This window comes from Hydrogenophaga sp., from assembly GCF_030373225.1.
Classification (GTDB): domain Bacteria; phylum Pseudomonadota; class Gammaproteobacteria; order Burkholderiales; family Burkholderiaceae_C; genus Hydrogenophaga.
The window spans coordinates 1-47,070 of sequence record NZ_JAUCZG010000035.1 but is presented as its reverse complement, the minus strand read 5'-3'; the positions used below and the strand labels follow the sequence as shown (position 1 = coordinate 47,070).

At 67.5% G+C, this 47,070-nt stretch carries 47 protein-coding genes; 11 read left to right on the top strand and 36 right to left on the bottom strand.

What is annotated here, in order from left to right; all coding sequences use genetic code 11:
* From QUV35_RS16505 to QUV35_RS16490, 4 genes are all read right to left on the bottom strand, one after another.
* On the bottom strand, nt 1-217 hold a 217-nt coding region (locus QUV35_RS16505; RefSeq protein WP_300876565.1), incomplete at its 3' end, for an ESPR-type extended signal peptide-containing protein.
* A 204-nt stretch (nt 218-421) separates the two neighbouring features.
* Complete coding sequence (locus tag QUV35_RS16500) at nt 422-1,231, bottom strand: serine protease (protein WP_300876571.1); 810 nt, start codon at nt 1,229-1,231, stop codon at nt 422-424.
* A gap of 32 nt (nt 1,232-1,263) precedes the next feature.
* Nucleotides 1,264-1,830, bottom strand: a complete 567-nt coding sequence (locus QUV35_RS16495; RefSeq protein WP_300876562.1) for a hypothetical protein — start codon at nt 1,828-1,830, stop codon at nt 1,264-1,266.
* Between the two features lie 13 nt (nt 1,831-1,843).
* Nucleotides 1,844-2,665, bottom strand: coding sequence for an alpha/beta hydrolase (locus QUV35_RS16490; RefSeq protein ID WP_300876559.1), 822 nt, complete (start codon nt 2,663-2,665; stop codon nt 1,844-1,846).
* 155 nt (nt 2,666-2,820) lie between these two features.
* Between QUV35_RS16490 and QUV35_RS16485 the strand changes: the two genes are divergently transcribed.
* Entirely contained in the window at nt 2,821-3,504 is a 684-nt protein-coding gene (locus QUV35_RS16485) for a cupin domain-containing protein (RefSeq protein ID WP_300876556.1), read from the top strand.
* Here the strand turns inward: QUV35_RS16485 and QUV35_RS16480 are convergent, their stop codons facing one another.
* Nucleotides 3,505-6,015 (bottom strand): FtsX-like permease family protein, encoded by a 2,511-nt coding sequence (locus QUV35_RS16480; RefSeq protein WP_300876553.1) that lies wholly within the window; start codon nt 6,013-6,015, stop codon nt 3,505-3,507.
* A complete protein-coding gene (locus QUV35_RS16475; RefSeq protein WP_300876550.1) occupies nt 5,999-6,694 on the bottom strand; it encodes an ABC transporter ATP-binding protein in 696 nt (231 codons plus the stop codon). Before QUV35_RS16475 ends, QUV35_RS16480 begins: the two co-directional genes overlap by 17 nt.
* Nucleotides 6,695-6,986: 292 nt before the next feature.
* Here QUV35_RS16475 and QUV35_RS16470 point away from each other — a divergent pair, with 292 nt between their 5' ends.
* The 4 genes from QUV35_RS16470 to QUV35_RS16455 are packed head-to-tail and all read left to right on the top strand — an operon-like array spanning nt 6,987 to nt 11,480.
* Nucleotides 6,987-7,940 carry an ABC transporter substrate-binding protein gene (locus QUV35_RS16470; protein WP_300876547.1) on the top strand — a complete coding sequence of 318 codons (954 nt, stop codon included), beginning with the start codon at nt 6,987-6,989 and terminating at the stop codon, nt 7,938-7,940.
* Between the two features lie 5 nt (nt 7,941-7,945).
* The gene (locus QUV35_RS16465) at nt 7,946-10,588 is read left to right on the top strand and encodes a PAS domain S-box protein (RefSeq protein ID WP_300876545.1); all 2,643 of its coding nucleotides are present in this window, start codon (nt 7,946-7,948) and stop codon (nt 10,586-10,588) included.
* Nucleotides 10,585-11,013, top strand: coding sequence for a response regulator (locus tag QUV35_RS16460; RefSeq protein WP_300876543.1), 429 nt, complete (start codon nt 10,585-10,587; stop codon nt 11,011-11,013). The genes QUV35_RS16465 and QUV35_RS16460 overlap by 4 nt, the downstream gene beginning before the upstream one ends.
* 14 nt (nt 11,014-11,027) lie before the next feature.
* Entirely contained in the window at nt 11,028-11,480 is a 453-nt protein-coding gene (locus tag QUV35_RS16455) for a universal stress protein (RefSeq protein ID WP_300876540.1), read from the top strand.
* A gap of 34 nt (nt 11,481-11,514) precedes the next feature.
* On the opposite strand, the gene QUV35_RS16450 is transcribed toward QUV35_RS16455, so the two are convergent.
* The 4 genes from QUV35_RS16450 to QUV35_RS16435 all read right to left on the bottom strand — a co-directional run bounded on the left by QUV35_RS16450 (nt 11,515) and on the right by QUV35_RS16435 (nt 16,217).
* Complete coding sequence (locus tag QUV35_RS16450; RefSeq protein ID WP_300876538.1) at nt 11,515-11,772, bottom strand: SWIB/MDM2 domain-containing protein; 258 nt, start codon at nt 11,770-11,772, stop codon at nt 11,515-11,517.
* 71 nt (nt 11,773-11,843) lie between these two features.
* Complete coding sequence (locus QUV35_RS16445; RefSeq protein ID WP_300876535.1) at nt 11,844-13,448, bottom strand: response regulator; 1,605 nt, start codon at nt 13,446-13,448, stop codon at nt 11,844-11,846.
* 176 nt (nt 13,449-13,624) lie between these two features.
* Nucleotides 13,625-15,196, bottom strand: a complete 1,572-nt coding sequence (locus QUV35_RS16440; RefSeq protein WP_300876532.1) for a PAS domain-containing methyl-accepting chemotaxis protein — start codon at nt 15,194-15,196, stop codon at nt 13,625-13,627.
* A gap of 151 nt (nt 15,197-15,347) precedes the next feature.
* A complete protein-coding gene (locus QUV35_RS16435; RefSeq protein ID WP_300876529.1) occupies nt 15,348-16,217 on the bottom strand; it encodes a YihY/virulence factor BrkB family protein in 870 nt (289 codons plus the stop codon).
* A 197-nt stretch (nt 16,218-16,414) separates the two neighbouring features.
* Between QUV35_RS16435 and QUV35_RS16430 the strand changes: the two genes are divergently transcribed.
* Entirely contained in the window at nt 16,415-17,128 is a 714-nt protein-coding gene (locus QUV35_RS16430) for a hypothetical protein (protein WP_300876526.1), read from the top strand.
* Nucleotides 17,129-17,213: 85 nt separating this feature from the next.
* Here the strand turns inward: QUV35_RS16430 and QUV35_RS16425 are convergent, their stop codons facing one another.
* From QUV35_RS16425 to QUV35_RS16390, 8 genes are all read right to left on the bottom strand, one after another.
* Nucleotides 17,214-19,469 (bottom strand): ATP-binding protein, encoded by a 2,256-nt coding sequence (locus QUV35_RS16425; RefSeq protein WP_300876523.1) that lies wholly within the window; start codon nt 19,467-19,469, stop codon nt 17,214-17,216.
* A complete protein-coding gene (locus QUV35_RS16420; RefSeq protein WP_300876520.1) occupies nt 19,466-19,972 on the bottom strand; it encodes a hypothetical protein in 507 nt (168 codons plus the stop codon). Before QUV35_RS16420 ends, QUV35_RS16425 begins: the two co-directional genes overlap by 4 nt.
* A gap of 40 nt (nt 19,973-20,012) precedes the next feature.
* A complete protein-coding gene (locus QUV35_RS16415; protein ID WP_300876517.1) occupies nt 20,013-21,104 on the bottom strand; it encodes a chemotaxis response regulator protein-glutamate methylesterase in 1,092 nt (363 codons plus the stop codon).
* 111 nt (nt 21,105-21,215) lie between these two features.
* A complete protein-coding gene (gene cheD, locus QUV35_RS16410; protein ID WP_300876514.1) occupies nt 21,216-21,845 on the bottom strand; it encodes a chemoreceptor glutamine deamidase CheD in 630 nt (209 codons plus the stop codon).
* Nucleotides 21,846-21,855: 10 nt separating this feature from the next.
* On the bottom strand, nt 21,856-22,746 hold the full coding sequence (locus tag QUV35_RS16405) for a CheR family methyltransferase (RefSeq protein WP_300876512.1): 891 nt from the start codon (nt 22,744-22,746) through the stop codon (nt 21,856-21,858).
* A gap of 62 nt (nt 22,747-22,808) precedes the next feature.
* Nucleotides 22,809-24,923: a chemotaxis protein CheW gene (locus QUV35_RS16400; RefSeq protein ID WP_300876509.1), complete on the bottom strand. Its 2,115-nt coding sequence runs from the start codon at nt 24,921-24,923 to the stop codon at nt 22,809-22,811.
* Nucleotides 24,924-24,972: 49 nt separating this feature from the next.
* On the bottom strand, nt 24,973-25,335 hold the full coding sequence (locus QUV35_RS16395) for a response regulator (protein WP_300876506.1): 363 nt from the start codon (nt 25,333-25,335) through the stop codon (nt 24,973-24,975).
* Nucleotides 25,336-25,401: 66 nt separating this feature from the next.
* Entirely contained in the window at nt 25,402-25,845 is a 444-nt protein-coding gene (locus tag QUV35_RS16390) for a hypothetical protein (RefSeq protein ID WP_300876503.1), read from the bottom strand.
* Nucleotides 25,846-26,022: 177 nt separating this feature from the next.
* Here QUV35_RS16390 and QUV35_RS16385 point away from each other — a divergent pair, with 177 nt between their 5' ends.
* The 3 genes from QUV35_RS16385 to QUV35_RS16375 all read left to right on the top strand — a co-directional run bounded on the left by QUV35_RS16385 (nt 26,023) and on the right by QUV35_RS16375 (nt 29,610).
* Nucleotides 26,023-27,162: an ATP-binding protein gene (locus QUV35_RS16385; protein ID WP_300876500.1), complete on the top strand. Its 1,140-nt coding sequence runs from the start codon at nt 26,023-26,025 to the stop codon at nt 27,160-27,162.
* Nucleotides 27,140-27,769 (top strand): response regulator transcription factor, encoded by a 630-nt coding sequence (locus tag QUV35_RS16380; protein WP_300876498.1) that lies wholly within the window; start codon nt 27,140-27,142, stop codon nt 27,767-27,769. The genes QUV35_RS16385 and QUV35_RS16380 overlap by 23 nt, the downstream gene beginning before the upstream one ends.
* A gap of 254 nt (nt 27,770-28,023) precedes the next feature.
* Nucleotides 28,024-29,610, top strand: a complete 1,587-nt coding sequence (locus QUV35_RS16375) for an MFS transporter (protein ID WP_300876495.1) — start codon at nt 28,024-28,026, stop codon at nt 29,608-29,610.
* Here QUV35_RS16375 and QUV35_RS16370 read toward each other — a convergent pair.
* Nucleotides 29,592-31,157, bottom strand: coding sequence for an AMP-binding protein (locus QUV35_RS16370; protein WP_300876493.1), 1,566 nt, complete (start codon nt 31,155-31,157; stop codon nt 29,592-29,594). The two genes, QUV35_RS16375 and QUV35_RS16370, sit on opposite strands and share 19 nt — an antisense overlap.
* Before the next feature lie 65 nt (nt 31,158-31,222).
* On the opposite strand from QUV35_RS16370, the gene QUV35_RS16365 reads away from it, so the two are divergent.
* A complete protein-coding gene (locus tag QUV35_RS16365) occupies nt 31,223-31,675 on the top strand; it encodes a hypothetical protein (protein ID WP_300876490.1) in 453 nt (150 codons plus the stop codon).
* 8 nt (nt 31,676-31,683) lie between these two features.
* Here QUV35_RS16365 and fliR read toward each other — a convergent pair whose 3' ends face one another.
* The 13 genes from fliR to fliF form a co-directional block, all read right to left on the bottom strand.
* A complete protein-coding gene (gene fliR / locus QUV35_RS16360) occupies nt 31,684-32,451 on the bottom strand; it encodes a flagellar biosynthetic protein FliR (RefSeq protein ID WP_300876487.1) in 768 nt (255 codons plus the stop codon).
* A gap of 20 nt (nt 32,452-32,471) precedes the next feature.
* The gene (gene fliQ / locus QUV35_RS16355; protein WP_291217287.1) at nt 32,472-32,741 is read right to left on the bottom strand and encodes a flagellar biosynthesis protein FliQ; all 270 of its coding nucleotides are present in this window, start codon (nt 32,739-32,741) and stop codon (nt 32,472-32,474) included.
* An 8-nt stretch (nt 32,742-32,749) separates the two neighbouring features.
* On the bottom strand, nt 32,750-33,544 hold the full coding sequence (gene fliP, locus QUV35_RS16350; protein WP_300876472.1) for a flagellar type III secretion system pore protein FliP: 795 nt from the start codon (nt 33,542-33,544) through the stop codon (nt 32,750-32,752).
* Nucleotides 33,531-33,887, bottom strand: a complete 357-nt coding sequence (locus QUV35_RS16345) for a flagellar biosynthetic protein FliO (protein WP_300876469.1) — start codon at nt 33,885-33,887, stop codon at nt 33,531-33,533. The genes fliP and QUV35_RS16345 overlap by 14 nt, the downstream gene beginning before the upstream one ends.
* A 118-nt stretch (nt 33,888-34,005) precedes the next feature.
* Nucleotides 34,006-34,434 carry a flagellar motor switch protein FliN gene (fliN, locus tag QUV35_RS16340; RefSeq protein WP_300876466.1) on the bottom strand — a complete coding sequence of 143 codons (429 nt, stop codon included), beginning with the start codon at nt 34,432-34,434 and terminating at the stop codon, nt 34,006-34,008.
* Complete coding sequence (gene fliM / locus QUV35_RS16335; protein ID WP_300876464.1) at nt 34,424-35,428, bottom strand: flagellar motor switch protein FliM; 1,005 nt, start codon at nt 35,426-35,428, stop codon at nt 34,424-34,426. The genes fliN and fliM overlap by 11 nt, the downstream gene beginning before the upstream one ends.
* Before the next feature lie 15 nt (nt 35,429-35,443).
* Nucleotides 35,444-36,016 carry a flagellar basal body-associated FliL family protein gene (locus QUV35_RS16330; protein ID WP_300876462.1) on the bottom strand — a complete coding sequence of 191 codons (573 nt, stop codon included), beginning with the start codon at nt 36,014-36,016 and terminating at the stop codon, nt 35,444-35,446.
* A 133-nt stretch (nt 36,017-36,149) separates the two neighbouring features.
* Complete coding sequence (locus QUV35_RS16325) at nt 36,150-37,439, bottom strand: flagellar hook-length control protein FliK (RefSeq protein WP_300876460.1); 1,290 nt, start codon at nt 37,437-37,439, stop codon at nt 36,150-36,152.
* Nucleotides 37,436-37,909, bottom strand: a complete 474-nt coding sequence (gene fliJ, locus QUV35_RS16320; RefSeq protein WP_300876458.1) for a flagellar export protein FliJ — start codon at nt 37,907-37,909, stop codon at nt 37,436-37,438. The genes QUV35_RS16325 and fliJ overlap by 4 nt, the downstream gene beginning before the upstream one ends.
* Entirely contained in the window at nt 37,906-39,336 is a 1,431-nt protein-coding gene (gene fliI / locus QUV35_RS16315; protein ID WP_300876568.1) for a flagellar protein export ATPase FliI, read from the bottom strand. The genes fliJ and fliI overlap by 4 nt, the downstream gene beginning before the upstream one ends.
* Nucleotides 39,337-39,373: 37 nt before the next feature.
* Entirely contained in the window at nt 39,374-40,075 is a 702-nt protein-coding gene (locus QUV35_RS16310) for a FliH/SctL family protein (protein WP_300876455.1), read from the bottom strand.
* Nucleotides 40,076-40,266: 191 nt separating this feature from the next.
* A complete protein-coding gene (gene fliG / locus QUV35_RS16305; protein WP_300876453.1) occupies nt 40,267-41,265 on the bottom strand; it encodes a flagellar motor switch protein FliG in 999 nt (332 codons plus the stop codon).
* Between the two features lie 163 nt (nt 41,266-41,428).
* Nucleotides 41,429-43,105 (bottom strand): flagellar basal-body MS-ring/collar protein FliF, encoded by a 1,677-nt coding sequence (gene fliF, locus QUV35_RS16300; protein WP_300876451.1) that lies wholly within the window; start codon nt 43,103-43,105, stop codon nt 41,429-41,431.
* 198 nt (nt 43,106-43,303) lie between these two features.
* Between fliF and fliE the strand changes: the two genes are divergently transcribed.
* Entirely contained in the window at nt 43,304-43,618 is a 315-nt protein-coding gene (gene fliE / locus QUV35_RS16295; RefSeq protein WP_300876449.1) for a flagellar hook-basal body complex protein FliE, read from the top strand.
* A gap of 117 nt (nt 43,619-43,735) precedes the next feature.
* Here fliE and QUV35_RS16290 read toward each other — a convergent pair whose 3' ends face one another.
* From QUV35_RS16290 to QUV35_RS16275, 4 genes are all read right to left on the bottom strand, one after another.
* Nucleotides 43,736-44,038 carry a flagellar protein FliT gene (locus tag QUV35_RS16290; RefSeq protein ID WP_300876447.1) on the bottom strand — a complete coding sequence of 101 codons (303 nt, stop codon included), beginning with the start codon at nt 44,036-44,038 and terminating at the stop codon, nt 43,736-43,738.
* A gap of 1 nt (nt 44,039) precedes the next feature.
* The gene (gene fliS, locus QUV35_RS16285; RefSeq protein ID WP_300876445.1) at nt 44,040-44,468 is read right to left on the bottom strand and encodes a flagellar export chaperone FliS; all 429 of its coding nucleotides are present in this window, start codon (nt 44,466-44,468) and stop codon (nt 44,040-44,042) included.
* Between the two features lie 202 nt (nt 44,469-44,670).
* On the bottom strand, nt 44,671-46,092 hold the full coding sequence (fliD, locus tag QUV35_RS16280) for a flagellar filament capping protein FliD (RefSeq protein WP_300876443.1): 1,422 nt from the start codon (nt 46,090-46,092) through the stop codon (nt 44,671-44,673).
* Nucleotides 46,093-46,243: 151 nt separating this feature from the next.
* A partial coding sequence (locus QUV35_RS16275; RefSeq protein ID WP_300876440.1) for a flagellin occupies nt 46,244-47,070 on the bottom strand: 827 nt, incomplete at its 5' end.

Genomic DNA, 47,070 nt, shown 5'->3' with positions numbered 1-47,070 from the left:
TGTTGACCAGCGGCACGCCGTTGGCCGCGCCAAGCACCGTGGGGCGCAGCGTGCCGGGGGCGGCAGGGTCGGCGCTGATCTGCGCCTGCAGCGGCAAGCTGGTCAGCAGCATGGCTGCTCCGGTGGTCGCCTTGCCCATGGTGCGGGTGCACTCGGCCACGACCATGCGCAGCCCTCGCACTGCATTGAACAACGGGCGATGACGACACTTGTTCATGAATCACTCCTTGAACTGGCCTGAGCGGCCAGCTTGTTGACGGTGATTTGTTGCTTGTTGCAACAAAAAGGACCGCGGAGTGTAGTTCTTAAGACTTCATTGGTTGGATGCTGCCCGGGGTAGGGCGCGGGTGGGCTCGGTGTCGGAAACCGCTATCACGCGACGGACCGCGCGCGTGCCCGCGCCCGAAGGCGCTGAACCCGTTCACGCCACCGAATCGCTCTTGCGCGGCGCGGTGAGCGTGAGCAGGATGTCGGCGTACCAGGCGCAGTTCAGGCCGAGCGACTCGTCGAGCACCAGATCGCGGTCGCCCATGTCCATGCGGGCCGAGTGCACGCCCAGCAGCTTCCAGGGCAGGGCGGCATTGAGGGCTTCGGGAGAGGTGTCGCGCATCACCACGGCCGCACCGCTGGTGCCACGGTGGGTGCGGGCGTCGGTCAGGAAGTAGCCGTTGCCCTGGAAACGGATGCCGTAGGGCGAGGCAATGATGGCGTGGCGCAGCACCGGCAGGTGGTGCAGGGCGTCGTGAAAGCCGAGCGGAAAGCCAACCACCAGCAGCGACTCGCCGGGGTGCACGTCGGCAAAGCTGGTGGACAGGTGGGCCGGGCTGAAGGCCCGGATCACCGACTCGTCGGGCAGGGCCTTGCGGTCGAGCTCGATCACCGCCACGTCGATCTCGCCGCCGCTGTCCTTGCCCTGGCGCCAGACCGCCTCGCCCTCGTCGTACAGCAGCATCGAAAAGCCGGTGGAGCGTGTGAGGTTGGAGGCGTCCAGGTGCAGCTCGATCTCCAGCCGGTCCGGAAAGTGCTGGGTGTCTTCGTCGATCACCACATGCCGGCTGGTCACGAGGAACAGTCGGTCGTCGCGTTCGAAGAAGAAGCCGCTGGCGTTGGTGAGCGCCTGCTTGCCGTGGAAGGTGGAGACGCGCGGTGCTGCCAGAAACAGCGGGTCGACCGGCGCGGTGATGGGCGACACGTGGTCGCCATCTGCATTGCCGGTGGATGGAGCCTGCATCTGCTCGGGCGCGGGGTGGATCGGGGGTCGGTTCATGGTTTGAGTGTCGCACCCTTCGACGCCAACAGCGCCAGGGGATTCAGGAGAGAGGGAATGGTGAAGGCGGGCTGCGCCGGAACGCGTGCGGCGGGCCCGGCCGGTTGGGGCGCGTTGGGCGCCAGCGCCGCCCGGGTGGGGGGAAACTGTTTCGAGACGAAGGTCCAGACCATGCGCGATGCATCGGGTCCTTGCGCGTCGCTGTAGGGCTGGTTGGGGGCGCCACCGCTCCAGGCGTGGCCGAGCTGGGCGACGTCGATCAGGGTGACAGCGGTGTGGCCCCGGTGTTTGAAGTCGGTCACCTGCCTGGCGCGACGCTGTCCCTGGATCACCAGCAGCGGAGGCAGCGGCAGCAGCGCCTGTCCCGGTGAGGGCGACCACGGTGCGGGCAGGTGGTGACCGCGCATGGCGGCCAGGATCAATGCCACTTCGGCGTGGGCACGGCCGCTGCGCGTGTCGTACCCGTTCCAGCAGCGCTGGGCGCTGCGGGTGGTGCGCGCGAGCGCGGCCAGGTTGCGATTGAACAGCTTCACCCAACCGGACGCCGCCGCGCGCTTGGCCATGGCCGCCGGGTCCTCAGGCTTTCAGGAACGCCAGCAGGTCTTTGCACAGACGTTGCTTGTGACTGACGAACAGGCCGTGCGGGGCACCCTCGTATTCGACCAACTGCGCGCCGTCGATGGCCGCCGCCGCGAGCCGGCTCGATGCCGCGATCGGCACCGTCTTGTCGTCGGTGCCGTGGATCAGCAGGGTGGGCACATCGAAGGCCGCGAGGTCGGGACGGAAGTCGGTGCTCGAGAAGGCGCGCATGGCGGCCAGGGTGGGCCGCAGGCCGGCCTGCATGGCCATGCCGTGCGCCCAGCGCAGGGTTTCATCGCTGACGCGGCTGTCGATCGAGCCCAGGCTGAAGAAGTCGCGGAAGAAGCCGGTGAAGAACTTGGCGCGATCGTCGGTCAGCGCGCGGGCCGTCTTGTCGAACGCGGAGCCTTCGGCGCCGGCGGGGTTGTCCGGCGTCTTCAGGCGAAACGGCAGCACCGAGGAGATCAGGGCGGTGCGGGCCACGTTCTTGCCGTTGTGGCGCGACATGTAGCGCGCCACCTCGCCGCCACCCATCGAGAAGCCCACCAGGGTGGCGTCCTGCACGTCGAGCTGTTCCATCACTTCCCAGAGGTCGTCGGACAGGGTGTCGTAGTCGTAACCGTTCCAGGGCTGCGAGGAGCGGCCGAAGCCGCGCCGGTCGTAGGCGACCACTCGGTGGCCGCTTTCCACCAGCGACACCGCGAGATCGTCCCAGCTGTCGGCGTTCAGCGGCCAACCGTGCACGAGCACGACCGGCTGGCCTTCGCCCCAATCCTTGAGGTAGATCGAGGTCTGGTCGGCGGTGGTGATGCGGTGCATGGATGGTCTGCTGATTGAAAACGAAAGTTTTCAGTGTCCGCAGCGCGCCGGGCCCTGTCTGTTCGCCACCGCACCCACCGCTGAAGCTGCCAAGGGCCCACGCCAGCGCGGCTGACGCAGGCGTGCTGCAATCCGGTCCCTGGACGGACATTGCCATGAACCTCAACGACGACTTCTCCCTGCGTGCGACCCAGTTGGCCGACACGGCCGCCTGGCAGCCCTCGCCCCTGCCCGGCGTGGAACGTCGCCTGCTCGACCGGGTGGGTGACGAGGTGGCGCGCGCCACCAGCGTGGTGCGTTATGCACCCGGCTCGCGGTTCGACGCGCACACCCACGGAGGCGGCGAAGAAATCCTGGTGCTCGAGGGTGTGTTCTCCGACGAGACCGGTGATCACCCGGCCGGCACCTACCTGCGCAACCCGCCGGGTTCGCGCCACGCACCGTTTTCGCAGGCGGGCTGCGTGCTGCTGGTCAAGCTGTGGCAGTTCGCCGCCGACGACCTGACCCCGGTGCGCATCGACACCCGCGCCGAGCCCTGGCGCCAGGGTCTGGTGCCGGGCCTCACGGTGATGCCCCTGCACGAGCACGACGGCGTGAGCACGGCGCTGGTGCGCTGGGCGCCCGACACGCGGTTCAACCCGCACCGCCACCCGGGTGGTGAAGAGATCTTTGTGCTCGAAGGCGTGTTTCGCGACGAGCACGGCAGCTACCCCCGCCACAGCTGGCTGCGCAACCCGCGCTGGAGCCAGCACACACCCTTCACCGGGCCCGAGGGCGCGCTGATTTTCGTGAAGGTGGGCCACCTCGGCGCCAGCTTCATGGCGCCGGCCGTGGCCTGATCAGGTGCCGCTGCGCAGCAGCATGGCGGGGTTCAGCCGCATCTGCGCCAGCAGGTAACGCGCGCCCAGCCCCAGGCTGATCGCGCTCACGCCGATCGCGGTCAGCGCCCCGGTCCAGTACAGGCCCATGGGGTCGAGGTCGAGGCGCCAGCGCAGCAGTCCGGTGGCCAGAGCGCTGCCGGCCAGCATGGCAAAACCCGCGGTCACCACCGCCAGCAGCAGGTATTCCCAGACCAGCACGCGCCGCAGGCTCGAGTGGCGCGCGCCCACGGCGTGCATCACCGTGGCTTCGAACACCTGGCGCGCGCGGCTGCTGGCCACCACGCTGGCGAGCACCAGCAGGCTGGCGGCCAGGCACACACCGGCCACCACCGCCAGGCCGCTGCTGGCGCGGCCCATGAGCGCGCGCGTCTCGCGCAGCAGCGATTCGGTGCGAACGGTGGCGATGTTGGGCGCGACGGCGGCCAGCTGGTCTTGCACCCGCACGGCTTCGGCCGGATCCAGCCAGGCGGCCCCCACGTGGCGCGTGATGTAGGGGTCGAGCACGCCGTCGCTGAAGATGCCCTCGAGCCACAGGCGCGCCTGCAGGCGCCGCTGGCTGTAGATGGCGGCGAGCCCGGCCTGCACCGGCGCACCCAGGATCTCGAAGGTCAGCCGGTCGCCCACCCGCAGGCCGAGCTGGTCGGCCTCGCGGTCTTCCATCGCCACCAGCGGGGCACCGGTGTGGTCGGCCGGCCACCAGGCGCCGTCGCGGATCACCACGTCGTCGATGTTGCCGGCGCGGCTGCTGAGCTTCTGTTCGTCGCGCGCTTCGCGCACCCGTTCGCCGTCGGCGCTGTCGCGCAGCACCTCGCCGTTGACCTCGATCAGGCGGCCCAGCACCAGTGGTGCGGTGGTGAGCTGGCGCAGGCCACTCTGTGCCTTCAGCGTGTCCTGCAGCAGCGCGAGCTGTTCGGTCTGCACGTCGTGGAACACCATGGCCGGCGCGTTGGCGGGCACGGTTTGGTTCACCGTGCGCAACAGCGAAGTCACCACCAGCGTGCAGGCCACGAGCAGCGTGAGCGCCGCGCCCAGCGACAGCAGGGCCGCGCGCAGGGGCGAGTCGCTGCGCTGCAGGCCGGCCATGGCCAGGCGCAGCTCGAACGGCAGGCGCGCACCGGGCCGCAGCAGCTGGCGCCGCGCGAGTGCGCGCAGCAGTCGCGTCACGCCTTCGAGCAGCAACAGCAGCAGCACGGTGGCCAGCACGAAGGCCAGGCCGAAGCGCGCATCGGGCACGCTGGCCACCACCAGCACGGCCACCAGCGCGGCAACACCCGCGGTGAGCCACCACACACGGCGCGGCGTTTTCAGCGTGTTGCCGTCGATGCCGCGAAACAGGGCCGCCGGTGACACCGACAGCGCGCGACCGAGCGCGGGCAGCGCGAAGGTGAGTGCGGTCAGCACGCCGAAGCACAGGCCCACCAGCGATGGCAGCCACAGCCCGGCCAGCAGCGGCGCCAGCGGCAGTTGTTGTGCCGCCGCCCAGGTGCCGGCCAGGGCCAGGGCGTTGCCGATGAACACGCCGGCGAGGCTGGAGAGCAGCGCCAGCATCAGCACCTGCAACAGCACCATGGCTGCCAGGCGGCCGTCGCGCAGGCCCAAGGCGCGCAGCGTGGCCAGGGTGCCCAGCTTGCCCTGCAGGTAGGCCTGCACACTGTTGAACACGCCGAGTCCGCCGATGAACAGGGCGGAGAAGCCGATCAGCAACAGGCCCGAGCCGATCTGTCCCAGCACCTCGGCCATGCGGTCGCTGCGCTCGGCAAAGGTGCGCACCTCGGCCTGCAGGTCGGGGAAGGCCGCGATGAAGGCGTCGCGCCAGGAGGCGGCGGGCTGCGGCGTGCGCACGCGGTAGTGGTACTCCACCCGGCTGAGCGGCTGCACCAGCCCGGTGGCGGCCAGCGCGCCGTCGGCCACCAGCACCGGTGCGCCGCCCCAGTCGGCGCGCAGGCTGCGGTCGGGCTGGCGCACCACGAGTGCGCGCACCTGCAGGCTCAGGTTGCCCACTTCCACCGTGTCGCCGGCTTGCAGGCCCATGCGCTGTGCCAGGGTGGCGTCCACAGCGGCACCCCACACGCCGTTGCGCTCGGTCAGCGTGCTGGACAGGTCGCCGGCCGGGGCCAGCTCCACCGTGCCGTAGAGCGGGTAGCGCGCGTCGGCGCTCTGCAGCTCGATCAGTTGCGCGCGGCCATCGGGTGCGCGCAGCATGGTGCGCAGCTCCACCAGTCGCGCGACCGTGCCGCGCTCGTTCATCCAGCCGAGCACCTCGGGTGCCAGCGGTGTGGTCTGTTCCACTTCCACGTCGCCACCGAACAGCTGGCGCGCGTCGCTCTGCAGTGCGCCTGCGACCTGGCGGTACAGACCCCCCCCGGCCGTGACCAGGGCCACGCCCAGCACCAGGCAGGCACAGAAGATCCACAGGTGTCGGCCACTGGCGCGCAGGTCGCGCCAGGCCAGGCTAAACAGGAATCGCATCGGCTGCCCGCGAGTTCTTCACTTCGGTCAGGTGGCCGTCGTGCAGCCGCAGCACGCGGTCGCAGCGCGCCGCGAAGTCGGGGTCGTGCGTCACCAGCACCAGCGTGGTCCCCGCCTCGAGGTTGAGTTCGAACAGCAGGTCGCGGATCGCCTCGCCGGTGTGGTCGTCGAGGTTGCCGGTGGGTTCGTCGGCCAGCAGCAGTCGCGGGCGGTGCACCAGCGCCCGGGCGATCGCCACGCGCTGCTGCTCGCCGCCCGAGAGCTGGCTGGGGTAGTGGCCTTGCCGCGCTCCCAGGCCCACCCGCTGCAGCAGGGCGGCTGCGCGTTCGTGGGCATCGGGGCGGTTGGCCATCTGCAGCGGCAGGGCGACGTTGTCCAGCGCGCTCAGGCTGGGCAGCAGGTGGAACGACTGGAACACGATGCCGATGCGGTCGCGCCGCAGGTCGGCCAGGGCGTCGGCGTCCATGCCGCCGAGCCCGGTGCCATCAATGGCCACGCGCCCGCTGCCCGGTCGCTCCAGGCCCGAGAGCAGCAGCAGCAAGGACGTCTTGCCCGAGCCGGAGGGCCCGGTGATGGCCACGCGCTCGCCGGCGGCCACCGACAGGTTCACCGAGCGCAGCACGTCGATGCGCGTGGCGCCCAGCTGGTAGTGCATGGACAGGTCTGAAATTTCGATCATGCGGGTTGGGGTCGAACGGGTCGCGAAAGGTTCAGTATGCCGAGCGGGCCGAACCGCCGCCCGGTGCCGGACCATTTGTGCACCCATGCCCCCGGTGTTGCGCACCCGTGACGCCGGTTTCACCCCTGCGCCCTACACTCGGCAGGGTATGTGCAGCAGTCTGTTGCGCGCGGCCCGGGGGGCTGGCGGACGGCCCTGGTGTGCTTGTGAAACGTCGCCCGGGCCTTTCGTGCCCCGGCGAACAGGGGAGAAACCATTGCAGGGCAGGTGCTTGCGCCGGAGGTGGCGCGCGTTGGTCGCCGCGGCGGTGCTGGTGCTGGCGGCCTGTGGCGAGGCGGTCGTGCCGCCGCTCACCGTGGGCATGAATCCCTGGGTCGGCTACGACCCGCTGGTGCTGGCGCGCGACCGGGGCCTGACCGATCCCGGGCAACTGAGGGTGGTGGAACTGGCCTCGGCGTCCGAGACGGTGCTTCACCTGCGCAACGGCCTGCTCGATGCCGCCACGCTCACGCTCGATGAAACCCTTCGCCTGATCGACAGTGGCGTGGCGGTGCGCATCGTGGCGGTGCTCGATGCCTCCACCGGTGGCGACGCGGTGATCGCACTGCCGCGCATCACCTCGCCGGCGATGCTCAAGGGCGAATTCGTCGCGGTGGAAGACTCGGCCGTGGGTGCCCTGCTGCTGCAACGCCTGCTGCAGCAGGCCGGTCTGACCCGCGCCGACGTGCGGGTGACCAATGTCGAGGTGGCCCGCCACCTCGAAGCGCTGCAGTCCGGACAGGCGGCGGCAGCGGTGTCCTTCGAGCCGCTGGCCGGCGCGATCGAAGCCGCCGGCTACCGGCGCATTTTCGACAGCAGCGAGATCCCGGGCGAAATCCTCGACGTGCTGGTGGTGCGCGCCGAGGTGCTGCAGCAGCGCCCCGCTGCGGTGGACGCCCTGCTGCTCGGCTGGTACGCCGGCCTGCACGCCTTCCAGCTCGACAGGGCGGGCGCGGCCGAGTCGCTGGCACGGGGCACCGAGCTCTCGCCCGAGGCTTACATGGCGGTGCTGGGGGGCCTGGCCTTCCATTCCCGCGAAGCATCGGCGCACGAATTGCAGGGCGACCCGCCACCGCTGGTGGAAAAAGCCCGGGTCGTGGCCGAGGCCCTGCTCGAGATCGGTCTGATCCAGCGCCCGCCGCGCTGGGACGGGTTGATCGACAGCGCGCCGATGCGGCGTCTGGCGGCGCAGGCCGGGACGCCGTGAAGCCCTTGCTGTCCCGCCTCACCCTGCCGGGGCGCTGGCTGGCGCCGCTGATGCTGGTGTTGTTCGCGCTCACCGCGTCCACGGTGAGCCATGTGGTGCAACTGCGCAACCTCGGCGCGCAGGTGGTCGAACAGGAAACCCGGCGCCTGCGCGAGCGCCTGAGCGTGGAGCAGAGCCGTCTGGGCGCCTTGTCCGCGCTGGACAACCCCACCCTGGTGCGCCGGCTGGTGGGTGGGCTGGGCCTGTACGGCGGCATGCAGCACATCTACCTGCTCGAGCGCGACGCCCTGGTGGAGGCCTCGCTGGTGCGATCGGACATCGGGCAGCCCTTCGGCGACGTGCTGCGCCAGCGCGCCGATCTTGCCGAGGTCGGTCAGGCGGTGTCGGGCGACGTGTCGGACGGGGCCATCAGCGTCGTCCACCTGCCGGCCACGCAGCGGCTGGTGGGTATCGTGCCGGTCCCCAGCGGTCGACGCCTGGTCACCGTGGTCGACCTGAGCCTGCCGCGGGCCGTGCGTCTGGCCGACCTGCGGGAAGACGCCTGGCGCGAGGGCCTGCTGCTGCTGGGCCTGGCGGCCTTGCTGGCCCTGTTGATGCACCTGGTGTGGTTCCGCCGCGCCCGGCACCTCGCGTCGACCCTCAAGCGCATCGGCGACGGGGAGTTGCAGGCCCGGGTGGCGCTGGCGGGGAAGGACGAACTCGCCATGATCGGCAGCGAGGCCGACCGCATGGCCGAACGGCTGCAGAGGGGGCAGACGCAGCTGCGCCACCTGGTCGATCTGGTCGACCGCTCGCCGGTGGTGGTGATCGAATGGCTCAACCTGCCCGGCTGGCCCATGAGTTACATCAGCGAGTCGGTGGCGCAGTGGGGCTACCGGCCCGTGGACCTGGTGGACGGCTCCCTGAACTACGCCGGGCTCATTCACCCCGACGACATCGCGCCCATCACGGCCGAGGCCGACCGCTACTTCCGGCAGGGCCCCGACGAACACCGCCAGGAATACCGGCTGCGCCGGGCCGACGGCGGCTGGGTGTGGGTCGATGACCGCACCACGCTGACCCGCGACGAACAGGGTGTGGTCACCCACATGAGCGGCGTGCTGCTCGACATCACGGTGCAGAAAGAGGCGCAGCTGGCGCAGCAGGAGCAGGCCGGCTTCCTGCGCCTGTTCTACGAACTGCCCTTCATCGGGATGGCGATCTCGGAACCCGGCTCCACGCGCTGGCTGCAGGTCAACAGCCAGCTGTGCACGATCCTGGGCTACCCGCGCGAGGAACTCACCCGCATGACCTGGACCGAGATGACGCCCCAGCCCGATCTGGAGCACAACCTGGCCCTGCGCGACGCCATGCTGGCCAACCGCACCGACCACTATTCGATGCGCAAGCGATTCCTGCGCAAGGACGGCAGTGTCGTGCACACCGAGCTCGACGTGCGCGCGGTGCGCCACCCCGACGGCTCGCTCAAGCACCTGTTCTCCACCATCAAGGACATCACCGAACGCCTGCAGGCCGAGGCAGCGATCGGTCGGCAGAAAGACCTGCTGGAGCTGGCCGAGTCCATGGCCGGCCTGGGCAGCTGGGTGTACGACACGCAGAGCCATGACATCTGGTGGTCGCGCCAGATGTACCGCAACATCGGGCGCGACGAAGCGCTGGGACCACCACCCGACCTGGCGGCCTACCTCGCCTGCATCCACCCCGACGACCGCTCCCGCGCCGAGCGTTTCATGCGCTCGATGCCGGGCGACGAGGCCATGCTCACCGCCGAGTTCCGCCGCCATCCCGACCTCGGTCCCCTGCGCTGGTTCCGGGGCAGCGTGCAGAGCAAACCCATGGCCACGCCCGGCTTCTACAGCTACAGCGGCACCCTGCTCGACATCACCCAGCTCAAGCAGGCCCAGACCACGCTGGAGCAGAGCAACGCCGAACTGGAACAGCGCGTGACCGAGCGCACCGCCCAGCTGCGCGGCCTCAACGAGGAACTGGAGGCCTTTTCCTACACCGTCTCGCACGACCTGAAAGCCCCGCTGCGCGGCATCGACGGTTACAGCCAGCTGCTTGAAGAAGAGCACGGGCAACATCTCAACGAAGAAGGACGCCAGTTTCTCGGCCGCATCCGCCGCGGCGTGTCGCAGATGGGCGAGCTGATTTCGGGGCTGCTCGACTACTCGCGCATGGAGCGGCGAACCATGGAACACCAGCGAGTGGACGTGCCGGCCCTGGTGGCCCAGGTGATCGAAGGCTTCAGCGCCGACATCGAGAGCACCGGCGTGCGGCTGAGCCTGCAACTGGAGCCGATGGTGCTGCAGCTCGACCGCGAGGGCATGGCGGTGGTGCTGCGCAATCTGGTGGGCAACGCCGTCAAGTTCAGCCGCACCCGACCGCAGCCCGAGGTGGAGATCGGCGCCCGCACCGAGGGCGCCCGCCGGGTTCTCTGGGTGCGTGACAACGGAGTGGGTTTCGACATGAAGTACCACGACCGCATCTTCGGCATCTTCCAGCGCCTGCAGCGCGCCGAGGATTACCAGGGCACCGGCCTGGGCCTGGCGCTGGTGGCCAAGGCGGTGCAGCGCATGGGAGGCCGGGTCTGGGCCGAGAGCCGGCCGGGGGAAGGTGCCACATTCTTTCTGGAGTTTCCTGCATGAAGAAGCCCGCTTCCCTGCCGCCGATCCTGCTGGTTGAAGACAACCCGATGGACCTGGACCTCACGTTGCGGGCCTTCCACCGGAAGAAGTTCTCCAACACCATCCAGATTGCGCGCGATGGTGAAGAGGCGCTGGCTTTTCTCGCGCGCTGGGAAGCGGGTGAGCCGCTGCCAGCGGTCATACTGCTCGACATCAACCTGCCCAAGGTCAACGGACTGGAAGTGCTGCAGAAGCTCAAGGAACACCCGGTGTTCCGGCGCATCCCGGTGGTGGTGCTCACCTCGTCGAAGGAAAGCTCCGACCTCAAGACCGCCTACGATCTGGGGGTGAACTCCTACATCGAGAAGCCGGTCAGCTTCAGCAAATTCATTGAAGTGGCCGAGCACATCGAGCTCTACTGGTGCCTGCTCAATGAGCGGCCCTGAACCTGGAAATGACCATGATCAAGATCCTCATCCCCGTTGACGGCTCCGACCAGTCCATGCACGCGGCCTACCACGCCATGCGCCTGGTCAGTGCGGGCCTCAAGGCCCGCTTCGTGGTGGCCAATGTGCAGGAAGCACCCAACCTGTATGAACTCGTCGTGGCGCACGATCCCGACGTCCTGCACGAAGTCAGTGACGCTGCCGGGCACGACCTGTTGCGTCCGGCGGTCGCGCTGCTCACGGCTGCCAGTCAGCTGGTGGAGGAAGTGGTGGCCAGTGGCGACCCGGCGCACACCCTGATGGAACTGGTGGAAAGCCACGGATGCGACGCGGTGATCCTGTGTGCCCATGGCGCTGGCGAAAGCGAGCGCGGTCTGGGCTCGGTGGCACAGCACCTGGTGCAGCACTGCCAGGTAGCGGTCACCATCGTGCGCCCGGCCCCCCGCGAGGAGCCCGAAGCGTCCTGAGCGCGCCAGCGCGCGCAGGCCCTGTGGTGCCCGGTCAGCTCAGGTGTTTGCCCACCAGACCGGTCATTTCGAACATGGTGACTTCATCTTTTCCGAAGACGGCCTTGAGCTTGGCGTCGGCGAGGATGTTGCGCTTGTTCTTCGGGTTCTGCAGGTTGTTGGCCTTGATGTATTCCCACATCAGCTTCACCACTTCGGTGCGGGGTTGCGGCGTGGCACCGATCACGGCGGCGAGTTCGGCGCTGGGCGTGAGGGCACGGTTGAATGCGGAGGGCGTCTTGGCAGTGGTCATTTGAGGCTCATCGGTTAAACGGCGATTCTAGGGCGTGCGTCCGAACCCGGTGCAACAACCGGCCAGCGCCGTCATTCCTGCAAGGTGAAGAAAAAGGTGGAACCCTCACCGGGCACCGAGGTCGCCCAGACGCGGCCGCCGTGTCGCGAGACGATGCGCTTGACGATGCTCAGGCCAATGCCCGAGCCGCTGAACTCGGTGTGGTGGTGCAGTCGGTTGAATGGAGCAAACAGCCGTTCGGCAAAGGCCATGTCGAAACCGCAGCCTTCGTCGCGCACAAAAAACACCTGGCCTTCTTCGTTCATGAAGCTGCCCACGTCGATGGCGGTGGCGTCTTTCTTCTCGCTGAACTTCCAGGCGTTGCGCATCAGGTTGTCGAGCACACAACGCACCAGTGGCGGGTCGGCCAGTGCCCGCAGGCCCGGGGCCACCGTGACCACGGCGCGTCGCTGCGGTTCGGCTGCCAGCAACGTCTCTCCGATGTCCCGGGCCAGCTCGCTGATGTCGACCTCGGTGAGGTTCATCGACGAGCGCGACAGGCGCGACATCTCGAGCAGGGCGTCGACCAGGTCGCCCATGCGCACCGCCGACGAACCCATGGTCTGCAGCAATCGGGTTCCCTGCGTGCCCAGGCCGACGGCGTAGTCCTCGATCATGGCGGTGCTCAGCCCGGCAATGGCGCGGATGGGCGCACGCAGGTCGTGGGCCGCCGAGTAGGTGAAGGCTTCCAGCTCGCGCATGGTTTGTTGCAGCTCACCGGTGCGTGCGTTCACCTGATGCTCCAGCTCGTCGTTGCGCGCACTCATCTGGATCTCGGCCAGCTTGCGCCCGGAGATGTTCTGCACGATGCCGCTGAAGCGGTGTCCGGCCAGCGGCGTGGCTTCGATCTTGACCCAGCGATCCACCGGACCTTCGTGACGCACACGGAACTCCTCGTTGAATGGGTGCAGGGGCTCGTTGCAGTCGTTCATGCGCAAGGCCAGCGCCGGTCGATCCGCCTCGTGAACCGACGACAGGAATTCGGCGAAGGAGAGCGCGCGGTCCTGGCGCTGACCCATCAGGAGCGCTGACTGGTGCGAGAGCCGCAGGTGGCCGGTGTCGCAGTCGAACTCCACCGTGCCCATGTGGGCCGAATCCAGCGCTTGCTGCAGCAGCCGCTGACTCTCGGCCAGGGCTTGCTCCACCGAATGGCGTTCCAGCGCCATCTGGATGGTGGCGTGCAGTTCGCGCTCGGAAAACGGCTTGATGAGGTAACCGTACGGGTGCGTCTGGCGCGCACGCTCCAGCGTGGCGTCTTGCGAATAGGCTGTCAGGTAGATCACCGGCACCGGGCAGGTTTCATGGATGCGCGCCGCCACCCCGATGCCGTCCATGGAGCCCTCGATGTGGATGTCCATCAGGATCAGGTCGGGACGCGCCTGCGTCACCAGGGCCAGTGCTTCACTGCCCGAGGCGGCGATGTCGGGCACGTGGTAGCCCATGCTCATGAGCTGTTGCTGCAGGTTGAACGCGACGATGGCCTGGTCTTCGACCACCAGGATGTGGGCAACGCTCTTGCCTTGCGTGGGGCCGGTAGGCTTAGCACGGGGCTGCGGTGGCGCAGCGAATCGTCGTCCCGGTGAAAGCGGTGGGGCCTGCCCGAGGTGCTCGTTGCGCGCCGTGGGTTGCTGTGTCATCGGTGTCTCCTGCGGGGGAACCGGGGCCTGGTAGTCCCGGTTCGTTCAACCTTGTGCGCGGAAGGTCAGGCCTGTCTGTCCCCTGTTGTCGTTGTTTCCCCTTGCCGGACCCAGTGTACGCTGGCGAACACAGCGATGGTGAGCAACCGCTGTGCGGTGCAAGACACCCCGCGGACCTATTTGCGGGTGTCGAGCCTGAAGATCTTCACCGCATCGTTCATCACGCGGGCCTGCGCCTGCAGCGAGCTGGCCGCGGCCGAGAGTTCTTCGACCATGGCCGAGTTCTGCTGGGTCACCGAGTCGAGTTGACCCACCGCCTGGTTGATCTGTGCCAGGCCCATCGACTGTTCGTGGGTGGCACCGGTGATCTCGGCGATCAGGCCGTTGACCTGTTCCACCGAGCCCACCACATGGGCCATGGTCTGGCCGGCGCTGTGCACCAGCTGGCTGCCGTGCAGGACCTTGGCCGCCGATTCGTCGATCAGCACCTTGATCTCCTTGGCCGCACTCAGCGTGCGCTGGGCGAGGTTGCGCACTTCGCCCGCCACCACCGCAAAACCGCGGCCCTGTTCACCGGCGCGGGCGGCCTCCACCGCGGCATTGAGCGCGAGGATGTTGGTCTGGAACGCAATGCCGTCGATCACGCCGATGATCTCGCCGATGCGGCGCGACGACTTGCTGATGTCGTCCATGGTGGCCACCACCTGGCTCATGGCTTCATTGCCCTCGCGTGCCACGGTGGCCGAGCGTTGCGACAGCACCGAGGCCTCGCGCGACGAGTTGGCGCTCTGCTGCACCGTGCTGGTGAGCTGTTCCATCGAGGCGGCGGTCTCTTCCAGGCTGCTGGCCTGAGATTCGGTGCGCGAGGACAGGTCGGAGTTGCCGGCGGCGATCTCGTTGGACGCCACCTGCACACCTTCGACCTCGTGGCGCACGTCGGACACCACCGCCTGCAGGTTCACGTTGAGCTGGTTGAGGGCGCGCGCGAGTTCACCGAATTCGCCGCTGCTGGCGCCCTTGAAGCGCGCCGACAGGTCGCCCGCGGCCATCTGGTTGGCAAAGCCGATCGACTGCATCAGCTGCCTGAGGATCTGGCTGCGCAGGTTCAGCGCGGCCAGGCTGGCGATCACCAGCAGCACCGCACCGGCGCCCAGCTGGGCCACGGCGCCGTGTTCCGCGGCGTATTCCCCCACCACCAGACCCACCGCCGCCAGGCCCACCGACGACACGGCGATGCGTTTGCCCAGCGTGAGCTGGGTCATGCGCTGCAGGCGACCGACAAGGCCGGTGCGAACGACGCGACCGTGGTGCAGGGCCACACCCGGGTGGCCGGCTGCGTGTTCGGCCCGCATGCGGGCATACAGCGCCTCGGCCTCCTGCACCTGCTCTCGCGTGGGCCGGGTGCGCACCGACATGTATCCCACCGCCTGGCCGTTCTCCATCACCGGCGTGGCGTTGGCCACCACCCAGTAGTGGTCGCCGTTCTTGCGCCGGTTCTTCACCAGGGCCGACCAGGGCGAGCCGCTGGCCAGCGTGGCCCACATGTCGCGAAAGGCCTCGGTGGGCATGTCGGGGTGGCGCACCAGGTTGTGCGGCTGCCCGATGAGTTCTTCGCGCTCGAAGCCGCTCACGGCAACAAACGCCGGGTTGCAATAGGTGATGCGGCTTTGCAGATCGGTCGTCGACACGAGGGTCACGCCCTCTGGAACAACGAACTCCTGGTGGGTGACGGGCAGATTGGTGCGCATGGGGCTCTCGCTGTGGTTGGGTGGAGCCCCGCGCCCCAAGGGCAGCTGTGTACGAGACCGTACTGACAGTATCGGCAAAGCCCTGGCCACCTGAAGGGCCGAACTCAAGAAGGAAAGCCGGTCAGTACCGCTTCTTGACCTGGCTGGCCCATCAGCTGCTGTGGGGCGGCTCCCAGTCCTTGAGCGAGCCGTGCCGGTGCGCGAACACGCTGGTGAACTCGGCGCCGAGCAGGAACACCTGCGCCGAGTAGTACACCCACAGCAGCAGCACCACGATCGAAGCCGCCGCGCCGAACACCGAGGCCACGCCGCTGCGCCCGATGTACTGGCCGATCAGTTCCTTGCCCAGCGTGAACAGCAGCGCGGTGATGGCCGCGCCCAGCCAGACATCGCGCCAGGTCACCGGAACGCGCGGCATCCACCTGTAGATCATGGCGAACACCGTGGTCACGAACAGGTAGCTCAAACCGAAGTTGATGACGTCGGCCACCATGGCCCATTCGCCCAGCCAGGGGGCCCACCATTTGCCCAGCGCCGCCATGGCCGCGCTCAGCACCAGCGAGACCATGAGCAGAAAGCCGATGCCCAGCACCATGCTGGTGGAGAGCAGGCGCACACGAATGAAACGCAGCACGCCGCCGCCCTCGGGGTGGGGCGGCGCACGCCAGATGCGGTCCATCGCATCCTGCAGTTCGGCGAACACGGTGGTGGCACCCGCGACCACCACCACCACACCGACCACCGTGCCCCAGAGCCCGGCGCGCGGCCGGTTCAGGCCCTGCAGCAGCGAATCCACCGCCACGGCGCTGTCGGTGCCCACCAGCTGGGTCAGCTGGGCCAGGATCTCGCCGCGCGCTGCGGGTTCGCCGAACAGCAGGCCGGCCACCGAGATCACGATCAGCAACAGGGGTGCGATGGAAAACAGCGTGTAGAACGCCAGCGCGGCGCCCATGCTGGGTGCGTAGTCGTCGAGCCAGGCGTTCACCGTGGCACGGGTCAGGCTCCATGCAGCGCTCAGCATGGTGTCGGGTCAAAGGCAATGGTCATCGGCCCGATTCTCGCGGCCGACCCGCCCGAGTGTGTGTTCGCTGTCGCACGGTCGGGCCTCCGTGGCGCGCGATTGTCCGAAATGAGCGCTCAAGTTCGGCTTTGGAGCGCCGATGAAGGGTCAAGAACACCGGGCATGTTTGCGCCCGGTGGCCATGTGAAAGGTCCGCCATGATCAACATTTCCAGCCCCACCCCGGTGTCCTGGCCCACGCCGCCGTCCACCGCCGTGGCGCCGGTCAGCGCAGCCACGCCGGTCAAGCCGGTGCAGTCCGGCGGACGCGATGCGCAGACCGACCTCGAGGCCCGGCGCGAAGCCCGCCTGCCACGGCCCCGGGCCGGTGCACCTGGCGAAGCCAAACCCGACGGCAGCGACGCAGCGCCGCTGTTGCCTCGCGAAGCCGCTGCCCAGGGCGGCCCGGCTGTCACGCCGGGGGGCCAGCAAGCCGCAGCCAGGCGCGCCGAGCAGGCGCTGCAGAAAGCCGAGGCCGACAAGGCCAGCCACAAGAAGGCCATGGAACGCCTGCAGGACGTGCTCTCCAGCATGTGGGCCGCCAGTGCCGCCGTGGTGGACCAGGCGCTGGGTCTGAGCGGCGGCCGCAACGAGTTGCCCGGCAACCAGAGCGACACCGCACCCGACCTGTCGGCGGTGGCGGCATCCACCATCCAGCGCCGGCTTCCGCCGCCCCCGCTGCTGGTCGGGCAGGCGCCCGAACAGGCCGGGGCCGACGCCATGCCCTGGCCGGTGCTGCCACCGGCCGACGACCAAGCACCGGCCGTGGCCGCGCCCGAGGTGCCCGGCGGCGAAGTGATTGCCTACGATGAAAACGGCAACAGCAGCCTGGCGCCGCTGGAAGCCGGCACGCTGCTGAGCGAGAAGGCCTGAGCGGCGTTTGCCCGCTTGACGGGGATCCTGCGCCGGGCACCGAAGTGGGCGATGGCGCCCACCGGGGCCGGCCGGGATGGCGGTTTCAGACGGGCAGTTCCCCCGAAAACTCGCGCAGGGCCTGCTGCGTGCGGCTGGCGTCGTCGAGCAGCTGGGTGCCCAGTTCGGGGCGCAGCGGCATGTCTTCTTCCTGCGCCAGTCGTTCGATCTGTGCCGAGGTGCGCACCAGCGCCCGAAAGCCCAGCAGCATGGCCGTGCCCTTGAGCTTGTGTGCGTCGTAGGCGATCTGCGCGGCGTCGCCCGCGGCCAGCGACGCCAGCAGCACATGCACGCTGCCCTCGGGGGGCTCGAACAGCGTGCCCAGCAATTCGTCCATGGTGTCGGGCGGCATCATCGCAACGATCTCGGTGTAGGACTCGGTGTCGATCAGGCCGGCCGCGCTGGCATCGAGGTCCTGCGCGCGCGGCGCCAGTGGCTCGGGGACGGGGGCGGCGTCGCCCACCAGCACGGTGGTCGCGTCCAGCAGGCCGCAGCGCTGCAGCGCCCGCCGCAGGTCTTGCGCCTGCAGGGGTTTGCTGGCGAACTCGTTGACGCCCACGTCCAGCGCCTTCTTGCGCGTGTCGTTCACCACGTCGGCGGTGACCAGCACCACCTTGATGTCCTTGTTGGGGCTGTCGAGCGCGCGGATCGCCGCCGTGGTGGCCAGGCCGTCGAGCACCGGCATGTGGTAGTCGAGCAGCACCACGTCGAAGGGCTGGCTCGCCAGCAGCTGCAGGGCTTCCTGTCCGTTTTCGCAGAACACCGCTTCGTGCCCCATGCGTTCGAGCAGGATGTTCATGTACTTCAGGTTGATCGGGTGGTCTTCGGCCACGAGAACGCGCAGCTGGCGCGCCGGGCCCGTGCCGTCGGTCGTGTGTGCCACCAGAGCAGGCGCCACGGTCTGCGGCAGGATCATGTGCACGGTGAACACCGAGCCCTGACCCGGCTCGCTGCAGACCTCGATGTTGCCACCCATCATGTGGGCCAGGTTGCGCGAGATTTCCAGACCCAGCCCGCTGCCGCCGATGCGCCGGCGAATCGAGTTGTCGGCCTGGTAGAAGCGGGTGAACAGCTGGGCCACGGTGGCCGCGTCCATGCCCATGCCGGTGTCCTGCACCGTCAGGCTGACGCCATCGGGCGTGCCCTCCAGCCGCGACAGGCGGGCCGTGATGCTGCCCTCACTGGTGAACTTCACCGCGTTGCCCAGCAGGTTGAAGAGGATCTGGCGCACCCGGGTGGGGTCGGCCATCACCCATTCGGGCAGGTCCGGCGCGGTCTCGACTTCCAGCGTCAGGCCCTTCTCGCGTGCGGCAGCCCGCATCAGGCCCTCGACCTCCTGCACCAGCGAGCGCAGGCGCGAAGGCTCGGGCGCCAGGCGCAGCGTGCCGGATTCCATGGTCGAGACATCCAGGATGTCGTTGAGCACGCTCAGCAGGTGTTGCGCCGAGTCGCGCGCCGTCTGCACGTAGTCGCGCTGCTGGCTGGAGAGCCGGGTTTCGTCGAGCAGGTTGAGCATGCCCAGCACGCCCTGGAACGGTGTGCGGATCTCATGGCTCATGTTCGCCAGGAAAACGCTCTTGCCATGGTTGGCGGCTTCGGCCTCGTCCCTGGCCACGGCCAGTTCGCGCGAGATCGCCTGGAGTTTCTCGTATTGGAGAACCTGGCGGCGCAGATGGCGCACCAGCAGCACCACGAACAGCAGCAACACAAGCGCCTGAATGCCGGCCAGGCCGATCACCAGGCGGCCCTGGTCGCGCAGCTGGATGTTGCGTTCGTCCACGAAACGCGCCGTGGCACGGTTGGCTTCGCGCGTGAGTTCGCCCATCGCAGGCCCGATCTGCTCGATGGCCCGGGTCAATGCCAGCCGCGCAGGGCGCTGTGCCAGCAGGGCGTCGGGATCCGCAAAGACCGGGTCGGCCTGCGTCACAAAATCATTCACCAGCCGGATGGCTTCCAGGTAGGCCGGTGTGGTGTTGAGCAGGTCGCTGCGCGGCATGTCGGTGACCAGCGCGATGCGGCTGACGAACACCTCGTACCGTTCGACCAGATGGTCCATCTCGACTGTGGATTCCGGGTCGACGGAGCTGTGCAACGCATAGCCGAGGTGGCTGAGTTCACGCTCGAGCTGGTAGGACTGCCACATGATGGAGTCGACCTGGTTGACCGCCACGTCCTGCATCAGGTCGAACTGCTTGTACTGGATGTAGCTCAGCGGCGTCAGCGTGACCAGCAGGGCCGCACCAATGGCGGCCACCCAGTGCCTGACTCGCCAGCCGCTGAGACCGGTGGGCCGGAGGTTCATTTCAATTCCAGGGCCTTGAGTTGCCAGATGGAACGTTCGTAATAGACCGAGGTGCGCAACTCGGCGGCGTTGTCAAACGGGTAGACCACGAACAGCGGACCTTTGCTGCGCACGGGGATCGGCTGGTCGTCGATCAGGCGGGCCATGAGCACGCCATGCTTGCCGAGGTCTTCGATCGGGATTTTGATCTTGTAGTCGTTGATGGCCACCGCGCTCAGGTTGGTGCCGCTGGATTTGACCAGGGCGAGCACATCCGACAGCAGCGGGCCGGTGAACTTCACCGGCTTGTCGTACCAGGGCGTTCGGGTGGTGAAGCTGTGCTGGGGCAGTTTCTCGATCATGGCCATGTCGAACACGGCCAGGTCGCCCTTGTTGGTGGCGCCGATCTTGCCGCTGATGCTGAGGATGGCCCGGCCCTTGGGCGCCTCCAGCGCCTGGGAAAACACCGCGGGTGTGGCCGCGGCCAGGGCCAGCAGCAAGGTGAAAAAGCGACGGTTGGTCATGGTGATCTGTCCTTTGAAAATTGAGGGTGAACGTGGGTGGTCAGATGCGGTGCCGCACGCCGGCCGGCGTGCTGGCCAGGCGGTTGAGAACCGCGTTGGCGATCTGCGTCAGGGGCAGGATCTCGTGCGCCGCGCCGCACTGGATGGCCATGCGCGGCATGCCGAAGACCACACAGCTGGCTTCGTCCTGCACGTAGTTGTAGCTGCCGGCGTCCTTCATTTCGCGCATGGCCTGCGCGCCGTCTGCGCCCATGCCGGTGAGCATGATGCCCAGCGCGTTGGGGCCGAGCACGCGTGCCGCCGACTTGAACAGCACCTCCACCGACGGTCGGTGGCGGTTCACGGGTTCGGTGTCCTCGACCACGGCCACGTAGTTGGAGCCGCTGCGGTCGATGCGCAGGTGGTGACCACCGGGCGCGATGTAGGCGTGGCCGGGCAGGATGCGCTCACCGTGCCGGGCTTCCTGAACGCGGATGCGGCACAGGGTGTTGAGCCGGTTGGCAAAGCTGGTGGTGAAGCCCGGCGGCATGTGCTGGGTGATGACGATGGCCGGCGCGTCGGCCGGCATGGGCATCAGCACCTCGCGGATCGCTTCGGTGCCACCGGTGGAGGCGCCGATGCAGATGATCTTCTCGGTCGAGACGCGCGGCAGCGCAGCGCGTGGCGCCTCATGGGCGCCACCACCCACCGGGGCGGTGCCGGCCGCAGGCGCGGGCGGCAGGCGCCTCACGTGCGCGGCCGCCGCCACGCGGATCTTGTCCACGATGTCGCCAGCCAGTTCCTGCAGACCGCTGCTCACGCCGATGCGGGGCTTGGCCACGAAGTCGACCGCGCCCATCTCCAGCGCGCGCAGGGTGGTCTCGGCCCCCTGCTCGGTGAGGGTGGAGACCATCACCACCGGCATCGGTCGCAGGCGCATCAGTCGCGAGAGGAATTCCAGCCCGTCCATGCGCGGCATCTCCACGTCCAGCGTGATGACGTCGGGGTTGGTTTCCCGGATCATTTCGCGCGCCACCAGCGGGTCGGCCGCGGCGCCGACGCAGGTCATGTCGGCCTGGCGGTTGATGATTTCGGTCAGCAGGCTGCGCACGAGCGCCGAATCGTCCACCACGACCACTTTGATTTTTGCCATTTTTGTTCTCCTTGCTGCTTCACGTGCCTTGCCGGGCCGCAGGTGTTGCCCCTTTGAGGGAGGATGCGGCTGCACGCAGTGAGCAAGCGACGGGGGTGTTCACAAGGACTTTCAGAACAGATCCACCGAGCCGCCGGCAACGGCCTTGGCCACCACCGATGCGCTGCTCTTGCGTTCCTGCGTTTCCAGGGTTTCGGGGTGCGAGTGCGCCAGCCGCTTGACCATGGCCTTGCCGGTGGCGGGGAAGTAGCAGACCTTGCGCGGGTGGATGTCCAGCACGTCCTTGGAGATCACTGCAATGCGCTCGGTCTGCAGGTAGTCCAGCACGAACTGCGTGTTGCGTTCGCCCACGTTCATGGTGGTGAAGGTGTGCATGACCTGGCCACCGCCGAACACCTTGGCCTGCATCGACTCGCGCCGGGCGCCGAGTTTCATCATCTCGTTGATCAGCAGTTCCATGGCGAACGAGCCGTAACGCCCGCCCGCGTCGTTGCCACCGTCGGGCAGCATGAAGTGGTTCATGCCGCCGACCCGCACGCGAGGGTCGTAGATGCAGGCGGCGATGCAGGAGCCCAGCACCGTCATCACCATCATGTCGTCGGCGGTCACGTAGTACTCGCCGGGCAGCACCTTCACCGCGTCCTGGTGAAAGTGATGGTCGTTGTAGAAAAAGCTGGCCTCGCCCGGCTTGCCCTTGCGGGCCTTGAGCTGGTCGAGTCGGGAGGTGGGGGCTGCGATCATCCGGGCTTTCTCACAGACGTTCGTAGACCGTTTTGCCGCGCAGCGCAAACAGGTTGCGCGCGTCGCTGAAGTTCTCGGCGTGGCCGACGAACAGCATGCCGCCGGGCTTCATCACGCGGTGGATGCGCTCGAGCACCTGACGCTGCGTGGCGGCATCGAAATAGATCATCACGTTGCGGCAGAACACCACGTCGAAGGGTTCGCGAAACGGCAGGTCGTGGATCAGGTTGACGGTCTGGAAGCTCAGGTTTTTCTGCAGTTCGGGCTTGACGCGCATGAAGCCCTCGTTGCTGCCTTTGCCCCGCATGAAAAATCGCTGCATGCGCTCCGGGCTCAGGCCCTTGGTTCCGTCGGCCTTGTAGACCCCGCGCTGTGCGGTGGCCAGCACCTTGGTGTCGATGTCGCTGTTGACGATGTCGTACGAGCCGCTGCCGCCCAGGCCCTCGACGGCGGTCATGGCGATGGAGTAGGGCTCTTCGCCGGTGGAGGCGGCCGAGCACCAGATGCGCCACTTCTGCGAACGGCTGGCGGCAAACATCTGCGCCAGGATCTCGAAGTGGTGTTGCTCGCGAAAGAAGGCGGTGAGGTTGGTGGTCAGGGCGTTGATGAACTCCTGCCACTCGGCGCCGTCGTGGTGTTCCAGCCAGTCGAGGTAGGTCTTGAAGCTGTCGTGACCGGTCTCGCGCAGCCGGCGCGACACGCGGCTGTAAACCATCGCGTGCTTGCCGTCGTGCAGGCTGATGCCGGCCTTTTTGTAGATCAGCGCCTTGATGCGCGAGAAGTCGGCGTCCGACCAGACGAATTCCCGGCCCTCTGCCAGCGGGCCGTCTTCGGACGCCGGGGTCCTGGGCGGGGGCACCGGACGTGCGACGCGTTGGAAGGAAGGGGTCTGCTGCAGCATCGGGTGTCCTGACCGGGTTGGGGACTGGGCGCGCCAGGCGCGGGGGTGTTTGTCGAGGCGCTTCAGTGGCGAGAGCGGCGCACCAGGCTGGAGGTGTCCAGGATCAGCGAGACCTTGCCGTCGCCCAGGATGGTGGCGCCCGACACGTTGGGCACCCGCCGGTAGTTCGATTCCAGGTTCTTGATCACCACCTGCTGCTGGCCGAGCAGTTCGTCGACCATGAGGGCAACGCGCTGGCCGTCGGCCTCGACGACGACCATGATGGGGCTGGCGCCGCTGTGTTCGAAGCGCGGCACCTGGAAGACACGCTCGAGTTCGATCACCGGCATGTATTCGTCGCGCACCTTCACCACCTGTGCGCCTTGCGCCAGCGTGTTGATGTCGGCCGGTTTGATCTGGAACGATTCGATGACGCTGGACAGCGGCAGGATGTAGACCTCGTCGCTCACCCGCACCGACATGCCGTCCATGATGGCCAGCGTGAGGGGAAGACGCACCGCCACGCGCATGCCGTAGCCTTCGGCGGAGTCGATTTCCACCGTGCCGTTGAGCGCGGTGATGTTCTTCTTCACCACGTCCATGCCGACACCGCGGCCAGACACATCGGTCACTTCGTCGGCGGTGGAAAAACCGGGGGCGAAAATCAGGCTCCAGACCTCGGTGTCGGTCATGGAGTCGGGTGCGTCGATGCCCTTCTCGCGGGCCTTGGTCAGCAGCTTCTCGCGCGAGAGGCCCTTGCCGTCGTCGCGCACCTCGATCAGGATCGAGCCGCCTTCGTGCGTGGCCGACAGCGTGATCGTGCCGTGCTCGGGCTTGCCCTTTGCGCGGCGGTCCTCCGGCATTTCGATGCCGTGGTCGCAGCTGTTGCGGATCAGGTGGGTCAGCGGGTCGGTGATCTTCTCCACCAGGCCCTTGTCGAGTTCGGTGGCCTCCCCGTGCGTGACCAGCTCGACCTTCTTGCCCAGTTTGGTGGCGAGGTCGCGCAGCATGCGCGGGAAGCGGTTGAACACCACCGACATCGGGATCATGCGGATCGACATCACCGCTTCCTGCAGGTCGCGGGTGTTGCGGTCGAGGTCGGCCAGGCCTGCGAGCAGCGGCTGGTTGGCACTGTTGTCGAGCTCGCGGCTCTTCTGCGCCAGCATGGCCTGGGTGATGACGAGTTCGCCCACGAGGTTGATCAGCTGGTCGACCTTGCTGACCGACACACGCAGCGTGCTCGATTCCATCGCGGCTGGTGCGCCGTTGCGGGCCTCGGCTTTCGCGGCTGCGGGTTTGGTGGTGTTGTCGGGGGCGATGACCACGGCGGTGGCGGCGACGGCCGTGGCCGGCTGCTCCGGCATGCCGGGCGCGCCGTCGAAGAAGCCGAAGTCGGCCGACCCGGCCGGGTGGGCCGCAAAGGGTGGTGGCGCGGTGGGAGCCGCCGCGGCGCTGTCGACGATGCAGATCTCTTCCTTGCTCACGTGGAAAGTGAAGAGGTCCATCAGGTCGGCGTCCGACGAGGTGGTGGTGGCGCGGTAGACGCGCTTGTTCGCCTGGTCGCAGGGCAGGGGCTCGATGGTGCCCAGGCCGGGGATGTCGCGGAACAGCTCGGCCACGCCGTCGGCCTGCGCCACGTTGTCGAGCGGACCGATGTGGATCTCGATGTCGCGCAAGGCCTTGACCTCGGGCTTGTTGACCGTTCGCGCCGGAGCGGCGGCCTCCACCGTCACCGGCGCCACGCTGGGTGCGACGGTCACGGCCGGCGCAGCAGCTTCGCCGTTGGCCAGCGCATAGATGCGGGCCACCAGATCGCCGGTGGCCGGGGTGTCGTTGCCGCGGCCCTGGTGGTGGGCGAGCTGCAGGCGCAGCGCGTCGCTGGATTCGAGCAGCACGTCCACCATGGCAGCGGTGGGGTTGAGTTCGTGGCGGCGCAGCTTGTCCAGCAGCGACTCCATCTGGTGGGTGAGTTCGGCCACGTCGGCAAAGCCGAAGGTGGCGGCGCCGCCCTTGATGGAATGGGCGCAGCGGAAGATCGCGTTGAGCTCCTCGTCGTCCGCCTTCTCCACGTCCAGCGCGAGCAGCATCTGCTCCATCTGGTCGAGGTTTTCGCCCGCCTCTTCAAAGAAGATTTGATAGAACTGGCTCAGGTCAATGTCGTTGGCCAGGCTCTGACCTTCATTCATCATTTCACCCATGGTGAAACTCCTTGGCTGCTGACATGGTGGAAGGAAGCGGCGCGCGGGGTCACCGGATCACCTTTTGGATGACTTCGATCAAGCGGCTGGGATCGAAGGGTTTGACCAGCCACCCGGTGGCACCTGCACTGCGGCCGGCCTGTTTCATCTGGTCGCTGGACTCGGTGGTCAGGATCAGGATGGGTGTGGTCTTGAACTTGGGGTGGTCGCGCAGCTTGCGCGTCAGGCCCAGCCCGTCCAGGTTGGGCATGTTCTGGTCGGTCAGCACCAGGTCGATGCTGTGCGTCTGGGCTTTTTCAAAAGCGTCCTGACCGTCCACCGCTTCCACCACGTGGTAGCCCGCGCCGGTGAGGGTGAATGCCACCATTTTTCGCATGGAAGCCGAATCGTCGACGGCAAGAATGGATCGCATGGCTAACTCCGTGTTTCAGTCAAATATCGGCAGATACCGGGGGGTCTTGAATCCGGGCCTGTCCGGTCAGAACAGGTCGATGGAGCCGGCGTCCATCTCGCTCTGGGTCACCGGGCTGGGTCGCTCGGGCATCGGGTCGAGGCCCAGCGGGACTTCACCCTCCTCGGGCTCCATCGCTTCTTCGGCCAGGCGCCACGCACAGCTTTGCAGCACCTTGCCGGTGTGCACGATGAGCTGGGTGGCCATGTCGTGAAACTGCAATTCCGTCACGGCCTGGTGCAGGCTGGTGCGGATCGGGCCGAGTTCGCCCTGGCGGTTTTCAGGCAGGGCACCCAGGGCCTGGTTGGCCGTGCCGAAGCGCTCCATCAGGTTGGTCGTGGCGTGGTCCAGCAGCCCTTCGAGCCGCTGCAGGTCGGTCACGGCCATGAGCAGCGAGTCCTGTAGGTTGGCCACCAGGTTCACGGGCAGGGAGACGCTCGGCGGAGCAGGCTGCATCGTCAGTGGGTCCATGTTGTTGCTCAGGTAGGGATCGCGATAGGGTGGGCAGTACAATTTTGTCGGTCTGTAAGAAGCTGTATCGGCAGAAAACTGGCCGAATTCAGCACCTTTTCCGGGGTTGTTCCGCCGCTGTCGCCAGCGACGGGCCGGCCCCGGCCCATTCCGGCATCCCCCAACCATCCAACAGGCGTGTCCGAGAACCCCGAAAAACCACTGGTTCACATCCTCCACCTGGAAGATTCTCGGGTGGACCATGCGTTGGTGAAGTTCGCCCTGCAGCGCAGCAAGCTGGCCAGCGAGGTGGTGCTGGTCGACACCCTGGAAGACCTGCGGCGCGAACTGCTTACCGGCCGTTTCGACGTGGTGCTCGCCGACTACCACCTGCCCGGTTTCACCGGCATGGACGCGTGGGACGTGGTGAGCGAGATGCAGATCGAGATTCCCTTTGTCATCCTCTCCGGCGCCATCGGCGAGGCGGCGGCGGTGGATGCGATGCACCGCGGCGTGAGCGACTACCTGCTCAAGGACAGCATGCACCGCCTCTCGCACGTGATCGAACGGGCCATCGAGGTGTCGCAGACGCGGCGAGAACGCGCGCGGGCGGCCGAAGAGCTGGCCGAGTCGCGTCAGCGCCTGGCCGAACTGGCCGAGCACCTGCAGACCAGCATCGAGCAGGAACGGGCCGACATCGCCCGCGAGATCCACGACGACATCGGCGGTGCGCTCGCCGCGGTCAAGCTCGACCTGGCCTGGGTGGGTCGGCGCAACACCGATGCCGAGGTGCTCAAGCACGTGGGCACGGCCATGGAGATGCTGCAGCACGCCCTGGGCGCAAGCCAGCGCATCATGATGAACCTGCGCCCGCCCATCCTCGACCAGGGCCTGGTGGCTGCGGTGCAATGGCTGGCCGGCGGGTTCGAGCGCCGCAGCGGTTTGCGGGTCACCATCCGCCGCTCGTCCGACCAGATCGATGTGCCGATGGATGTGCAGTTGGTGGCCTACCGCACGGCCCAGGAAGCCCTGACCAACATCGCCAAGCACACCCGCGCCACGGCGGTGGAGATCGACCTCAGCGACGGCGAAGGCGTGCTGACCCTTGAAGTCACCGACAACGGCCAGGGCATGAGCCCGGAGTCCTTGCGCAAAACCAAATCGTTCGGGCTGCTGGGCCTGCGTGAGCGAGCCGCCAAGGTGGACGGCTGGCTCGACGTGAGCACCTCGGCCCGGGGCACATCGGTCATCCTGTCCGTTCCCCTGACAACCCCCAACAAACCGGACAGCGCGGCGAAAGCCGCGGAGCAAGCCCATGATCAAGGTGATTTTGTGTGACGACCACGCGGTGGTGCGACGCGGCATCCGCGACACCATCTCGGAGGCCACCGACATCCAGGTGGTGGGGGAAGCCGGCAGCTACCCCGAGCTGCGCGAAGCCATGCGCAAGACCGAGTGCGACGTGCTCGTGCTCGACCTCAACATGCCCGGGCGCGGCGGGCTGGAGGTGCTGGCCGCGCTGAAGGAGGAGGGCTCCAGCGTGAAATCACTGGTGGTCTCCATGTACCCGGAAGACCAGTACGCGATCCGCTGCCTGCGCGCCGGCGCGCGCGGCTACCTCAACAAGGCCGGCGAGCCGGCCGAGCTGGTGGCCGCCATCCGCACCGTGATGCAGGGCCGCAAGTACGTGACCGCCGAAGTGGCCCAGATGCTGGTGGACAACCTGAATGCGCCCGAAAGCGAGGAGTTGCACGCCAGCCTGTCCGAGCGCGAACTCCAGACCCTGCAGAAGATCGCCTCGGGCAAGAAGCTCTCCGACATCGCCGAGGAGCTCATGCTCAGCCCCAAGACCGTGAGCGTCTACCGCGCCCGGGTGCTCGAAAAGCTGCACCTGGCGAACAACGCCGAACTCACGGTGTATGCCATTCGAAACGGGATTGTTTAGGAACTCCCCCCTGCGCCGCTGACGCGGCTTCCCCCCTCTCTGGCGCGCCTTCGGCGCTTGGAGGGGGGACGGCGGCTTGGGCCGGCGCAGCCGGACCCTTGCCGCCCCTGGAGAGCTTCCCCTCGCCAGTTGCAGTGCCTTGCCCCCTTGCCCCTCCGGGGAGAAGGCTGGCCTGCCCCGGGCCTGTCGAAGGGGGGTGCGGGGCACGCTGGACGCAACGCCGCTTCAATTCAGTACCTGCTGATAATGGCTCGATGCCCGCACCGCCCTCTTCGTCCATCTGGAGCCCCCTGCGCCAACCGGCCTTTCGGGGCCTGTGGATTTGCGGCGCCATCTTCTTCATCGGCGCGGGCATGCAGACCATGGCGGCGGCCTGGCTCATGGTGGAGCTCACCGGCTCCTCGTTTCTGGCAGCGCTCGTGCAGACCGCGGTGTTTTTGCCCATGTTCCTGCTGGCCCTGCCGGCCGGTGTGCTGGCCGACACCACCGACCGCCGCCGCCTGATCTCGGGTGCGCTCATCGCCCAGGTGGCCGCCTGCGCCTTGCTGGCCGCGCTGGTGCTCGCTGGCTGGGGTGGGCCGGGCTCGGTGTTGTTTCTGGTGTTCGTGTGTGGTTGCTGCACGGCGGTGCTCACGCCGGCCTGGAATTCGTCGGTGATCGATCCGGTGCCGCGCGACGAATGGCCGCAGGCCATCACGGCCATCGGCATTGCCTACAACGCGGCTCGCGCCATCGGCCCCACGCTGGCCGGCCTGCTGTTTGCGCGGCTGGGCGCGGGCTGGGTGTTCGTGGTCACGGTGTTCACCACGCTGGTCATGTGGGAGTCGATCCGGCGCTGGCCGCCACGCGCCCACCCACCGTCGAGCCTGCCGCCCGAGCGGCTATGGGGCGGCACGCTCAGCGGCCTGCGTTTTGCCTGGCACTCGCGCATCATCCTGGCGCAACTGGTGCGGGTGATGGCGTTCAGCGCAGCCGGCTCGGCCCTGTGGGCCCTGCTGCCGGTGATCGCGCAGCGCCAGCTGGGCACGGGCGCCGAGGGTTTTGGTCTGCTCATGGGCTGCCTGGGCACCGGCGCGGTGGCCTCGGGCCTGGTGATCGGCCGGCTGCGCGCGCGTTTTGCGCTGGATGCGATCGTGTCGGTGAGTTGCCTGGCGTTTGCACTGGTGATGCTGGTGGCCGCCTGGGTGCGGGTGCCGTGGCTGGTGTACACGGCCATGGCCGTGGGCGGCGCCGCGTGGATGGCCACCATGTCCACCTTCAACACCGCCACCCAGGCCAGCGCGCCGCCCTGGGTGCGTTCGCGCGCCGTGGCCTTGCACATCGTCTCGGCGCTCGGGGCGTTTGCCATCGGCTCGGCCTTCTGGGGCGCGGTGTCCGACATCGCCGGCCTCACCGCTGCGCTGGTGGCCGCGGGCGTGCTGATGGCCGCGGGCCTGCTGCTGGTGCGCCCGTTTCCGCTGCGCATGGGCGCTCTGCACGAGGTGACGCAGGGCACACCCTGGGACGAACTCTTCGTGGTGGACGAGCCCAGCCCGGCGGCCGGTCCGGTGGCGGTGGAGGTGGGCTACCGCATCCGCCCCGGCGTGGACCAGGCGTTTCTCGACACCATCGCCCGCATGAAGGCGCCGCGTCGGCGCGACGGCGCCAGCTTCTGGCGCGTCTACCGCGATCTGGGTGAGCCCTCGCGGTATGTCGAACGCTTCATCGTCGCCTCGTGGGCGGACTACCTGCACCAGCGCGCCCGCGCCACCGTGGCCGACCGCGCGCTGGAAACCGACATCCGCGCGTTTCTCGCCGAGGGCGAGAGCGCGACCATGTCGCACTACATCGCCGAGCGCTGACCGGACGCGGCATGCGCGGGGTCGGCCAGCCGCTGGCGCAGCTCGGTCTTGAGCACCTTGCCGTAGTTGTTCTTCGGCAGCTCGGTCACGATTTCATACCGCTTGGGTCGTTTGAAGCGGGCCATGCTGGCCAGGCAGTGCCGGTCGAGCGTGTCCCTGGTGGCGGTTGACCCCGGCTGCAGCACCACGAAGGCCACCACCGCTTCGCCCCATTCGGCGTCGGGCAGGCCCACCACCGCCACCTCGGCCACGCCGGGCGCGGTCAGCAGCACTTCCTCGACTTCGCGCGGGTAGATGTTGGAGCCGCCGCTGATGATCAGGTCCTTGCTGCGGTCCTTGAGCGTCAGGAATCCGTCGGCGTCCAGGCAGCCCACGTCGCCGGTGAAGAGCCAGCCGTCGCGCACCGCGGCACTGGAGGCCTCGGGGTTGTTCCAGTAGCCCGCCATCACGCTGTCGCCCTTGATCAGCACCTCGCCCACCGCACCCGTGGGCAGGCTGCGGCCGTCGGCGTCGGCCACGCGCACCTGCACCGGGGTTTGCGCCACCCCGACCGAGGCCATGCGCTCGGTGTGGCGCGGGTGGGCGGTGTCGGCCAGTTGCCGGCGCGAGAGTGCGGTGCCGACCATGGGCGTTTCGCCCTGGCCGTAGATCTGCACGAAGCGTGGGCCCATGACGCGCAGGGCCCGCGCGATGTCGGCCGCGTACATCGGTGCGCCGCCGTAGACGATGGTCTTGAAGGCGCGTGCCGACGCCTCGGCCTGGATGCCGTGCTGCTCGGCATGGTCGACCAGGCGCTTGACGATGGTGGGTGCGGCGAAGGTGGACAGCGGCCCGATCGCCTCACCGAGCGCAAACAGCTCGGCCGGCTCGACTCCGCCGGAGGCCGGCACCACGTGGCGCGCACCCGCCATGAGGTGTGGAATGGCATAGAGGCCCGCGCCGTGCGACATCGGCGCGGCATAGACGATGGCGTCCTCGCTGCTCACCGGGTCCACGTCGATGAAATAGGTCAGGCCCATGGTCATGAGGTTGCGGTGCGTGAGCATCACGCCCTTGGGGCGCCCGGTGGTGCCGCTGGTGTAGAACAGCCAGGCGAGGTCTTGCGCCTCGCGTTCGACCACCGGCACCGCCCAGGCATCGCCGACCGGCGTGAGCAGGTCGTCGCAAGCGTCCGACTCCACATCGATCTGCTGCTGCAGCCCGGCCAGCGGTTCGCTCGCCACGTCGTGGGTGACGAAGGCCCAGCGCGCACCGGCATTGGCCACGATCCACTCGGCCTCGCGCGGGTGCAGCTTGGCGTTCACCGGCACCACCACCAGCCCGGCCCACCACGCCGCCCACAGGATCTCGAGGTAGCGCGGCTGGTTGCGCATGAAGAGCATGACCCGGTCGCCCGGCACCAGCCCGGCAGCCCGCATGCGCTGCGCCAGGCCGGCGCTGCGCTGCGCCCACTGCGCGTGCGTGGCCCAGGGCTCGGTGCCGTACAGGATGGCGAGGCGGTCGGGACATTGCCGCGCCTGGCGCAGCAGCAGGTGGACTAGGTTCAAGGGAGTCTCCAGGGGGCAATGGCAGACGACTACAGTGGAGGGCCTATTGTGACGAGGGGTTCAAGGTGGTACTGGGCAAGTCGGGTGTGTCGGTGCGGTGGTGGGTGGTCCTGGCCATGGTGGCGGCCTTGCTGCTGGGCGGCTGCGGCAAGGACGATCCGCAGGCCCGGCTGGAGGCCGCGGTGCAGCAGTTGCAGGACAACCTGGAGGCCAAGGACACCCGCGCGGTGCTCGACCAGCTCGACGCCGGCTTCTCGGCCCAGGACGGCATGGACCGTGACGGGGCGCGCAAGACCATGACGCTCATGTTCCTGCGCTATGCCAGCGTGAAGGTGATCGCCCTCACGCGCAAGAGCAGCATCGATCCGACCGCACGCCAGTCGGGCCTGACGCAGGCGCAGGTGGTGGTCACGGGTGCGCAGGGGCTGATTCCCGAGCGGGCTGCGCCGTACGAGGTGCGCCTGGAGTGGCGCCTGGTGTCGAACGAGTGGAAGCTGGTGCGACTGACCTGGGAGTGAGCGCGGCCTCAGCCGCCGGTGAAGATGTCGGTGGCCAGTTTCATGAGGGCGGCCACCGGGGCGTCGAGCATCGGCAAGGTGAAGGCGATGCCCACCAGGCCGGCCGACAGCGTGAGTGGAAAGCCGATGGCAAACGCGTTCATCTGCGGCGCGATGCGCGAGACGAAGCCCAGCACGATGTTGATGAAGAGCAGCATGCCGATCATGGGCAGGGCGATCCACAGGCCGTAGCGGAACACCACGGCACCGAGCTCGTGCAGCTGCATGCGGTTGACCGATTCGAGCGCGCCGCCGCCCACCGGAAAGGTGTTGAAGCTGGCGATCACCGCCTGCAGCAGCATGAGGTGCCCACCCATCACCACGAACAGCAGCATGGTGGTGTTGCCGAAGAAGCGGCCGACCGTGCTCGACTGTGCATTGGTCGAAGGATCGAAGAAGCCCGCGAAGTTCAGGCCCATCTGCAGACCGATGACTTCGCCGGCCAGCTCCACCGAGGCGAACACGATGCGCACCGCCAGACCGATGGCGATGCCCACCACCACCTGCTGCACCACGGTGGAAAACGCCTGCGGATCGGTGAGCGCAACCATGGGCTGGTCGCCCAGGCCGGCCTGGGCACACACGGCCACGATGAAGGCCAGCGCCACCCGGGTGCGCAGCGGCACCGAGCGCGAGGAGAAGATGGGTGCGCTCGAGAAGACGGCGAGGATGCGCAGGAACGGCCAGAACACCGGCGAGACCAGCGCCATCACCTGCGCTTCGGTGAACGTGGGCATGTCAGTTCGCCACGCTGGCTCTAGATCGCATAGTTCGGAATCGAGAGGATGGTGCTGCGGATGAACTCGACCATGGTGGTCATCATCCACGGCCCGGCGATGGCGAACACCGCAATCGCTGCGATCAGCTTGGGCACGAAGGCCAGTGTGGCCTCGTTGATCTGCGTGATGGCCTGGAACAGGCTCACCACCAGACCCACGACCAGCACCGTGGCCAGCACCGGTGCGGCCACCATGAGCAACATGAACAGCGCGTTCTGCGCCATCGTTAGAGCGGCTTGGGGATCCATGTCTTTTCCTATTGGGCGAAGGAGGCCGCCAACGAACCAATCAGCAGATTCCAGCCGTCAGCCAGAACAAACAACATCAGCTTGAACGGCAGCGCCACCAGCACCGGGGACAGCATCATCATGCCCAGCGACATCAGCACGCTGGCCACCACCATGTCGATCACCAGGAAGGGAATGAAGATCATGAAGCCGATCTGGAACGCGGTCTTGAGCTCGCTGGTGACGAAGGCCGGCACGAGCACGCGAAACGGTGCGTTCTCGGCGCTCACCTCGTTCGGCAGCTTGGCCAGCTTGGCAAAGAGTTCAAAGTCGGACTGGCGCGTCTGTTTGAGCATGAAGGCGCGCATGGGGCCCTGGCCGCGCTCAAGCGCCTGGTCGAAGGTGATGGCATTGCGCGAGTAGGGCTCGTAGGCATCGGCGTACACCTTGTCCAGCGTGGGGCCCATCACAAAGAGCGTGAGAAACAGCGACAGGCCCACGATCACCTGGTTGGGTGGCGCCGACTGGGTGCCCAGGGCCTGACGCAGCAGCGAGAGCACGATCACGATGCGGGTGAAGCCGGTCATGAGCAGCAGCACGGCCGGCAGGAACGAGAGCGCGGTGAAGAACAGCAGGGTCTGGATCGGCACCGAGTAGCTGGTGCTGCCACTGCCCTGACCGATCATCAGGGGCAGCGATGGACCGGCGGCGGCCGGGGCTGCCGGAGGTGTGGGCAGCGGCAGCGCCTGCGCCCAGACACCGGCGGCACACAGCGCCAGCGCGCCGAAGATCAGCCCGCCTCGCATCAGGTCAACGCGGCGCATGGGGGGCTTTCATGAGTTGTGAGAGTCGCGCAGCGAAGCCGCTGGGCGGTGCCGCGGGATCGATCGGCAAGCCGGGCAGTTCGGCCGGCAACGGCATCTGGTGCAGCGCGGTCACGCTGCCCGCGGCCACGCCCAGCACCAGGCAGATGCGATCGGCACCTTCACCCACCTGCACCGCGACCACACGCTGCTGCGGCCCCAGCGACAGGCTGGAGAGCACCTGCAAGGCCGGCCCGCCGTGGCCGGCCATCCCGGGCAGGCGACCCCGTGCCCACTTGAGGGCCAAGGCCAGGCCCACCATCAAGGCCAGCAGCAGCAGGGCAGGAAGAGCGTTTTGCAACATGGTCGTTCGAACGAAGGGTTTTCAATCCAGTGATGACGCGGGTCCGGCTTCGCCGGCCCCAGTCATCGCCCCACTGCCAGGGGGGTGACGCCGAAGGCGGCGCGGGGGGTCCACCCCTTCATGTCCTGCTGACTCTCTTCATGCGTTCAGAAGGCGTGACGATGTCGGTGAGCCGGATGCCGAACTTGTCGTTGACCACCACCACCTCGCCCTGCGCGATCAGGTAGCCGTTGACCAGCACGTCCATGGGTTCACCGGCGAGTGCGTCGAGCTCGACGATGGAGCCCTGCGCGAGTTGCAGGATGTACTTGATCGGCACGCGCGTGCGGCCAAGCTCCACCGAGAGCTGCACCGGGATGTCGAGCACCATCTGGATGTCGTGCATCGGGTTTCCGGTGGAGGCCCCCGTCGCCGTCGGGATCGGTGTGGCGTTCGCCTCGAACACGTGCGGGCCATCGTCGGCCGACGTGCTGGTGCTCGACTGCTCTTCGAGGGCCTGCGCCCAGTCGTCGGCAACGGATTCTTGTGAAGGGGTTTCAGTGGACATGGTTTTCTCCGAGCCAGTTCGAGTCGATGCCGCGCAGGTTGCGCTCCACGCGAAGTGCGTATTTGCCTTTGTGGGTGCCGTATTGACCTTCGAAGATCGGCACCCCGTCCACATGCGCCTGGATGGTGGGGTTGCGGTCGAGTTCGATGAAGTCGCCGATCTGCATGGCCAGCAGTTGCTCCACCGTGGCGTCGGTCTGCGCCAGCTCGGCGACCATGGTGACCTCGGCGGCCTGGATCTCGTGGCTGAGCAACTTGACCCAGCGGCGGTCAACCTCGATCGCGTCGCCCTGCACGCTGGAATACAGCACGTCGCGAATGGGCTCCAGCGTGGCGTAGGGAATGCACAGGTGCAGCGAGCCGGTGATGTCGCCGATCTCCAGCGTGAAGCTGGTGGACACCACGATCTCGCTGGGTGTGGCGATGGTCGCGAACTGGGGCTGCATCTCCGAGCGCTGGTAGTGCAGCTCGATCGGATACACGCCGCGCCAGGCCTTCTTGTATTCCTCGGCCACCACGTCCACCAGGCGGTTGATCACGCGCTGTTCGGTGGGTGAGAAGTCGCGGCCCTCGATGCGGGTGTGGAACTTGCCGTTGCCGCCGAACAGGCTGTCGATCACACCGAACAGCAAGGTGGGTTCGCACACCACCAGACCGTTGCCGCGCAGCGGGCGGATGGCCATGATGTTGAAGTTGGTCGGCACCACCAGCTCACGCAGGAAGGCGCTGTACTTCTGCACCTGCACCGCGCCCACCGAAATCTCGGGGCTGCGCCGGATGAAGTTGAAGAGACCCAGGCGCAGGTTGCGCGAGAAGCGCTCGTTGACGATCTCCATGGTGGGCATGCGCCCACGCACGATGCGCTCCTGGCTCTGCAGGTTGTAGTCGCGCACGCCGCTGGTGGGCGCGTCTTCCTTGGCGAGTTTCTGGCTCTCGCCGGTGACGCCTTCGAGCAGGGCGTCGATTTCTTCCTGGGACAGAAATGACTCAGCCATGGCGTGGGGCTCCGGTCACTGCACGATGAGGCTGGAGAACAGCACGGCCTGCACCGGGTTCGGCGCCGCCTTCGATTTTTTCTTCGGCGCGCCTTCTTCGCCGGCCGCTGGCGCCGGCATCTCGTAGCCCATCTCTTTGGAGATGGCCGCGATGATGTCGTTGGCCAGCTTGCCCTTGCCCTGCACCTGCAGCATCTCGTCGGCCGTGCGCTGGGAGATCAGCAGCAGGATCTCGCTGCGGATGTTCGGCATGTAGGTCTTCACGTCGGCTTCGGTCTTGGCGTCCTGCAGTTGCAGCGTCAGGCCGAGCTGGATGAAGCGGCTGCCGCCTGGGTCGGCCAGGTTGACCACCATGTTCTCCAGCGGAAGAAAGGTGGGCGCGTTCTTCGGGTCCTTGGCCACCTGGGCCACGGCCTCGTCGTCGGCGTACTCGTCGTCCTCGGCGGTGTTCTTCTTGAGGATGAACAGGGCCGCTGCGGCACCGATCAGGGCCAGCACCACCACGCCGATGATGATGAACAGCAGTTTCTTGCTCTTCTTCTTCGGCGCTTCAGGAGCGGCGGTGGTGGCGGCGGCAGCAGCAGACATGGTCATCCTTCAAAAAGCCCCCGCGGGGAGGGGGAGGCACACGCACGATGCGCGTGGGGTTTGAAGAATTATTGGGCGGGGGCCCTCATGCCGGTCATCAGATAAGCGCCTGAAAAGGCGCTTATTAAGGTGTTCAGGCGAAGACGTCCAGCGGGTGGCTGCCGTCGGCTCTGGGTGCGGATGGCGTGGGGCGGGTCGCGTCTGCAGCGGTGGGGTTGCTGACTTGCGTCACGCCCCGTGGCCGCGCCGCGCCGTCATCACCGCGCGAACCCGGCTGGCCGTGGGCCCCGACCGACACGCCGCCGAGCTGGATGCCGCTCCTGTTCAGCAGGTCGGCCAGCGAAGCGCCGGCGTTCTCGCGCAACAAGGCGCGCGCCTCGGCGCTCTCGCTCATGAACGCCACCTGCACTTCCTGGCCCTGCATCGAGAGCTGGATGTCGATCGCCTGTTCGCCCGCTTCACCGCCGACACGCAGGCTGGCGTGTCGCAAGTGCTGCGTGCCCCAGTGGGTCACGGTGGGTTCTTCGCCGGCATGGGTGTCGGCCATGGGGTTGTCGGCCCCGGTGTCGGTGGGCTCGTGCGACGGGTTGTTGGAGCCGGCGCTGTCCGAGCCCATGGCAAGGTCTGTCGCCACGGCACCCGGCAGCGCGGCGACTTGCGCAGCCTGTGGGCCCGGGCCTGCCAATGCCGGTGGGTTGAACCCTTCCACCGGGACGTCACGCCGGTCCGTCGGCGCCAGCGGCACACCGGGGGTCAGGCCGAAGCGCTCGTTCAAGGCCACGGTGCTGCGCACCGCGTGGGCCTGGGCGGTCTGGTTCGCAGCCTGCTGCAGCGCCACCGTCTCGCTGTTGGCGGACGATGCGTGCCGCCAGGCCGTGCTGGCGGTGACACCGTCGGTGCCTCGTGCAGCGCCTGCGATGGCGGCGCCCGCCCGGGGGCTGTTGGCCGGCAACGCGGGAGTGCCCCGGGGACCGGCCTGCACCGCGCCGTCGATCAGGCCGGCATCCACGGGTGTGTCGGGCACGGCGGTCATGTCCTGAACGTCGATCTTGCCTTCGCGGCCGCTGGCGGGCGCCGGGCGGTTCGCTGCAGCGGCACCGGGCAGGCCCGCATCGCCGTCGGTGCGGGCGGTCGAAGCGGTGCGCGACCATCCCGGCATGCCCCAGTCCATCAGGGCGGTCAAGGGGTTGGCCGGACCGTTCTGCTCGGCGCGCTCTTCGGCGCTGGCAGCCGCGGGCGGCTCGCCCGGCGCGCTGCTGGCTTCGGGCAGAACCTGGGTGCTGGCGAGCAGGTTGAGCAGGCTCGAGAAAATGTCCGTGCCGTCGGGCTGGTCCTTCGGTGCGCGGGCGCCGGCCTGCGCCGGCCTGGCCGTGGCCTCCACCGGTTTGGGTGGGCTGGCGGTGGTGGTGGTGGTGCTGCTCATGTGCGAATGCCTTCCTGTTGCGTCCGCGCCAGGCTCTGGCGCAGGTGGATGGCCAGCGCCATCTCGTCGGTGTTTTTCTGGTCCTGGCGCTGCACGCGCTGCTGCACCGCGAGCTGCTTGCGTTCGGTGAACTTGCGCAGGCCGGCCACGTCGCGCTCGCACACGTGCACCTGTCCCTGGCAACGCTCGATGATGTCCATGCGCTCGCGCAGCACACCGCGCTGGAACTCCAGCGCGTGGTCGATCTTGGCCATGAACTGGCGGTGGTGCATCAGCAAGGCGGTGTCCACGCCGGCGGCGCTGCGCACCGCCCAGCGTTGCTCGGCCTCCTGTGCGTAGGCCTGCAGCTGGTCCATCTGGTCCTGCGCCACCTGCAGTTCGCGCTGCATCTGGCCCAGCGAACCGAGGGCTTCGTCGCGGCGTTTTTCGGCGATTTCAACCACCTTGTTCAATGTCTGAATGGTCGTCATGCCTGCTTGCCTTCATAGGGGTTGTGGTGGGCGCGGGACGGGCGCTGGGCGTTGGCCGGTTTGTCTTCCTGCAGTGCCGCCTGCAACTGCTGCAGGCTGTCGGGCAGGGACGCGGCTTCGTTCATGTCCTGCATCAGGAAGCGCTGCAGCGCGGGGTAGAGCACGATGGCGCGGTCGGTCTCGGGGTCGCTGCCGGGCACATAGGCGCCGAGCTGGATCAGGTCGCGGCTCTTGATGTAGCGCGACCAGGCGCCGCGAAACTTGCGCGCCAGATCCAGGTGCACCGCTCCGGCCACGTTGTGCATCACGCGCGAGGCTGAGGCCTCCACATCGATGGCCGGAAAGTGGCCCGACTCGGCCAGCGAGCGCGAGAGCACGATGTGGCCGTCCAGGATGGCGCGGGCCGCGTCGGCAATCGGGTCCTGCTGGTCGTCGCCTTCGGACAGCACGGTGTAGAAGGCGGTGATCGAGCCCACGCCGTTCAAGCCGTTGCCGCTGCGCTCCACCAACTGCGGCAGCTTGGCAAAACACGACGGCGGATAGCCTTTGGTGGCCGGCGGCTCGCCGATGGCCAGCGCGATCTCGCGCTGCGCCATGGCGTAACGGGTGAGCGAGTCCATGAGCAGCAGCACATCGAGCCCGTCATCGCGAAACCGCTCGGCGATCGCGGTGGCGTAGGCCGCACCCTGCATGCGCACCAGGGGCGGCGCGTCGGCCGGTGCGGCCACCACCACCGAGCGCTTGCGGCCTTCCACGCCCAGGATGTCCTCGATGAATTCCTTCACCTCGCGACCGCGCTCGCCGATGAGCCCGACCACGATCACGTCGGCCTTGGTGTAGCGCGCCATCATGCCCAGCAACACGCTCTTGCCCACGCCGGAGCCGGCGAACAGGCCGATGCGCTGGCCACGACCCACGGTGAGCAGGGCGTTGATCGCGCGCACGCCGGTGTCCAGCGGCGTGCGAACCGGATCCCTGTCCATCGCGTTGAGCGGTGCGCGGTCCATCGGCTCGATGTCCACGTTGATGATCGGACCCTGGTGGTCCATCGGGTTGCCGTGCGAGTCGACCACGCGGCCGAGCAGGCCCCGGCCCAGTGGCAGGCGCAGCGTGCCGCGGTCGTCGGGCGAGGGCGGTTTGTTGGTGTGGCCCACGCGCGGCACGGTGCGGTAGGGCGCCAGCGGCGTCACACTCGCGCCGCTGGAAAGACCGTGGGTGTCGCCCGCAGGCATCAGGAAGGCGCGGTCGTTGGAGAACCCCACCACTTCTGCCAGCACCGGCGGCTTGTTGCCGTTGCCAATGAGGCATTGCGAGCCCACCGGCACCTTGAGACCCACGGCCTCCAGCACCAGGCCGGCCAGGCGCGTGAGCGTGCCGCGCACTTCCAGCGGGGTGTCCACGGCCGCGTTCACCCGCACGTCGTCCATGAAGTGGCCCCAGCGGCTCTCTGTGCCGAACGTGCTGTCAGACATCTGTGTTTCCTGGGTTCTGGTTCCACGCCACGTTCATGCCGAGGTTGCCCACGGCGCGCGACCAGCGCTTTTCGATCGTGGCGTCCACCGCCGAGGTGCTGGACTCGATCAGGCAGCCACCGGGGCTGATCTGTGCATCGGCCACGAACTCGGGCAGCGGGCTGTTCAGGGTTTCCAGCAGCACGCCCTTCATGAGCGCGAGGTCGCCCGGGTTCATCCGCACCATGACCGGCAGGCCGTCGTCGACCAGTTGCGACAGGGCCTCGGCGATCACCGGCTTCATGTGCTGCGGGTCGATGGCAATCGTCTGGCGCACCACCTGGCGGGCCAGGTCACAGGCCAGTTCAAGAATGTGGCGCGAGATTTTCTCTTCGCTCTTCTTCAGGTGGTCGCGGGTGTTGTGCAGCAACTGGGCCATGCGCACCGCGGTCTCTTCGGCCGTCTTGCGCACCGTGGCTTCGAGCGCATCACGCACCTCCTGACCACCGGCCTCGTGCCCACGCTCGAAGCCCTCGGCATGGGCCTGCTGCCGCGCTTCCTGCAACACCTCGCTGGTCACGCCTTCGTGGCGGTCGCCGGCGGATGCATGCAGACGATCGTCGCTGCCATCCACCGCCGAAAAATGCCAGGCCGCAACGCCTTCGATCTCTTCGCGCGGGATGAAACGGGAGTGGGGGTTGGGTTTGGAAGCCATGGTCACTCAGCCGCAGAAGAAGGAATTGAACCCAGCCGCAGCAAGGGCCCGGCTGCGCCGGCCCCAGCCGCAGCGAAGTGACCCCAACCAGGGGCACCGCGGGTCCGGCTCTGCCGGCCCCAGGTGCCGCCCCCCTCCCGCCGCAGGCGAGAGAGGGGGGACGCGCGCAGCGCGGCGGGGGGTGATCTCCCTCATACGAACGCCTCTTCCTCACCGCCGCCGCCGATCATGATCTGACCTTCGTCCGCCAGGCGCCGCACGATCTTCAGAATCTCTTTCTGCTGCGTCTCCACCTCCGACAGGCGCATGGGCCCGCGCGATTCGAGGTCTTCGCGCAGCGCTTCGGCCGCGCGGGTGGACATGTTGGCCAACACCAGTTCGCGCAGCTCGTTGGTGGCGCCCTTGAGCGAGACCACCAGCGCATCGGTGGCCACTTCCTTGAGCACCATCTGCATCGACTTGCCGTCGAGCTTGAGCAGGTCCTCGAACACGAACATCTTGTCCATGATCTTCTGCGCCAGTTCGGCGTCGAACTCGCGGATCGAATCGATCACCGAGGTCTCGATCTGCGAGCCCATCATGTTGATGATCTCGGCCGCGGTCTTCACGCCGCCCATCGATGTCTTGCGGATCTTGTCGCCTCCGGCGAGCACCTTGAAGAGCACCTCGTTGAGGTCTTTCAGGGCCGTGGGCTGGATGCCCTCGAGCGTGGCGATGCGCAGCATCACCTCGTTGCGGGTGCGTTCGGTGAAATTCTTCAGCACGCCGGCGGTCTGGTCGGACTCGAGGTGCACCAGGATGGCGGCCACGATCTGCGGGTGTTCGTTGCGCAGCAGCTCGGCGATCGACAGCGGGTCCATCCATTTCAGGCTCTCGATGCCCGAGACGTCACCGCCCTGCAGGATGCGGTCGATCAGCAAGGAAGCCTTGTCGTCGCCGAGCGCGCGCTTGAGCACGGCACGCACATAGTTGTCGGTGTCGGACACCAGCAGGCTTTGCGACGCCGCTGCGCCGGTGAACTTCTGCATCACCTGGTCCACCCGCTCGTGCGAGACCGAGCGTGTCTTGGCGATCGTCTCGCCGAGCTTCTGCACTTCCTTCGGGCTCAGGTGCTTGAACACCTCGGCCGCCTCTTCTTCGCCGAGCGACATGAGAAAGATCGCGGCGTCCTGGATTCCCTGGTCTTCCATGTTCAGATCCTTGTCAAGCGAAGCAAAGAGAAATCAGCCGGCGCGAAGTGACCGCGCCCAGGGGCACCGCGGGACCGGCTTTGCCGGGCCGCAGGTGCCGTCCCCCTCCCGCCGAAGGCGAGAGAGGGGGAAGCCGCGCAGCGGCGCAGGGGGTGGCGCCGGCTCATGCCGGAGCCTCACCATTCACCCAGCCTTTGACGATATTGGCCACGGCCATCGGGTTTTCGAGTGCGAGCCGCTTGGCGTCGGTGATGCGCTGGGCCTCCGGCGTGGGTTCGTTGCCGGGCATCGGCAGACCGGGGCGCTCGGGGGCTTCGTTGAGCATGGCGTTGAGCGGTTGCAGTTCGGTCTGGCTGCGCACCACCGGTGTCTTGATCAGCTTGAGGCCCGGGCGAACCATGCCCATGAGCACCAGCAGGCCCAGGCCCACCATGCCGATCGGCCAGGCCAGACCACGCAGGAACTCCTGGTTTTCGGCCTGTTTCCACCAGGCGACTTCTTCCACTTCGCTGGTCTTCTCCACATTGAAGACCGCGTTGACCAGGTTGACCGAATCGCCACGGTCCTTGTTGAAGCCGATGGTCTCGCGCACCAGGGCGGTCATCTGTTCCAGCTGTTCGGGCGGAATGGCCACGGTGGTTTCCTTGCCGTTGCGGTCCACCGTGGTGCGGTGGTTGATCACCACCGCCGCGCTCAGGCGACGGATCTGGCCGCTGGCTTCGCGCACCACCTTCACTGTCTTGTCCACCTCGTAGTTCACCACCGACTCGCGGCGCATGGTGCCGGGTTTGTCGGCAGCGCCCGGGCCTGCCACGCCCACCGGCGCGGCGGCACCATTGATGGGTGCCGCACCGGGCACCGGCGGCTGGTTGGTCACGGCGCCGGGCACGCCGGCGGGCTGCGCCGCGGCGGCCGAACCGTCTTCCACCGTCTGCTGGCTGCGCACCACGCTGGTGTCGGGGCTCTGGTTGGGCTTGTGCTGTTCGCTGGTGGACTCGACCAGGGAGAAGTCCACGTCGGCACTGACCTGGGCCTTCACGTTGTTGCGGCCCACCAGGGGTTCGAGCATCTCCATGATGCGGCGCGTGTAGAGCTGTTCGATCTGCTGCGTGTACTGCAGCTTCTGCGTGTCGGCGCCCTGGGCCTGCGCATCGGCCGGGGCCGAGAGCAGGCTGCCGGCGTCGTCCACCACGCTCACCGCCTTGGGGTTCATCTCGGGCACGCTGCTGGCCACCAGGTGCACGATGCCGGCCACCTGGGCGCGGTCGAGCGTGCGGCCGGGGTGCAGGGTGAGCAGCACCGACGCGCTGGGTTTTTGCTGTTCGCGAAAGAAACCGTTCTGGTTCGGCAGTGCCAGGTGGATGCGCGCGCTCTGCACCGAGGAGAGCGACTGGATCGAGCGGGTGAGCTCGCCTTCGAGACCGCGCTGGAAGGTGAGGCGTTCCTGGAACTGGGTCATGCCGAAGCGGTTGGCTTCCATCTGCTCGAAGCCGCTCACCGAACCCTTGGGCAGACCTTGTGACGCCAGGCGCAGACGCGTGTCGTGCACCTTGTCGGCCGGCACCAGGATGGCCTGGCCGCCCTCGGCGTGCTTGTAGGGCACGTTCATCTGCGAGAGCTGGGCCACGATGGCGCCGCCGTCCTTGTCGCCGAGGTTGGCGTAGAGCACGCGGTACTCGGGCTGGCGGCCCATGAAGAAGAAGGCCAGGGCGATCGCCAGCAGGGCCATGGCGCCCAGGCCGAGCTTGATCTTCTGCGCCTGGTCCATGCGCGAGAGGCCTTCGCCGAAAGCGCTGCGGCTTGCGGGCTGGAGTTCTATCGGTGCCAGGGTGGTGCTCATGGGGTGCAGGGCTCGGGTGAAAGGTCGCCGGAAAAGAGTCGCATGCGGGGCTGGAATACAACCCGTTGCAACCGATTATTCGGTCCCACCCCCTGCGCCATAGCCTTGATAAGGCCGTGCTTTGTGCCCTTATTCCCGCCCCGTTCGCGGGGCTCGCCGCCTAGCATCGACGCATTCACTTTGTGAGAGGAATCTGCCATGGACATGCGCATCTCCCCCCTGACCAGCCAGGCACTCACCGGGCTCGGCCAGAGCCAGCTCAAGCGCCCTGGCGGCGTGGCCGGCGCCGAGGGTGGTTTCGCCGCCAACCTCAAGGACGCGCTCAAGACCGTGAGCGCCGCGCAGAACGACGCCTCGCAACTGCAGACCCAGCTGCAGCTGGGCAACCCCAAGGTGAGCCTGGAAGAAACCATGCTGGCGATGCAGAAGTCGCAGATCGGGTTTCAGGCCACGCTGCATGTCAGAAACAGAATGGTCCAGGCCTACACAGACATCATGAACATGGGGGTCTGACTCCGCCTCTCCGGAGCGCGTGTCTGAGCCCAGAGATGCCGAGGAACTGGCTTTGCCAGGCCTCAGGCATCGTCCCCCCGGGGGGAAGCCGCAAAGCGGCGCAGGGGGGCTTCCCTTCTAATGCATGGGTTGAGGTTGGTTGCGGTCGATGAGCTGCGACAGGTCGTTCAGCCACGGTTCGGCCAGGTTGCGGATCTCGGCGTCGGTGCGCAGGATGCGCTGCATGATCTTCGTCTTTTCCTGGCGCTCCGCGGGCGCCAGCTCGACGGTCTTCGATTTGAACCGCAGTTGCGCGATCAGCACCGCGCAAGCGCCCTCGAGCCGCACCACCTGGTCCCAGTTTTCCGTCTTGGCCGCATCGAGCATCTGGCTGCTCGTGCGCTCGATCGCCTTGTAATAGTCCAGCAAGCTGTGCTCCATGTCAGGCCCCAAGGCCCTGGGCGGGCGGTACGGTGGCAGCGCCGCGGATCTGTTTCCAGGAGTCGGCCACGGGTTCGATGAGTTGGATGACCTCGGTGATCAGCGCGCGGTCGTTGCGCAGGTTGGCCAGAGACAGGCGCTGGATCGCATAGTCGTAGAGGCCGCGCAGGTTGGAGGCCAGGCCGCCGCCCTGTGGCATGTTCAGGCCGGCCTTCAGGCCTTCTTCGAGGATGCGAACGGCTTTGCCGATGGCCTGACCCTTGGCTTCGATCTCGCCGCGCTCCATCGCACCACGCGCAGCGTTGAGCGACTGGATGAGGCCATCAAACAACATGCTGACCAATTGGTGCGGGTCGGCGGCGCTGACGCCGGTGTCGGCGGAAACGCGTTTGTAGGCGGAGGCGGCTCGTGAATTCACAGAGGTAAACATGGCTTCGGTTCCTTGTGGCTGATACCTTCCTGTATCGGCACGCCCCAAGGGGACTGTAGGCGCCAAAGCGCGGATATGCGGTGTAAATGGTGTCGACGTGTTCATGGTTTCGCCTTCTTCATCAATGCATCGCGCCCGGCGTGAAAAACCCGACCGGGCAGGGGGCTGCGAAGGGTCGGGTTGGCCGGGCGCAGTGGGGGCCTCATCCCGTGCTCTTGTTCCACAGCGTGACCTGCTGGTTCACGAAGGCGCTCAGTCCGTTGAGTCGGCCCACCGCGGCGTCCATGGCGTTGTATTGCGCCAGCAAGCGGACCTCTGCGCGCGCAGCGCGGTCGGCCACCCGGTCCTGCTCCTTGGTGTTGCGTGTCACCGAGTTTTTCAGGGCTTCGGCGCGGCCCGTCACCAGACCGTTGGCGGCCAGCAGGCCGTCGGCAAAGGCGTCCATCTTCAGGCCGAAGCCCCTGGCTGCGGGGTTGCTGCTCTCGGCCGTGAACAGGGTTTTCAGACCCGACGGATCGTTCAATGCGGTGTCCAGTTTGGCCGCGTCGATGCTCATCGTGCCGCCGTTCTTGATCTCGATGCCGATGTCCAGCAAACGGGTGAAGCTGCCGCCGGGGGTCACCGAGCGCATCATGCCGCGCAGCGCGTTCTGCAGCCCCACGGCGGTGCTGTCGCCCTGCAACGACCCGGCCACCTTGGTGTCGGGGTCGTATTTGGTGGCGGTGGCCAGCATGTTGTTGATGGCGTTGTAGGCATCCACAAAAGACTGGAGGTTCTTGCGCATGCCCTCCTTGTCGTTGAACACGGTGAGGTCCACCGGGGTGGTGGTGACCTGCAAGAGGTTCAGCGTGATGCCTGGCAACGCATCCCGCACGGTGTTGCTCGCTGACGAGATGGGCACGTTGTTCACCGTGGCCTGGGCATTGACACCCGCCTGGCTGAGAGTCATGCCATGAAAGTTGCCGGCCACCTTGTCGTAGGCAAGGCGCGAAAGGCCCGCGGTATCGGTGTTTGTGGCGTCGTCGTCGGCGACCTGGATGCGGAAACCGAGGTCTTCACCGGTGTCTTGCGAGCGCACCAGCAAGCGTTCACCCGACGCATCTCGCAGCACGGTGGCGCTGATGCCGGCGTTGGCAGCGTTCATCTTGGTGGCAATGGAGGACAGCGTGTCGTCGGCAGTGACCGCCACATCGATCGCGGCCGCGCTGCCTGCCACGAAATCGCCCGTGGCCCAGCTGCCGAGCTGGATGCTCAGTGTCCCGCTGCCCACCGGCGAGCCGACGGGTATGGCGATCGATGCGTTGGACTGCGACCTGGCCAGCGATTGCACCTCGATGCTCATGGACGTGGGCGCGGTCCCCGGGGACACGGTGATGCCCACCTTGTCGGGCGCGGTGGATCCGCCCTTGACCAGATCCCAGGCGGTGGGATCGGAAAGCTTGGCCGCCGCGTCGCCCAGACCGGCCACCATCGACTTGATGGTGCCGTAGATGGACAACTTGCTCTGGAAGCTGGCAGCCTGTTGCTGCAGCGGTGCGAGCGGGGCACGTTCCAGAGCCACCAGTTGCGAGACGATGCTCTTGATGTCGATGCCGCTGGCAAGACCTGGCGATGAAATGGGCATGGTGACTCCTTGTCGGGTTGGACACAGCGCACGCGTCTGGCATGCGCTGTGTTCACCCCGCAAGGCCCAAGGCGGCGGGGCGGTTGTTCACCGCCGCCGCCGCCCGGGGCCGCCCCGCCCGAAGGTGTGGCGCTTGCGAGCGCTGCGCCGATCAGCGCAGCAGGGACAGCACGCCCTGGGGAACCTGGTTGGCCTGGGCCACCATGGCCGTTCCGGCTTGCTGCAGGATCTGGGCACGCGAAAGATTGGCGGTCTCCTTGGCAAAGTCGGCGTCCATGATGCGGCCGCGCGAAGCAGAGAGGTTTTCCACGCCGATCTGGATGTTGGCCACGGCGTTTTCAAAACGGCTTTGCACGGCACCCAGGGTGGCGCGCGAACTGTTGACCTGGTCCAGTGCGTCGTCGAGCTTCTTGATGGCGATGTAGGCACCCTTCTCGCTCGTGACGTCGATGGAGTCGATGCCGGTCAGGTCAGCGGAGGCGGCGACCACGGTCGGTGCGGCGAAGCCCGTGGCGGCAACGGTGAATCCGGCGGAAAACGTGGGAATGATGGGGGCGCCTGCGGCGTCCAGGCGAGAAGAGATGACCTCCAGGTCGAACGTCCCGTTTCCGTTGTCCACCAGGTAGGCCGAGACGCCGGTGTCGCTGGCCCTGCGGTTGATGGCTTCCACCACCTGTCCAATGCGCTCGGTGCCCGAATCGGCCGCAGTGAGGGCACCCAGTTCGTAGGTCGTGCCGGCAACCGTGATGTCGAGCACGCCGTCGGCGACGGCGGTTCCGGCACCGGTGAAGCCCGCTGCGTTCGGGTTGATGGCGGCAACGGTCACTTCGCCATAGGCGATGGTGCTCAGGTTTTCGGCGGTGGTGTCGGCCAGCGATCCGATGGTGATGTTGTCGCCGGCGTTGGCGCCGACCTGGAAAGTGGCGGCGGTGAAGGAGCCGTCGAGCACTTTCTTGCCGTTGAACGAGGTCTGCTTGG

What these genes read in the sequence shown, in the direction of transcription:
- QUV35_RS16500 (WP_300876571.1), bottom strand. Translation starts at nt 1,231, where the DNA reads ATGCAGGCTCCATCCACCGGCAATGCAGATGGCGACCACGTGTCGCCC.
- QUV35_RS16495 (WP_300876562.1), bottom strand. Translation starts at nt 1,830, where the DNA reads ATGGCCAAGCGCGCGGCGGCGTCCGGTTGGGTGAAGCTGTTCAATCGC.
- QUV35_RS16490 (WP_300876559.1), bottom strand. Translation starts at nt 2,665, where the DNA reads ATGCACCGCATCACCACCGCCGACCAGACCTCGATCTACCTCAAGGAT.
- QUV35_RS16485 (WP_300876556.1), top strand. Translation starts at nt 2,821, where the DNA reads ATGAACCTCAACGACGACTTCTCCCTGCGTGCGACCCAGTTGGCCGAC.
- QUV35_RS16480 (WP_300876553.1), bottom strand. Translation starts at nt 6,015, where the DNA reads ATGCGATTCCTGTTTAGCCTGGCCTGGCGCGACCTGCGCGCCAGTGGC.
- QUV35_RS16475 (WP_300876550.1), bottom strand. Translation starts at nt 6,694, where the DNA reads ATGATCGAAATTTCAGACCTGTCCATGCACTACCAGCTGGGCGCCACG.
- QUV35_RS16460 (WP_300876543.1), top strand. Translation starts at nt 10,585, where the DNA reads ATGAAGAAGCCCGCTTCCCTGCCGCCGATCCTGCTGGTTGAAGACAAC.
- QUV35_RS16455 (WP_300876540.1), top strand. Translation starts at nt 11,028, where the DNA reads ATGATCAAGATCCTCATCCCCGTTGACGGCTCCGACCAGTCCATGCAC.
- QUV35_RS16450 (WP_300876538.1), bottom strand. Translation starts at nt 11,772, where the DNA reads ATGACCACTGCCAAGACGCCCTCCGCATTCAACCGTGCCCTCACGCCC.
- QUV35_RS16445 (WP_300876535.1), bottom strand. Translation starts at nt 13,448, where the DNA reads ATGACACAGCAACCCACGGCGCGCAACGAGCACCTCGGGCAGGCCCCA.
- QUV35_RS16440 (WP_300876532.1), bottom strand. Translation starts at nt 15,196, where the DNA reads ATGCGCACCAATCTGCCCGTCACCCACCAGGAGTTCGTTGTTCCAGAG.
- QUV35_RS16435 (WP_300876529.1), bottom strand. Translation starts at nt 16,217, where the DNA reads ATGCTGAGCGCTGCATGGAGCCTGACCCGTGCCACGGTGAACGCCTGG.
- QUV35_RS16430 (WP_300876526.1), top strand. Translation starts at nt 16,415, where the DNA reads ATGATCAACATTTCCAGCCCCACCCCGGTGTCCTGGCCCACGCCGCCG.
- QUV35_RS16425 (WP_300876523.1), bottom strand. Translation starts at nt 19,469, where the DNA reads ATGAACCTCCGGCCCACCGGTCTCAGCGGCTGGCGAGTCAGGCACTGG.
- QUV35_RS16420 (WP_300876520.1), bottom strand. Translation starts at nt 19,972, where the DNA reads ATGACCAACCGTCGCTTTTTCACCTTGCTGCTGGCCCTGGCCGCGGCC.
- QUV35_RS16415 (WP_300876517.1), bottom strand. Translation starts at nt 21,104, where the DNA reads ATGGCAAAAATCAAAGTGGTCGTGGTGGACGATTCGGCGCTCGTGCGC.
- cheD (WP_300876514.1), bottom strand. Translation starts at nt 21,845, where the DNA reads ATGATCGCAGCCCCCACCTCCCGACTCGACCAGCTCAAGGCCCGCAAG.
- QUV35_RS16405 (WP_300876512.1), bottom strand. Translation starts at nt 22,746, where the DNA reads ATGCTGCAGCAGACCCCTTCCTTCCAACGCGTCGCACGTCCGGTGCCC.
- QUV35_RS16400 (WP_300876509.1), bottom strand. Translation starts at nt 24,923, where the DNA reads ATGGGTGAAATGATGAATGAAGGTCAGAGCCTGGCCAACGACATTGAC.
- QUV35_RS16395 (WP_300876506.1), bottom strand. Translation starts at nt 25,335, where the DNA reads ATGCGATCCATTCTTGCCGTCGACGATTCGGCTTCCATGCGAAAAATG.
- QUV35_RS16390 (WP_300876503.1), bottom strand. Translation starts at nt 25,845, where the DNA reads ATGGACCCACTGACGATGCAGCCTGCTCCGCCGAGCGTCTCCCTGCCC.
- QUV35_RS16380 (WP_300876498.1), top strand. Translation starts at nt 27,140, where the DNA reads ATGATCAAGGTGATTTTGTGTGACGACCACGCGGTGGTGCGACGCGGC.
- QUV35_RS16375 (WP_300876495.1), top strand. Translation starts at nt 28,024, where the DNA reads ATGCCCGCACCGCCCTCTTCGTCCATCTGGAGCCCCCTGCGCCAACCG.
- fliR (WP_300876487.1), bottom strand. Translation starts at nt 32,451, where the DNA reads ATGCCCACGTTCACCGAAGCGCAGGTGATGGCGCTGGTCTCGCCGGTG.
- fliQ (WP_291217287.1), bottom strand. Translation starts at nt 32,741, where the DNA reads ATGGATCCCCAAGCCGCTCTAACGATGGCGCAGAACGCGCTGTTCATG.
- fliP (WP_300876472.1), bottom strand. Translation starts at nt 33,544, where the DNA reads ATGCGCCGCGTTGACCTGATGCGAGGCGGGCTGATCTTCGGCGCGCTG.
- QUV35_RS16345 (WP_300876469.1), bottom strand. Translation starts at nt 33,887, where the DNA reads ATGTTGCAAAACGCTCTTCCTGCCCTGCTGCTGCTGGCCTTGATGGTG.
- fliN (WP_300876466.1), bottom strand. Translation starts at nt 34,434, where the DNA reads ATGTCCACTGAAACCCCTTCACAAGAATCCGTTGCCGACGACTGGGCG.
- fliM (WP_300876464.1), bottom strand. Translation starts at nt 35,428, where the DNA reads ATGGCTGAGTCATTTCTGTCCCAGGAAGAAATCGACGCCCTGCTCGAA.
- QUV35_RS16330 (WP_300876462.1), bottom strand. Translation starts at nt 36,016, where the DNA reads ATGTCTGCTGCTGCCGCCGCCACCACCGCCGCTCCTGAAGCGCCGAAG.
- QUV35_RS16325 (WP_300876460.1), bottom strand. Translation starts at nt 37,439, where the DNA reads ATGAGCAGCACCACCACCACCACCGCCAGCCCACCCAAACCGGTGGAG.
- fliJ (WP_300876458.1), bottom strand. Translation starts at nt 37,909, where the DNA reads ATGACGACCATTCAGACATTGAACAAGGTGGTTGAAATCGCCGAAAAA.
- fliI (WP_300876568.1), bottom strand. Translation starts at nt 39,336, where the DNA reads ATGGACGACGTGCGGGTGAACGCGGCCGTGGACACCCCGCTGGAAGTG.
- QUV35_RS16310 (WP_300876455.1), bottom strand. Translation starts at nt 40,075, where the DNA reads ATGGCTTCCAAACCCAACCCCCACTCCCGTTTCATCCCGCGCGAAGAG.
- fliG (WP_300876453.1), bottom strand. Translation starts at nt 41,265, where the DNA reads ATGGAAGACCAGGGAATCCAGGACGCCGCGATCTTTCTCATGTCGCTC.
- fliF (WP_300876451.1), bottom strand. Translation starts at nt 43,105, where the DNA reads ATGAGCACCACCCTGGCACCGATAGAACTCCAGCCCGCAAGCCGCAGC.
- fliE (WP_300876449.1), top strand. Translation starts at nt 43,304, where the DNA reads ATGGACATGCGCATCTCCCCCCTGACCAGCCAGGCACTCACCGGGCTC.
- QUV35_RS16290 (WP_300876447.1), bottom strand. Translation starts at nt 44,038, where the DNA reads ATGGAGCACAGCTTGCTGGACTATTACAAGGCGATCGAGCGCACGAGC.
- fliS (WP_300876445.1), bottom strand. Translation starts at nt 44,468, where the DNA reads ATGTTTACCTCTGTGAATTCACGAGCCGCCTCCGCCTACAAACGCGTT.
- fliD (WP_300876443.1), bottom strand. Translation starts at nt 46,092, where the DNA reads ATGCCCATTTCATCGCCAGGTCTTGCCAGCGGCATCGACATCAAGAGC.